Below are 57,671 nucleotides of genomic sequence, written 5' to 3'. Positions count from 1 at the left end.
CTCGAGGAAGACCGGCGGATGCTCACCCGCGTCGGCGAGGACGCGCGCGATCGCCTGCGCAAAGCGCACGGGCTCGCGGAGCTGCCGCGCCCAGTACGCCCCGTCGAGATCCTCGCCGCGCGCGGGCTCGCCGGTCATCGCCGAAACCAGGGGAACCGAGGCCGCGCGCGGGCGAAGATCGCCCAGCAGGGCCGGCAGTAGCCTCGCGATCTCGTCCATCGGCGGCGCGTGCACAGCGACGCTTGCGCCCACGGGACGGCAAAAGATACCTGCATCCGCCAGCTTCGCGAGGGTCTCCGCCATCGCCTCGGGCTCGCCGGACAGCACGGTCGCGGTGGGGCTCGCGGCGATGGCGCATGCCAGGCGGCCCTCGTAAGGCGCCACGAGCGCCTCGGCGTCTTGCCACCCGACGGCGACGAAGGCCATCGTGCCCTTCCCCGAGGCGCGCTGGACGAGCCGCGCCTGCTGGCAGAGGACACGCGCCGCGTCCTCGAGGGTCAGCGCGCCCGCCACATGCGCGGCGGCAACCTCGCCGATGCTATGGCCGACGACGACGGAGGGCTCGAGCCCGAGCGATCGCCAGAGAGCGGCCAGCGAGACCTGAAATGCAAAGAGCACCGGCCAGAGGACGTCGACGCGCTCGGGCAGCGCGCGGGGCGCTCCCGCGAGGATCTCATCGAGCAGCGAGAAATCGAGGTAGGGCCGCATGCTGCGATCGCAGCGCGCGAGGCTGGCCCGGAAGACAGGCTCGCCGAGCACCAGATCCCGACCCATGCCGGGCCACTGCGACCCCTGCCCGGAGAACACCCAGGCGACCCGCCGCGCGGAGTCGCCCTTCGCGACGTAGGAGGCCGCATCGAGCGCCAGAGGTCGCGGGAGCCCCTCCAGCACGACGTGCGCGCCCGTCCCGCCGTACCCGAAGGAGCTGACCCCTGCCCTCCGGGGTTCCTCCTCGGGCGCCGGCCACGGCGAAAGCTCCGTCACCACGCGCAGGCGGAGCGCGTCGAAGGCGATGTGGGGGTTCGGCCGCTGAAAGTGCAGGCTCGGTGGGATCACGCCGCGCTCGATCGCGAGCGCCGCCTTGATCAGACCCGCCATGCCGGCAGCCGCCTCCAGGTGACCGATGTTGGTCTTGACGGAGCCGATATGCAGCGGCCGCTCGGGCGGGCGCCCTGCTCCGTACACGGCACCGAGCGCGGAAGCCTCGATGGGGTCGCCGAGCGCCGTCCCCGTGCCGTGCGCCTCCACGTAGTGCACGCTCGCCGGCTCGATCCGCGCGCTCCGGTAGACGTCGGCGAGCAACGCGCGCTGCGCCGCCGGATTGGGAGCCGTGAGACCGTGGCTCGGGCCGTCGTTGTTGACGGCGCTGGCGCGGATCACGCAATAAACTCGATCTCCGTCCCGCAGCGCGTCCGAGAGTCGCTTCAGGGCCACGACGCCGGCCCCCTCGGAGCGCACGTAGCCGTCCGCAGACGCGTCGAACGCCTTGCAACGGCCGTCCGGCGAAAGCACCCCGAGCTTGCCGAGCCCCGCCGTCCTCTCGGCGAGGAGGAGGAGGTTGACCCCGCCAGCCAGCGCGATGTCGCTCTCGCCGCGCCGCAGGCTGTGGCAGGCCAGATCTACGGCGACGAGCGACGAGGAACAGGCCGTCTCGACCGTCATGCTCGGCCCCATGAGGCCGAGCGAATACGAGATCCGGTTCGAGATAATGCAGCTCGCACCTCCCGTGTTCGTGTGGGCCGTGATGGCGGCGAGCCCGGCGCGGTCCTGCAGCACCGCGTAGTCATCGAAGATGGCGCCGATGAAGACGCCGGTCCGGCTCCCCTTCAAGGAGAACGGCGGCACGCCCGCGTCCTCGAGGGCCTCCCACGATAGATCCAGGACGATCCGCTGCTGCGGATCCATCTGCGCAGCTTCACGGGGGGAGATGCCAAAGAACGGCGCGTCGAACGCGTCGACGCGCTCGAGGAAGCCGCCCCTGCGCGCCGTCAACCCGCCCGGCGCGCTTGGGTCCGCCTCGCCCAGCGTGTCTGCGCCCCACCTGTCCTCGGGCACCTCGCGGATCGCGTCCGCGCCGCCCGAGAGCAGCCTCCAGAACGCCTCGACGTTCGGCGATCCCGGGAACCGACACGCCATGCCGATGATGGCGATCGGCTCGTCTGCCGTGCGCTCCGAGCGGTCGGGCGCTGCCTCGGAGCCCTCGCGCGTCCCCTCTACGACGTGGCGCGCGAGCGCGCAGATCGTCGAATGCTCCCAGACCAGCGTGGGCGAGAGCGGTCGCCCCAGCACCTGCGAGAGCTCGGCCAGGAGCCTCGTCGCTCCCAGCGACCCCAGGCCATAACGGCTGAACCGCTCGCGAACATCGATGGATTGCGGAGCGACGTCGAGCCGCGCTGCCAGGTGCGCGACGAGCCAGTCCTGGATATGCTCGATGGTCGGCTCGCTCGCCGGCCCGTCTGCACGGTGCGTCATACTATGCTCCTCAATGAACAGGAGGGTGGTTCAGTCGAAAGCCAGTCTTAGTATTCCCGTTCCAACAACGAATCTCCCGGCGATGCATCTGCAGACCGCCGGAACGCGCAGCGACGCAGCCTCAGCCGGCGCTCGCTGGTGGCGGCGCGGCGGGCACCGCGACGCCGCTCTCGCGCAGGGCCGCGATGACCTCGCCGGCAACCCGCTCCCCGGAGCGCACGGCCCCTTCCATGAAACCGCTCCATACCGGCGAGGTGTCGGTGCCGGCCCAGTGGATCCGACCCACGGGCGCGCGCAACGCTCGACCGTAGGCGCTCAAGACCCCTGGCTTAAGCGGGGACGCGCAGCCGCTGGACCAGGCCTCGCTCATCCAGTCCATCTCGACGAAGCCTGTCGGCTCGAGCGCCTCTCTCCCGAAGAACTTCGCCAGCGCCGCGGTGACGGCGTCCTTGCGAGCGTTCGTGTCGCTCGGGACCTGCTCGCCCGCGCCGAACGCGAGCAGGACCCCCGGAGATCCGCCGGGGGGCGAGCTGTCGAAGACGAAGTCGATCACGGCGTCGTCTGCGATCACCGTCCCGCTGAGCTGGAGTCCACGCCAGAAGGCCGTCTTGTAGACGACATGAGCCTTGTAGTCCGGCATGCCTGTCCAGTTCTTCACCAGGCCGCTGCGGAGCTCCGGAAGCTCCGGCTCGAACTCGATCCGCCGCGTGTCCGCCGGCATCATGGCCACCACGACGCGCCTCGCCAGGATCACCAGGCGATCCGTCTCGACGCGCGCGGGCTCGCCTGGAGGATCGACGATCCGCCGCACGGGCGCGCCGAGGATCACGCGGTCGCCGAGCTCCCTGGCCATCGTCAGCGACAGGCTCTGGGACCCGCCGGCGAAGGACTTGTCCTGGGCGTCGGAGGTGGCCAGCAGGCTCTCGAGCCCGCCGCAGGCGCGGATGGCCACGAGGAAGCACAGGAGGGAGATGTCCTCCGGCTTGGCGCCGAACGTGAAATTGACGGCATAGCCGACGGTCCGGTGCACGCTCTCGTGCCTGGTGTTCTCCCGCAGCCAGTTGAACATCGAGAGCTGGTCGAACTCGGCGGCGCGCGGGGCGTCCCACGGGGCGTCGGGCGACAGCGCCGCGGCCATCTCCGTGAGCTTCTGGCGGACCTCCGCGAGCTCGATCCGCTCGTCATGGGTGAAGACCTGCCCGGTCCCGGGCATGCGCACGCCGTCGAACACCTGCCCGGTCCCGGCCATGCGCGCGCCGTTGAAGTAGAACACCGGCACCCCATCGCCGTATGTCTCCGTCGTCGGGACGCCGAGCTCCTCTGCGAGCGCGAGGATCCGGGTATGGCCTTCGCCGACCCACTGCCCCCCTCCGTCGACCACGATGCCCTCGCCGATGGATTGGCTGACCGTGAGCCCTCCGACCCGCTCGCGCGCCTCGAGGACCAGGACGTCGTCCACGCCAGCCTTGACGAGCTCGCGCGCGGCCATCAACCCGGAGAGGCCCGCGCCCACGACGACGACGTCGGCCTGCTTCACCTCCTGGACGGGCCGTGAAGAGGTGCAGCCACGTTCGCCGCACCCCAGAACGAGCGTCCCCGCCGTCGCGACGGAGGCCTCCATGAGGGCTCTTCGTGTGATGGTACGGTGAGGTGTGATCCCTTGCGTCATCGCTTCGTCTCTGCTCGCGTGCGCCCTCGTGCGGCGTGCCCTGTCCGTCCCGCTCATGCGCCTCATCGCGTCAGGCCCAGGGGTTCGACCTGATCTCCTTGAGCCCGAGCACCCTCACGAGCCTCTTCAGGTTCCAGAGCAGGTACACGGAGAGCACGATGACGACGAGCCACAACCCAGGAGAGAGCTGCGGCATTTCCGTGAAGACGTCCCTCACCGGCAGCGTCGAGATGACGTGGTTGCCGACGTGGTGCTGCTTGTTCAGGTAGCGCGCGACAACGAAGACGGTGCCGATCAGCCCGACGTTGAACAGGGTCGCGAACAGCGCCTTGCCCACCTCCGCGGCCTTGGAGAGGTTCGCCTGGAATGTCATCGCGCGCTTCTTGATGAGCTCGCCCTGGAAGAGGAGGTTCTCGCCCACGGTCGCGGGCAGTCGCATCAAGTCGTTCAGGGCCGAGACCAGATCCTGCCGGCTCCGCTTCGAGGCCATGTGCTTGAGCATCCTGTCGCGGCGCTGCTCGTAATGGCGGCCCGTCAGCTTGAAGAAGTTGACCTCCGGTATCAGGAACTTCAACGAAGCGTCGAGCGCCATGGAGCTCCGCATCACCCGCAGCATGTTCCAGAGCGGCGGGAACTTGTACTTCCCCATGACCGCGGAGAGCCTCACGTTCGCCCCGGTCAGCGCCCGCTGCTCATACGGGATCCCCTTGGCGTCCGTCAGGCTCTCCCACGCCTGGAGCTCACGGGTCACCTCCGTGCGCAGACCTTCGACATCGAGGTCGTTCGGGAGGCCCGGGACCATGGTCAGGAACACGTCCACGTACTTGGAGAAGTCGCGCCTCACCAGCACCTTGATGGCCAGGCTGTACTTCTCGATGAACCCTTTATCGAGCGAGTCGATCGAGCCGAAGTCGATCAGTGAATACCGGCTGTTCTTGAGCAACATGATGTTGCCCGGGTGGAGATCGCCGTGCATCAGGTTGTCTTCCAGGAACTGCTGAAGGAAACCGAGATAGAGGCGCCTGCCGACCTTCTTCGGGTCGACGTCGTTCTCCTTGCACCACTCCAGCGCCTTCTCGGGATCGGCATAGAGCGCTTTGAGGTAGTCGGACATGAGCACCCCGTCGACGAACTCCATCGTCAAGACGCGGGGGCTGCACCAGCGCACGAACGCCTTCGGCACGTAGACCTTCTGCCGGCGCAGGGACTTCCTCATGCGGCGCATCGACGCCACTTCCAGTCGATAATCGAGCTCGTCGGCGAGCGTCTGGCGGAGCTTCCAGAACATCTCGTCCCATTTGCCCCACGGCATCACCCGGAGGAGCTTGAGCACCGCCACGTAAACGCCGATGATCTTCAGGTCGCGTGCGAAGGACTCAGCGATGCTGGGCCGCTGCACCTTCACGGCCACCCTCACGCCGTTCGCCCGCAGACGGCCCACGTGGACCTGGCCGATCGACGCCGCCGAGAGGGGGATGAGGTCGAACTCCGAGAACATCTCGTGGATGGAGCGGCCGAGCTCCTTTTCGATGATCTGGCAGGCGATCTCGCCTGGAAAGCCCACCGCGCTGTCGTGGAGCTTGGACATCTCGTCGCAGAGCTGCTTGGAGAAGATGTCCCGGCGCATGGCGATGATCTGACCGGTCTTGATCCACATCCCACCGAGCCGCTCCATGGTCTCCCGCGCGTGCTCGGCGAGTCGCTCGGCGGTGTACTTACCTCCCGGACCCGCCGGCGGCCGCACGCGCATGAGCAAGAGGTGCCAGAGGATCTGGAGAAAGAAGCTGAATACGAACAGGACGCGCCGCCGGGGGGGTGGCTTTAACGGCGCCCCGCTGGTCGCCTTCGGCGGCCTCTGGTACACCAAGGGTGTCGGGATCAGTCTCTTCTTCAGCATCTGACAAGCAGGTGGGGCGTACGCCGGCCGTGCAACGTGAGGTGGGCCCCGAGGGTTGTCCGGGTGAATGGAGCTTCGCTGCTCGGGCGCGCACGTCGCCGTCCGCGCTCCGATCCACGAACCATGTTGATGGTGGGAGAGCCCCGGAGGGCTTGGTCAGCCGAACCCCCACATCTTGGTGGCCCTGCCCCGCCGGCTGCGCTCGCGCACGATCACGACGACCGTATGCGCTGCCGCGGGAACCGAGCCCGCTTGCCTGAGCTGCTCGATCACCTCCTGCACTTTGCTCATGAGGCCGCCGGGCCTGCCCTTGCGCAGCTTCTTGACCCGCTTGCGGCTCTTCTTGCCCAGATCGATGATCGTCGGTCGCTGCAGGGCTTCAGCCGCGCCCGCGTCGTTGGTAACACCCTGAATATTCATCGTCGGAATCCTCCGTCACTCGTGAAAACGTCCCGGGGCCTCAGAACAGCTTGCTGATCTTGAAGCGCTTTCTCCCCTTCTGGGTGGCTCGGGAGAGGTTGTTCGACAGATCGCGCATCCACCCATCCCGTTTCTTGCGGTTGGAGCGGTTGTGGCGATCGATGTATGTGTCGATGGTCTTCTTGTTGGCGCGGGCGCCGTACCGCATCAATTTTTCCCAGAATCGGCCGCCCTTGGATATCTTCTTCCGCTTGCGCTTGCGCTTCAGCTCGTACACGCCAGCCGCCGGCCCCTCCAGGGTCGCCGGCTGCGAGATGATGATCCTCTTGACCGCTTTGGGTAGCTTGAACTCCAGCATTGTATTCCCGTCCGGGTAGGGCTTACTGCTACATGAACAAGATGGTCATTGCACGTTTCCGTGAATCAAACGCAGTACCAGATTATCACGTAAACGACAGGTAAGTGTCAACACAAATTTAGGACAGACACAGGGAGCGATCGTAGGGCACAAAAGGGCCTATCGAGCGCGCGTACGTGCCAGCATCATAGAGCCCGTGTCGGTTTTGCTGGACAGTCGGCGAGAGCTTGGCCGATGCTTCCCAGACTCGATCTATGAAACCTCACAATCCATCATCGAGTCCTATCAAGGGTCGCCGCGCCGTCGTGCTCGGCGGCGGCATCGCCGGCCTCGCCGCGGCCGGCGTGCTTGCCCGTCATTTCGAGCAGGTCACCGTGATCGAACGCGACCGCTACGACGAGCACTCCATGGCGCGACCCCACGCGCCGCAGGGCGCGCACATCCATGCTCTCCTGGCGCGGGGCCTGCACACGCTGTCGAGGCTCATACCCGAGCTGCCCGGGTGGTTCGACGAGATCGGGCTGCGCGAAGGCGACGTGACGTACCACATTCGCGGCGCCGCCGGGGGGCGGTGGCTGCCCCAGGTCCGGTCGGGCATCCTGTTCCGCCCCTGCACCCGCGCGGCGCTCGAGCAGCTGCTCGTGCGCGATGTCTCCCGGCGCGACAACATCACCGTGATCGAGGAGTGCAAGGTGGCAGGCTTGCTCGGCAGCGAGCGGCTGCGCGGGGTGCGCGTCTCCCGCGGCGGACTGACGGACGAGCTCTCCGCCGACCTCGTAATCGATGCGATGGGCCGCGCGTCGCCCGCGGGCCGCTGGCTCAAGGACGCGGGCTTCCCGCCGGTCGAGGAGCAGGTGGTGGACGCGGGGGTGGTGTACAGCACTTGCATCTTTGAGCCCCCGAGCGGCATCGGCGAGGACTGGATCGTCATGGGAACACTGACCGTGCTCCCTCACGAGCCGTGCGGGGTGGGCTTGGTGCGGCTCGCCCCCGACCGCATCCTCTGCTCGATGGCCTGCTACGGCAAGCCGAGCCCGCCGCGAAGCGCCGACGAGTTCATCGCCCACACGTCGAGACTCTGCGTGCCCGAGGTCCACCGGCTGCTCCGTGCGTCGAAGCCCGTGTCGGAGGTCAAGGCGTTCCAGGCCACGGCGAACCGCTGGCGGCGCTACGGGTGGCTGCCGAGGTTTCCGGAGGGATTCCTCATCATCGGCGACGCCGTATGCAACCTGAACCCACGGTATGGCCAGGGGATGACGGTGGCGACGCTCGGGGCCGAGCGCCTCGACAGCGATCTGTCGTCGTACTTCGGGCAGCGCGGGAATCTGGACGGCTTCGGCCGTCACTTCCAGAAGAGCCTGGAAGGGGTGCTGAAGGTGCCGTGGCAGATGGCGGTGATGGAAGATCGGCTGTGGATGTCGGTGTTCTCGGGCACCGAGCACACGCTGGCGGAGCGGTTGATGATCAAGAGCTCGGCGCGGGTGTTGAACGCGGTGTTCTCCGACGTCGAGACGAACCAGCGGTTCACGCGGGTGGCCCACATGCTCGACACGCCGATGTCGCTGCTGTCGCTGAAGACGCTGGCGGTGATCGCTCGGGGCGGGGGGCGAGACATGCCATCGGCACGACCACCCGACATCGGGGCATCGTGATGAACGGCGCGCGGAGCAGGCGTCAACGGCGGGCGGGCCTGCGCGCCCCGTGACGCGTTGCTGGCCGGAGGTCGCGTGACGAGCCCCTGGCCAGAGGTGCCCCACACGTCGCGTCCGCCCCGGAGCGGCACCGAGGTCGAGCGGCACCTCGTGGCGATCAATCCGGTCAAGCGCCACCTTACCCACACGCGCGCTCGCAGCCGCCGCCCCCATCGTCCACGGTTGCGTTAGCCGTTCACGATGCAACGCGCAATACACAACGCTCACTGCCTCGCAATTCCAGCATGGACAAAGCTGCTCCGTCGCCTGCATACGCCTGCGCACGGCGGTAGGCCTTCGGCTCGGCGCCGTCCATGAGACCTTGGTCCTATTGACCGCCCTGCCGTCTGAGGGGCCGGCCTACTGGCGACCGGGATCGCGAAGCGGATCAGCCTGCAGCCGGCCGACTGGATAGGTTTGTCAAGCGAATCGCTCGCTCGACCTTGCCCTTTTGCTGCGGTTTGCGCACGGCGCAGAGCCGCGGCGCGACGCGGAGCTGACCGGCGAGCGCGAGCAGGTCCGGGTGGAAGCGCACCGCGTCGCCGTGGCGCTCGAGGACGACGGTCTTGGGGTTGTCGAAGAGCCACTGTCTCGTCGCGCCGCCAAAGTAGCAGCACGCGCGCACGAGCGAGCGGCGGAGCGACCTCACGGAAAGGTCGAGCACGAGCTCGCCCCAGATCGCGCGCGAGTACGACAAGACCATGACGAAGGCCCAGAGCAGGCGCGTGCCGCCCGCGACGCACAGCTTGCCGAGGTAGGCCCAGTCGATCTGGGCCTGCTCGGCGATGAGCGGCTCGACGCGGAGAAAGGCCTCGCTCTTCGGCGCCGGGCGCACGAGCCGGACATGCCGTCGCACCGTGCGAATACTGCCCTCGTAGCCGCGCTCCACCAGCATGTCGTACAGGCGCGTGGCGCGGAGACGGGGATACTGTGTCAGCGTCTCGATGACGAAGGCCTCGTAGCCGCCCAGCGGCAAAGGCACCTCGCTCACGGCGGCGTCCGCGTCGCGAATGACGGGCCGCGAGCGCGCCCCCTTGCCGAGGCCGAGCACGCGCTCGACGGTGTCGTGGTGCAGGCCGAGCTGCGTCGCGATGGTGCCGACCTTCCAGTGCTCGGCGAAGTGCAGGCGGCGGATCTCCGCCTCCTTGGCCTGGTCGATCGTCATCGACCGAGGCTCCTGCGAAGGCGATGCTCGCCGCGGAAGTTACCGAGTCCCGGCAGCCGTTGCCCGCGGCTGGGCGGGGCGTCCATGAAGAGAGGCTCGACGACATAGTGCAGCGTCGCGCGCGCGACGCCGAGGCCGTCGCACAAACCCAGCGCGAACAAGATCTCCTCGGACTCCGCAGAAACGACAGCGCGGACCCTCTGGTCGTCCCAGAGCGCCATCGACTCGCACAGCATCGGCCCGGCGAACCGATGCGCCGGCGTGGCCACCGATCGCAGCCGGGCCTTCATCACCTCGTTGGGTCCCTGCGTCAGCAGCACCCGCGCCTCCCGCGGCGTCGCGGAGATCGTCATCACCAGCTCGTCCATCCATCGACTCCTGCGGGCCGGCGACGGCCACGTCGTCCCTAGACGTCGGCGCGCCGGCCCGCGGGCACACGCTGGCGGACGCGGGCAAGTTATCGGACCCCGTATCCATCACGCGCCGGCCCCGTCGAGCGCGGTAGGCACGCTGGTGATCGCGGTGATCGAGGCGTCCCTCGGGGAAGCGCTGGTGCCGCAGCTGGACGCCGCGGCAAGGAGGGCCCTGGGAAGCCCGCAGAACGCCCGCGCGTCTCGCCTCCTCTTCCTCGCGAGCGACGGCAGTACCCGCTTCTATCGCGACTGCGACGCGCTCCTCTCCCGCTACCCCCGGCGCCTCCTGGCCTGCCGGCTCGAGATCCCGGGCGAGGCGCTGGGCGAGAAGCTCACGGGGAGCGCAAGGATGATCCGGAACGTGCTTGTCCTCGACAAGAGGGTTGCTACCAGAGCGCTGCTCGCCGTGCTCCCGCCCGGCTGACGCCCGGCGACGGCGGGAAGGGGTCAGGTCGCTCCGTCATCAGTCAGCATGGATGCGGTTCTGGGTGAGCTTCTCCATCACGCGGTTGAGGTTGAACGCCGCCGGCTTCTGGCGGGGAGGAAACCGCTCGAACGAGTCGAGGAGCTTCGCGACATACGCCTGGCAGGGCACGACGAGGAACACATGGTCGAGGACCCAGTCCCAGTACGTGTTCGAGCCCTCGTCAGCCCGCTCGAACGGGTCGCGACGGAGGTTGAAGATCTTCGGAGTCCGCAGCTGGACGAACGGCTCGAACCAGATCTGCAAGCGCGTGGCGCGCTGCTCCATGAAGACGAGCTTCCAGTCGTCATAACGGATCGCCAAGAGATCGCCGTCGTCGCCGACGTAGAAGAACTCCTTTCGCGGGCTCTCCGCCACCTTCCCGGTGAAGTAAGGGAGCATGTCGTAGCCGTCGATGTGCACCTGGAACTTCTTGTCCCCGGCCTGGTGGCCGTGGAGGAGCTTCTCCTTGATATCGGGGACGCCCGCGGCGGCGAGCAGCGTCGGCAGCCAGTCCTGGTGGGAGACGATCCCGTTGAGCACCTTCCCGGCCGGGATCTTCCCGGGCCACCTCACGAACGCCGGCACACGGAACGCGCCCTCCCAGTTCGTGTTCTTCTCGCTGCGGAAGCAGGTGATGCTGGCGTCCGGCCAGGTGTTGAAGTGGGGCCCATTGTCGGTCGAGTACAGGACGATGGTGTCTTCGGCGATCCCGAGCTCGTCGAGCTTGGAGAGGATCTTGCCGATGTACTCGTCATGCTCGACCATCACGTCGTTGTAGAAACCCTGGCCGCTCTTCCCACGGACTCTCTGCTTCGGGTGCGTGCGGAAGTGCATGTGGGTCGTGTTGTACCAGACGAAGAACGGCTTTCCGTCGCGGTGGGCGCGCTCGAGGAACTCGAGGCACCGGTCCGTGATCTCGTCGTCGATGGTCTCCATCCGCTCGCGCGTCAGCGGGCCGGTATCCTCGATGCGGCCGTCGGCGAAGCAGTGGAGCACCCCTCGCGGCCCGAACCGCTTGCGGAACGCTGGATCCTTGGGGTAGTCGGGGAGCTCCGGCTCCTCTTCGGCGTTCAGGTGGTAGAGGTTGCCGTAGAACTCGTCGAAGCCGTGATTCGTGGGCAGGTGCTCGTCCCGGTCGCCGAGGTGGTTCTTGCCGAACTGCCCGGTCACGTAGCCGAGCGGCTTCAAGAGCTCGGCGATCGTGGGGTCCTCGGGCCGGAGGCCGATCTCGGCGCCGGGCATCCCCACCTTGGTCAGCCCGGTGCGGATCGGGTTCTGGCCGGTGATGAACGCGGCTCGGCCAGCGGTGCAGCTCTGCTGACCGTAGTAATCGGTGAAGGCGAGCCCCTCCTCAGCGATCCGATCGATGTTCGGGGTGCGATACCCCATCATCCCGCGGCTATGGAAGCTGACGTTCCAGACGCCGATGTCGTCTCCGCAGAGGATGAGGACGTTGGGCTTGCCGTTGCGCTTCTTTGTCGTCTTCGGAGTCGCCATACCAGGTGTCGACATGGCGATGGCATGGCACACGAACGGTGTCCGACAAGTCGGGAGAACCCGCATCGGGCGCACCGAACATGGGCTCCGCTCTCGGCAGTTCGTTGATCCCGTGGTGGACGGTGGCCTTCGCGCCGTCCTCACTGCAGCCGAGAGCGCGATGATCTCCTGGAAGGACAGCTCGTAGAAAACCTGATCTCCACGTCGCGCTGCCGCTGCCGTCGAAAGCCATCGTGACGATTACGTCCGACCGGCCGTCGATGGGCTCGAAGAGCGCATGGCGACTCGCTCGGACTCTTCGAATCGTTTCGTCTTACCTTCCCCTCGGCGGCCGCATCGCTCAATCGGTGCAGCACGGCGCCCCGCCGGGGACGTCGCAGATCGCCGGATCGTCGCTGCATGGCAGCCCTCACGCCACGGTGGCGCCGAGGACGACCTCCACCGGCGCTGCATGCTTCGTCGAGCCGTCGTCGTTGCGCGCCTCCGCCGCGAGGATCACGTGGGTCCCCTCCTTGAGCACGGCGGCCGGCTCCCACTGCCTTCCGGGGAGGAACGCAATGAGCCCGAACGCGTGCGGGAACTCCCCGGGGAGGAGCTCGATCATCCCCTCCTGCGGCACGCCCGGCGGAAACAGGTCCCCGGTCGCAGGGTCCTTGAGGCTGTACCGCACGCGGACCCTCGCCCCGCAATCGCTGCAGCCGACGGCGAACCAGAGGTGATATCCCCCCTGGGGCCCGGCCATCACCGGGAGCGTGGCGCCATCGTCGATGCTCTCGAAGCAGGTCTCGCCGGTGCCGATCTCGAACACCGCGGGGTCGTCCGGAGGTGGCACCCGCCGCCACCGCCTTCCCCTGCGGAGCTGCCGCCGCCTTCCCCTGTGGAACCGCCAGCGCCCGATCCTCCCGTGGAGACGGGCGGCGGGAGACATCACCCCGTTTCCCCTTCCCCTCGGGCGCGGCTGTGAGGCGCGTCCGACGGGGCCTGTCGGCTCGTCCGCGCGTTCGGGCTCGGCCGGCTGCCGTCCCGCGTGGGCTCGCGCGGCAACTCCACGATGAACGTGGCGCCCGTGCCGGGCTCGCTCTCGATCCGGATGCCCCCGCCCAGCGCGTCGACGAAGCGCCGCGCGAGCCACAGCCCGAGGCCTAGGCCTCCGAAATGGCGCTCTGACACGCCGCGCTCGAACCGCCTGAAGAGCCGCGCCTGCACCGCGCGGGGGATGCCGGCGCCGCGGTCGCGCACGACGAGCCGCGCCCGGTCGCCGTCGCCCTCGACCCGGACATCGATGGGCTTTCCCTCCCCGAACTTGACGGCGTTCGACAGCAGCTTGTCCACCGCCTGCCGGAGGCACGCGCGGTCCCAGACGCCCACGACCCCCGGCTTCGCGTCGAGGGACAGCGTCGAGCCCGCGTGCTCGAGCGCCACCGCGTGGCTCGCGGCAGCGTCGCGGACCACCTCCGCCAGATCCACCGGCTCCATCTGCATCTCCGGCTGGCCCGCGGAGAGGCGCGCGACGTCGAGGAGATCGTTCGCAAGCCGCTCGAGACGCCCGATCTGGTCCACCGCGCGCTCCAGCTTCCTGACCGCGCGCTCCGGCCCCCCGTCCCGCATCCCGCCGGCGCGCGCGTCTCGGAGCAGGACTTGGACTTCCATCAGGAGCGGCGTGAGCGGCGTCCTCAGCTCGTGCGCGGCGAGCGTGAGGAACGTGTCGCGCGCCCGCACCCCCTCCTCGGCTTGCGCGAGCAGGCGCGTCCGCTCCTCCAGCAGGCGCGCGAGGTCGTCGTAGAGGAACGCGTTCTCCAGCGCGACGGCGGCCTGGGCCGACAGGATCCCGACCACCTCCACGCGCTCGGCCGTGAACGCGCCCGTCGCGAGGTCGTTCTCGAGATACAGCACGCCGCGCAGCGCGCCCCCCGAGAGGACCGGCGCGCACAGCATGGAGCGGGTCTGTCGCGACTCCACGTAGGGATCGTCGCGCGTCGCCGGAGACGTGCGCGCGTCCTCGAGGACCATCGGCGCCTGGGTCCGCGCCACCGTGCGCACGGCGGATAGGCACGCGCGATCGCCGGCGCGCTCGACGGGTATGCCTCCCGTGCGGACGGCGCCGCGGGACGGGTCGCCGGCCGCCTCGAGGACGAGCGCGCCCTCCCGCACGACGAAGAGCGCCCCCCGCTGCGCGCCGGCGTTCTCCATGACGGTGGAGAGGAGGCGCGTCGGGAGCTCGTGGAGCGTCAGGCTGCTCGTGATGACGTGCAACGCCTTGAACAGCGACGCCGCGTCGAGCAGGACGGCCGGCGCCTGCGAGGTCGTGATCAGCGCGCCCATGGGGGCGTGCATCGGCAGGAGGCTCGCGTACCGCTGCTCGAGCTGCGCGACCTTGGCCACGGCGCCCCACCGGGCGTAGAGCCGCCGCGCTCGCTCCAGGTAGGCGCGCGCCAGGAAGGCCTTGCCGGCCGCCAGCCAGAAGCGGCCGGCGAGCTCGCACGCGAACGCGGCGTCGTGCACGTAGCCCTTCGCCTCCGCCCCGGTGACCGCCTCGTCGTAGCGCCTGGCCGTGACCCAGGGATCGTCGCCCAGGAGCCCGGACCGGGCGGCCTCGAGCAACGCGACGTGGTGCCCGACGTTCGCCGCGCCGGATCGCGTCGCCGCACGCACCTCGTCAAGGATGGCCTCCGCGCGCGGGATCAGCGCAGCGCGACCGTCCCCGACCTCGTCTGCGGCCAGCATGAGGCACGAGAGCGCCACCGCGATCTGCATCCGCATATAGTGGATAGGCATCGCGCGCCCGGCCAGAAGCCACGGCTCGGCTCTCTCGAGCTCCTCGAGCACGCCCCGGAAGTCGCCGAAGAGACAGAGTTGCAGGATCCGCACCCAGGCGACCATGAACAAGCCCAGGAACTGGCGGTCCGCCTCCATGACGGGGCGCATCGTCCGCTCGTCAAAGGCCTCGCCCTGGAGCACCGTCGGCTGTCCGTCCTTCCCGAGCAGGTTCCTCGTGGCCTGCTCGAGGGCCGCAGCTTGGCGCGCGGTCGGCTCCTGGTGGAGCGTGTAGCAGGCGCGGACCATCCCTCTAAGCTCGTGCGAGAGCTCGCGGAGCGGCGCGCCGGCCAGGTAGGCGTACACGCAATACCCAAAGCCGCAGTACGCCGCCCACTCGAAATCTCCGTGCGCGATGCCCTCCTGGTACCCCAGGCGCAGCGGCTCGAGCGTGTCGCGGTAGTGCGCCGTGCGCGGGTGGACCAGGCCCTCCACGAGGCTCGTGATCCTGGCCAGGAGCTCGCGGGACCCGAGCCGCGTCACCAGTTGCATGACGAGCCGGCCAAAGCGCGCCGCGCCCTCGATGTCGCCGTGAAGGCCGAGGAGCGCGGCGAAATACGCATACCACAGCGGGGTGGATGGAGCGGTGCCGCGATCGATGGAGAGCCGCACGAGCTGCGTGGCGAGGAACGGGTGGCGCTCCGGCGCGTACTGGAACACCAGGGCCGCGATCTGGCAGGCGATCTCCATGGCGAGCAGGATCCTGGGATCGCGCGTCGGGGGGAGCGCCGCGAGCTCCTCCACCTCCCTGCCCGCAAGCCGCTCGCGGATGGCCGTGATGGCGCGTTGCACGTCCTCGGCCGTGGGCTTCTCGGGGAACGCGAGCCCGAGCCGCCCGAGCGCGCGGAAGCCCAGGCGCAGGGCCTCCGCGCTCCGGTCCTGGGCTTGCGCGCTCCGGATGCGGAGCCTGTCGGCATGGACCTCGTCGAGGACCGACGCCGCGTGGGCGGAGAGCGCGGAGGCGAGCCGCTCGACGCCGTCGAAATCGCCGACAAGGCAGGCCGCGAGCCCCGCTGCCCGGTACAGCGGGACGGCGAGCTCGCGCGCCCGCGCGAAGCCCTGCTCGCCCAGCACCCGGGCGCCGGCGCCGAGCAGGCTCGCGGCCGCCTCGAACGACGCCGCGCCGAGCGCCCGCTGGCCGCCGCGCAGGAACAGCCGGGCCACCTCGATCCGCTCCGCCTCCTCCGCGAGCAGCGCCTGCCCGGCCTTGAGCTGGTCCAGGATCACGAACAGGCGCTCGTCCAGGCGCTCGGCCGGCGTCATCGCGAGGAGCCGCCGTCCGAGATCGAGGTGCACAGCGGGCCGATCCCGCTCCTCGATGAGCGCATAGGCCGCCTCCCGGATCCGATCGTGCGCGAACGCGAACGTCGCGGCCGAGGGGTGGCCGGCGGGCGCCCGGAGGCGGAGCGGGATCAGCATCCCGGCCTCCACCGGCTCCCGCAAATCCGAGAGCGTCTCCTCCGCGGCGGCGCGGCGGAGGGCCGCGAGCGTGTGGACGTCGAACGTATCGCCGAGGCACGCGCCCACACGCAGCGCCTCCCTCGCGGCCGGCGAGAGCTCGCCGAGCCGCGCGCGGAGCAGAGCGGCAGCGTTCTCCGCCATCGGCGCGGCCTCGGCGCGGGCTTCGTCCCACGTGAAGGAGCCGGAGGCCGGGTCGAACGTGATGACGCCGTCGAGGTGCAGCCGCTGCAAGAGCTGGCCGATGACGAACGGGTTGCCCCCCGTCTTCCGCTCCACGATCCGCGCGAGGCTCGCCGCGCGCGGGGCCGGGACCCGCAGCGCGTCGGCGATGAGCTCCACGACGGCGCGCTCGGGGAGCGGCGAGAGCGCGAGCGAGGTGCCCCGCGCGGCACCGTTGTGCATGCGCTCCATCGCTGCGCGCAGGGGGTGCCCCTCGGAGAGGTCGTTGTCGCGGTATGCGAGGATCATGCAACAGAAGCGCAGGTCCGGATCGGCGGCGAGCTCGCAGAGCAGGTCGAGCGTCGCGGCGTCCGCCCACTGGAGGTCGTCGAGGAACAGGACCAGCGGCTGGCTGTCCCGGCACAGCGCGCGCACGAACCCGCGGAGCACCAGCGTCGAGCGGTTGCGCGCCGCCACGGGATCGAGCTCCCGCACAGGCGGTTGCGGCCCGATCAGCAGCGAGAGCTCCGGCACGAGCGCGGCGACCAGGGCGCCGTTCTCGCCCAGCGCGGAGAGGAGCGCCTGCCGCCATGACGCGACGGCGTCGGGCTCGGCACCAAGAAGGTGCCGCACGACGTCCTGCAGGGCCCTGGCGAGGACGTCGTACGGCGTCGCGCGCTGGAGCCTGTCGCATTTGCCCGTGGCGAACATCCCGTGCTTGCCCGTCAGGGAGCGCAGCAGCTCATGGGCCAGCGCCGATTTGCCGATCCCTGGCGGTCCGCCGACGAGCACGAGCTCCGCGCACCCCTCGGCGGAGCGCTCCAGGGCGAGCGTGACGGCCTCGATCTCCTCGTCGCGACCGTACAGCCGGCGGGGGATCGCCAGCCGATCGGGGACGTCGCGCCGGCCGAGCGGGAAGGGCTCGATCCGGCGCGCACGGCGCCATGATTCGACGCACCAGCAGAGGTCCGCCTCGACGCCCCAGGCCGTCTGGTAGCGATCCTGCGGCTCCTTGGCCATCAGGCGGAGCACGATGTCGGACACGACCTCGGGAATACGGGGGTCGACCTCGCGCGGCGGGGCGGCCGCGCGCGCGAGGTGGCAATACACCAGATCAAGCGGGTCGCTCGTCTCAAAAGGCCGGCGGCCCGTGAGCATCTCGTACAGCGTCACGCCCAGCGCATAGAGGTCGGCGCGGGCGTCGAGCGGCCTGTTCATGCGGCCCGTCTGCTCGGGCGCCATGTATGCGAGCGTCCCCTCGATCTGGGACGGCGGCGCGAGCTCGGCTTGCTCCAGCGCCAGCTCGCTCGCGACACCGAAATCGATCAGCTGAACAGCGCCCGTGCGCTCGTTCCACACGACGTTCGAAGGATTGACATCCTTGTGGATGACGTGGGAGCGGTGCACCTTGGACAGCTCGCCCGCGACCCTGGCGCCGATCGCGAGCGCCTCGTCGATCGCGAGTCGCCGCCGGGCGCAGACACTGGCGACGGAGACGCCGCCGATGTCCGGCGTCTCCAGGCACCGTGTGCCGCCGAGGGTGAGGAGCTGAAAGGTGCGCCTCAGGCGGCGGAGCACCGCGGCCTCTCGGTCGGGACCCTCGCTCTCGTCGGTGTGGATCTTGAGAATCACGGAGCGCCCGTCCGGCGGCGCGACGGCCCGGAACACCGCACCCGACCTCGTGAGGGCGATCGCCTCGATCTGCCCATAGCCGGCGGACTTCAAGGCTTTGACGATCTGAGCCGCGACGTCCATGGGCCTCGTGTTGGCCGCCCGCTTCGCGCGCGAGCGGCGGGATGCGCGGTTTGCGCTCGGTGCGAGGGGGATAGCATAGCGACATCTCGGCGCCGGGGCACCGGCCGCGCGCGAGGAGATGCGCGAGCGCGCCGTGCGCCACCGCCTCGCGAGGAGCTGCGCGAGCGGGCCCGTGCGCAACCTTCCGCCCGAGCGTGGCCCGTCGCGGCGCCGCGGGGCAGGTCGCCGATGACGGCGCGCCGACGGCCACGCGCGAGGAACTGCGCGAGCGGGCCCGTGCGCCACTGTCGCGCCCGAGCGCGGCCCGTCGCCTCGCCGTGAGGCAGGCCGCCGCCGAAGACGGTGCGTTGTCGGCCGCGCTGGAGGAGCTGCGCGAGCGGGCCCGTGCGCTACCGTCGCGCCCGAGCGCGGCCCGTCGCGGCGCCGTGAGGCAGGCTGCCGCCGATGATGGCGCGCTGACGGTCGCATGCCAGGAGACGCACGACCGCGGCCTTGCTCCAGCGCACCCAGAGAGGTGTGCATGGGTCTACGGCGAGCCTGACGCGACCGCGCCAAGGGGGCGACGGCGGCTTTGGCGGCCCCGGGCGTGGCGGTGACTCGATCGGAATCGCGTACCTCGACGAGGATCAGCTCACGCAGGAAGGCATGTACGAGCTGGGACCGCCGGGCAAGGGCGGCACTCGCTGGGATTGGTCGGGCGAGATGGTAACGGGGCAGGACGGGATCCAGGTCGAGACGCTCCGTTTCTCTGAATAGGATCGGCGAGCGGGCGCGATAGGCACGCACGGGAGAGGTACGCGGCGAAAGTCCAACGCGACGCCGCTTCATGTGCTCGACCGGCGCGCTTCCCGCCGGGCAGCGCTTCGCCGCAGACGAGCATGCCGATCGCCCGGACGTGGGCTTGGCACCGCGCGCGTCCCGCGCTCCGCCGCCTCCCACGCGGCTCGCATGCTGCTTTCAAGTTTTCCTCCCCCCTCCATCGGCGGTCCCATTCGCTTCAGCGCCTCCAGGCGTGCAGCCTCCAGCCTCGACCGGCGCGGCGCTGTCGCCCGGCGCTTCTCCACGAGCTCACCGAGCACCTGCTCCGCGCGCTCCCACTGCGCCGCCGCCCCCGGCGCGTGCGCGATCCTTCGCACGGCGTTCCAGGGCGCTTCAAGCTGATCACACAGGTTGCCGATCTCGGGGTGCAGCCGTGCGATCGCGCGCAGGTGGCACCGGGTCTGCTTGTTCATCTGGAAACACTCTTCCAGGACGTGGCTCGGCGCGCGGACAACTCCGCACGCGAGCTCGTACCAGCGCCGCGAGCTCATGCGTCTACAAAAGCACCGAACCACAAACGTGCCAGAGCGAAGCCTTCATTTTCCGTTCAACTTTAAAGAGCGTTAAAGCACAGTACCAGAGTCGGCGCCAGGCGAGGGCGACGGCATTGAAGTCTGATGTAGCGTGCGACCAAGAGGACGCCGGTTCTCACGTGGCACCGTGACCTGACTGGCATTCGCTGGGGCCCGATCACGTGACCTCGGTGTGCGGGGTGACCCCCCCGGCGATCCCACGGCCCGGCCGTCGAGCGGGGCCAGCTCGCCTGGCGCCGCGGCCGCGAGCCGCGCTGGCGTCCACCTGGGCGAGCTCCGCCTTGCGCCTGCGCCAGCCTCCCGCCTGGACGAGCTCCGCGGTCCCCTGCGCCGAGTTCGCGCCCCGCGTCAGGCCGCCCCGCGGTCGTGCCGGTCGCGCGCCGCCCTGTGGCACACGTACGCAACAAAACGGAGGTGGGCGGCTCGCCGGAGCCCCTCAGCCGACCGCGCGCAAAATTACCAAATCGACCCCTTCGCGACCCCCCCAAATTGGCCCCTCGGGCGCTCCCTCGAAGCGGTCTAACTGCGCGTCACCAGAGCGGTTTCCACATCTGACGAGATCCCGGTAACTCGCGACGAGATACCGGATCGTCAGAATTACCATTTCGGGCCTCCTCACGGGCCCTCGTTCAGGCTCCGTTCCGAACCCGAAACACACAACAACCGAGGTTTGTATATGGCAGGAGCAGCTACCCTCGCGCTCTGGCGGCCCCCGACGCGCGGTCGTCGGGCCGCGCTGGCGGACGACGCTGCTGCACGGGCGGCATCCTGCGCAGCCCCAGGCGTTCGGCCGTCAGCGTGCGGTGACCGCGACCTGCCCCACGGCGCGCTCCGACGAGCCGCCCGCGCGCGGCACGGCCACGCATGGGCGACGTCGCGTAGCTCCAGCCGCGTGGTCGCCAACACTCCGCCAACGCCGTCGAGCGCCGTCCTGCCCACGGCGCCACGCCGGGCCGGGAGGCGGACAACGCCGGCGCACGGACGGCGTCATCGCCACGCCAGCGGGCCGGCGTCGCGGCGGTCGGCGCGCGCCTCCGTGACGCCGCCCACGCTCCCCGAGCCCGTGACAGGCGCGAGGCCAAGCGCCAGCGGCGGTCCTTCACGTCAGACCGGGCAGACAGGACGATGCCGCGCGCGATCGGCCAGCTTGGCGCCTCCGACTGTCTCCCGAGAAAATGTCTCCCAGGGCGGCTCGCGCGCGGACGTCCACGCGCGCCGATCCGGGCCGCGCATGGCGACGCTGAACGCGGGCGCCACGTTGGGGCCCTGCACCCCGTCGATCGCGTACGAGACCGTGGGGCTGCCGGCCGACGTCGCCGGCTCGCCGAGCTCCCTCGCGTCCGCTCGGCTTCAACTGCGCACGGTAAACACCATCTCTTGTGGGAATGGAATCCAGCGCGACCCCTGGCATGTGCGCGTAGAACCCACACGATGCCGATTCGCCGCGCTCGGCTCGCGCATCGTGATCAGAGGCGCACGCCTGGAGCGGCACGACGTCGGCCGGGCGCCAGCGTCGCCTGCGAGCGCGGCCCGATGGCGGCACCGCGGGCCTTTTGCGTCGACGCCACGATGACGCGGGTTCGTCGGCAGCTAGATCGGGACCTCGTCATCTCTCAGAAGCCCATCAATCTTGCTTAGCAGTTCTCGCTTGACCCGCTGCCGGTTCAGTTCGTCTTCGTAACCGGCCTTGACAGATGATACCTTGGCGACGCCCTTCAGCATCATCAGAGCGTCGATCATTCGCTCCGCCTCGTCGTCATCCAGGTCGCGCCGGAAGTGAACAACCAGGCCCTTGACGCTCATTGCAGTCCCACTCCCCGCGAAGAGATCTCGCCGGCTTCCCGAAGCATAAGGATATTACGCAACTCACCGATGGCCCGTGCGCGTCGCCTGTAAAGCGTCGAGAGGGGCAGCCCTGCATCTTGGGCGATCTGGGCCATCGAAACTCCGCCCAAATCGTGTGCCACGAGAACGAGTCGCAGCACCGGATCGAGCTCATTCACTGCATCCATGGTGCTGGCCCTGACGTTGTCGGACTCCATCACAGCAGCAGCATCTGGCGCTGGATCAAGCACCTCGATCGAACTGACCAATTCCTCCCTGCGCTTTCGCGCACGCTCGTGGTAGTGGGAGGCAACGTGTACGGTGATCGCGTTCAACCAGCGCTCCGGCCTGCCGCGTTTCGGATCGAACCTGGGCCAGCTCTCGCAGACGTTGAGCCAGACCTGGCCCGCGACGTCGCCACGCTGGCACTGAGGGACCCCCATCCTCTCCAACCAGAGCAACACCGCACGAACCAGCATCGGGCAAAACAAGCGCGCGTACGCCGCAGCGCGCTTTCCTTCATCCGGACAATCCATGACTTTACCCCCCCTTGCGAAATCGCACCCTATGATGAATGCGAGGCACGGCTGCGCTCACCCATGGCTCCCTACTCCCGGAAGTGTCGTGTTCAGCGGAGAGCGCTCTACGTCCTCCCAATCGGCGATGTTCGCGGAACCCGGCCCGCCTTCGTCACGCTGAAGCGGGAAGCTCGTCAGCGTGGCAGCGCGCCGGGCAGGCTCAGTCCCCGTGGCGGCGCGGACAGGGAGCGGCGACCTAAGGCGCGGCGGCGGCGGCGGCGGGAGCTTCGCGCGCGGGCTCATGGCCGCTAGCTCGGGCGACGGCACCACAGGCGGAGGAACGTCGAGCGCGCGGGGAGGTATCGGCGGCGCCGGCGACGACGCGGGACGCGCCGAGCTCTCGCGCTTGGTGACGGGCTCGCCGACCTGGATCACCACGGTCTCCTCTGCGTCTGTCCGGTGGTCGTCGTGCAGCTGCCACAGGCGCTCCCAGTACCGAGCAGGCGTGCCGGTGAAGGCCTCCAGCTGCCGGGCAAGGCCGGGCGTCATCGGGAAGTCGCTCCTCAGCAACCGCTCCACCTCCCTCGGCTCCAACCCCGTGCTCTCGGCCAGCTTCCTCCTCCACGAAGGCATCGTCGCGCAGAACGACTCGAGGACCCTTCCTGGCCAGGGGACGGGGCGCGCACGGGCGTCTGTCAGCTCCGCGAGCGCCGCGTCGACGTGACAGTCCAGAAGGCGCCGATATCGGTCCCGCTCCCCCACGGCCTGCACCTTCGCATCGGTGAGGGCTGCCTCCTCGTCGTCATGCGCGTGCTCGCGCGCCTCGCGAAGCCCGCGCTCGCGTCCCAGCGCCTCACGCGCGGTGACGGCGAAGCCGATCGCGACACAGGCTATCATCGCGAGCCCGAGCGGCGAGGCGAGCCACATCGCACCCAGCATGTCCTCCATAGCAATTCTCCTCCTGGACGTAAGCATTCCTACGCAAGACAGATCTCGGCCCTGTGCTGTCTGGTCTGAAGACACCATCAGCGTCACCGTCAGCTCGCCGTCGATCGACGGCCGACGATTCAGCGAATGTGCCTGAACAGCGCTTCGCGCTCCGCTGCGAGCCGACCGCGCGGAAACTCCCGCGCATGGGCTTCGAGCAGCAGGCGCGCCTCGTGATCGCCCTCTCCGTCGTTGTCCTCAATGGCCCTTCGGGCCTGGCTGATCAGGCGCATCTCGCGTGCGGTGACCGCTGGCCACACGGGGCTCCCCGGGGACGAGATACGAGGTGCTGTCGTCCCAGAGGGCGCGGGCGTGCTGCTCACCACAGCCTCAGCGCGCGCGCTGCCTGTTGCCGCCGGCGACGAGCTCTCGGGCGCGGCAGCGGAATGCGCGCTGTCACGTGAGCCTTGCGCTGTGACGTCGTCTGCTGCGGGCGCGCGCCCAGGTGCGCGGAATGCCGCCGGGTGCACCCACGAGTCCGCGCTGGGCAGCGGCGGCACCGCCGAGAGGAGCGCGCCGGTCAACACGACGAACGCAGCCTGGACGACGATCCTCACGCCCAGCCGGCGCAGCCAGCCCGTCCACGACGCACGGCGGTCCAGCCCGAGCACCAGCGGGACGCAGGCGCTCTCGTCCCTACCGTGCGCGGGTTGCCGGGCCCTCCACCGCTTTGAAGCCGCATCGAGTCGATCCCAAGCCCGGCGGTGCTGCGCCCTCACCGTATCCAACGGGACGTTCAGCTCGGCGGCGATCGTGGAGAGCGGTGTCCCCTCCAGCTCGTGCTTGACCAAGAGATCCCGGTACTTGGGGCCGACCCGGTCGAGCAAGTCCCGGGCCAGCTCTTCCCGCTCCCGCAAGCGCAGCAGTTCCTCCGGCGTGGGGCATTCGTCTCGGGGATCGCGCTCCTCGAACGACGTCAGCACCTCTCCGCGGCGGCGCTCGTTCCGCCTGTGCTTCCGTGCCTCGTTGAGGGCGATCGTGACGAAGTACCGCGCCGGATCGCCGCTCAGCTCGACCCGCCTCGCCACTTCCAATCCCCGCAGCAGCGCGTTCTGCGCGACGTCCTCGGCGTCGCGCGCCGGCACGCCGTGAAGCCTGGCCAGGCGCCGGAAGCGGTTGAAGCTGAGGAGATGGGTCGCTGGCTTGCCCACGGTAGGTAGCATCCCTGAGCCGCTCGAAACGGTGCAGGAAAGTGCAAGGAGCGGCCACTTTGGTAGCACCAGGTGGCACCGATACATGCGTTCAGGCGATCGAGCCCTCGCTGCCGCGAGGAGGCGATCGCATTGCCGCACCCGAACGCAATTTGCCACTGCCAGGGCCACTTTGCATCGATTCGCTCCCGTTGACGCCGCGCGGCTGGGGCGAGTACCGTCCAACCATGCGATTTTCCGCATGCGCTCTGCTCTTCTCTGCGCTCCTCGCCGCAACCGGCGCTACGAGCTCGGCCAGCGCGGACGACGCCTATCCGGAGCCAGGACCACGTGACGGCGCAACGGTGAAGGACCATGTTCGCCGCGGTCGCAGGGCACGCAACGCCGGGCAGTGGACCGAGGCCTACGCCGCCTTCAAGGCCGCCTTGGAGGCAGCAGACCCAGCGTCCAGCACGGAGCGAGAGCGCGCGGAGCTCGCCGGCGAGCTTGGTCTCTGCGAGCTCGCGCTGCGCAAGTACCGCGATGCCGCCGAGCACCTGGCCTTTAGCCTCGAGCAGCGCACGGCGCTGCCGCTCGCGCTTCAGCTACGATTCGAGAAAGGAGAACGCGAGGCAACATCGCACGTCGCGACACTCGTGCTCTCGGTCGATCCGCCGGATGCCGAGGTGCTCGTCGACGGCAAGTGGGTAGGCCGGGTCGCGCGGACGTACAAGCTGTTCTTGGAGCCCGGCCAACGCATGGTGCGGGCCCGCGCACCGGGCCGCCAGGATGCCTTCCATGAGTTCGGGGCTGTGGCCGCAACGGCGTACAACGTCAGAATGCCGTTGGCGCGTTTGGCGGTGAGCCAAGCTCCGGAGAGCGCGCCGGGTTCACCGAAGGAAACGCCGAAGACCAGGAGCTCGTCGCCTGCAGCGCGGGGCCGGCCGCCCAGCCCTTGGACATCCTGGCCAGGCGCCCTGCGCATCACCGGTATCGGGTTGACCTTGGCGACAGGCTCGCTCGGTGCGGTCTTCATGGTTCGTGCGAGGGCCGCCGACGGAGACCTGGACGAGCGGAACGCGAAGCTCGACGCCGTGGGCGTCTCTCAAGGGGTATGTCGGGGAACGCCGAAACCCGCCGCGTGCGGCGAGCTGACGAGTCTCCAACGAGAGCGGGATCTCTTCGCCGGGCTCGGCACGGCGATGGTGGTGACGAGCGGTGTGGTGGGCGCTGCGACTCTGGCTTCGTTCTTCACGGACTTCTCTTCACTGCAGGCTGAACCGACCAAAGCTCGGGTCGCGCTGGTGCCGACGGTCGCGCCGACACAGGCCGGCCTCGTGGCGTACGGCGCGTGGTGATCAGGGGGCCAAGGCCATGCTTCTTCTCGAACCGCGACGAATGCGGCTGCTGTTGGCTGTAGCCACCGTCTCCACGGTCGGCGCGGGCGGCCTCTCCGGGTGCGCTTACGACGATAGCTGCTACGACCGACGCCTCTGCCTCACACCGCCGACGTCTCTCTGTGACGGCGACCCCACCACGGCGCCGGCGCTCGACGAATGCGGGGTGTTCGTCAGCGCGTCGTCGGGTGACGACAGCAACCCCGGCACGAAGGGCGCGCCGGTGAAGACTCTGCAACACGCGATCGGGCTCGCCGCGAGCGGACGAGGCCACGGCGAGGCGCCGACCCGGCGCGTGGTTGCGTGCGGCGGCTTGTTCGAGGAGGAGATCTCGCTGCCTTCTGGGGTCGACCTCTGGGGCAGCCGCCTCTGTAATGACGGCGGCGATTGGTCGTATGAATGGTCGGGCATCGGGCCGAATGCGTCGACCGTCATCGCGCCGCCTGCGCGGATCCCGGTGCGGGTCCTCGGGGGCGACGATACGGGCATCGCGGGGGACGACGCGACGTCGGTGATCTTCGGCGTGCGCGCCGTGGCGGCCGACGCCTCCGCGAGTGATGGAAAGTCGTCGATCGCGATGATCTTGAGCTCGGGGGCCCGGGCGATCCTGCGGGACAGCCAGATCATCGCGGGCAACGGCAAGGATGGGGAGCCGGGAAAGGACGCGCCGAGCTTCCGCGCGAATGTCGGCATGCTGGGGAACGACGGCGTGGACGCCTGCACCGCGAACTCCCCGACGGGCGCGCTGGCAGTCGTGACCGTGTGCGACGATGGCATCGAGTCCACGGGAGGCTACGGGGGCGATGGCGGGCTCGAGTCGGGGGGCGATGGCGCCTCGGGGCAGCCGGTGCCCGCGGCGAATCCAGCAGGCAAGGGCCTTGGAGGCACTGGCGCGGCGAGCGTGGGTTGCCGCGATGGCGAAAACGGGATGGACGGCCTTGACGGCGGTCGCGCGGCCGGCGCGGTGGGCATAGGCCAGCTCAGCATCGATGGCTGGATCGGCGTCCGGGGTGAGGACGGGAAGAAGGGCGGCGTCGGCCAGGGGGGCGGCGGCGGCGGCGGCAGCAAATCGCGAGGCGAGATGACGGCGTGCCAGGCGGGCCGACCTCAGGCCGGGGCGGCCGGCGGCTCGGGAGGAAGCGGGGGCTGCGGCGGCCAGGGAGGCAAGGGCGGCAGCTATGGCGGGGCGACCATCGGCATCATTGCGCTGCAGGGGAGCGCGCTGACGCTAGAGCGGACGGAGGTGTTTGCGGGCAACGGCGGCGGCGGTGGGGTTGGCGGGACGGGCCAACCGGGCGGCGGGGGTTCACCAGGCGGCTACGGTGGACTGGGCGCTCCCGGCAGTCAGATGTGGCCCGCGTGCTCCGGCGGCTTTGGTGGCCACGGCGGTCGCGGGGGCGATGCCGGAGGTGGCCTCGGAGGTCCCTCCTATGGCGTCGCGTCCGTCGGCGCCTACGTGACCTTCGGTCCGGACGCGCCCGCAAATCCCGGGAAAGGGGGGGATGGTGGTCTCGCCGGCAATGCAGCGCCTGATGACCACGTCGGTAAGGGCCTGCAAGGCGAATCCATGCCTTACCGTCAATTCGACGTCCCCGATCCCCCACCGCCCCAGTGAATGCCCCTCTTCACGACACGACATCGAGGGAGAACGATGCGAACCGCAAGAGCAATCTATCTGTCCCCCGCGCTGCTCCTGGTCGCGGCCGGCTGCGGCACCGCACCGGGTCCCAACGAGCCGGGCGGAACGGGGTGCGACGGCACCTCGTCGTGTCAGGGTGACGCGCCGACAGAGTCGTTCTGTCTCGAGCGCCTCGCCGCGGACGTGTGGGAGGATGGCTGCGGGGTGTTCGTGGCCGGCGTCTGGGGCGACGGCGACGACGCGAACCCGGGTACGAAGGAGCGGCCCGTGCGCACGTTGCAGCGTGCCGTCGAGCTCGCGCGTGCCGCACGAGGGCGCGTGTTCGCGTGCGCCGACGGCTTCTTCGGGCCCCTCGCGCTGCCTTCCGGCGTGGATCTCATCGGCGGCTTCAGCTGCATCGACTGGAAGCGGATGCCCCGCTTCGCGCCCTCGATCCTTCAGATTACAGCTACCGACGGCATCGCTCTGACCGTCGTACCGGCGAGCGCCGGAGACACGGGAACCGCGGACGGGGTATCGACGATCGTCGACATGCGGTTTCAGTCGGGCGGCCCGATCGGAATGCTCGTGCAATCCGGCACGGCCGTGGAGCTCATCCGGAGCAAGGTTCGCACGTCGTACGGATGGGCAGGTCACGAGGGGGAGGAATGGGGCGGGCTCAATCGCGCAGCGGACGGACCGGATGGCCTGTACGGCGGCGATGCGTGCTCGGCAGACACCGTCCCCGGCGGCTCGGCGATGGTGAATCCGTGCGACGGTGGAATCCCAAGCGTTGGTGGCAAGGGAGGCGACGGGCTTCCCGACGGCGCGGAGGACGGGGATGACGGGGAGCCGACGCCAACTCCAGACGCCGCGCACGCTGGCCGGGGAGGAGGCGGGGACGTGCCAGGCATCCATTGCAACGGTGGAAACAACGGGATCTCCGGCATGTACGGCGCCGTCGGCGCCGCGGGTCAGGGCATCGGGCGTATCACCGAGACAGGCTGGGAGGCCGACTGGGCAGGCGACGGCGGCAGGGGGATGCCAGGGCAAGGCGGCGGAGGCGGCGGCGGCCGGCGAGGCGAACTTGCGGTGTGTGGCGTGGCGACCAAGGGAGGCGCCGGCGGCGGCTCGGGAGGCGCCGGCGGCTGCGGCGGCAGGGGCGGCCGAGCGGGCGAAAACGGGCACCCGACCATCGGCATCGTCGCGCTCCATGCCAAGCTGACGCTGCGCGATAGCGTCGTCACGACCATCGACGCAGGCCCAGGCGGCGACGGCGGGGAGCCCGAAGACGGCGGCAAAGGGGGGCGAGGCGCGTTAGGCGGCGCGGTGGGGGACGGCACGTGGTCCTGTGAGGGTGGCAACGGCGGCCGAGGGGGCGACGGCGGCTACGGCGGCCCCGGGCGCGGCGGCGACTCGATCGGCATCGCCTACCTCGACGAGGACCAGCTCACGCTCGACGGCGTCATCTACGAGCTGGGACCACCTGGCAAGGGGGGCACGAGTTGGGATTGGTCGGGCGACGTGATCACGGGGGAGGACGGCATCCAGGCCGAGACGCAGCGCTTCCCTGAATAGGATCACGACGACACATCAAGCGAGCCCTGGTTCTAACCTGGACCCGATGATCCCTTCCGAGGTGCGAGCCGCCTGAGCTATCCCCGGCGAGTATCGCCGCAGACGCGCCGTCGTCGAGGGGGCGCCGCCGAGCTTGCCTCGAGCGCCTCGACGGCGAAGCGCCCGAGTTCGGCCACGCGGGCGGCATCCACCCAGGGGAACAGCTACGGATCCACCCAAGTCCACACGACCGAGAAGAGGCACACGTAGATTGTCGCCTGGCCCATCGACACCCCGTCCATGTCCACATCCGGCACCACCTCGTTCCCGAGCTCCGGCGGGATCGGCTGGTAGCCGGGGTACGTGGCCTCGATCTCCCCAGCGATCTCGCGCGCCACCGGCTCCTCCTCGGGGATGCCGGGGAGGTGGATCCCGTAGTATGGCCCGAGCAGGGACACGTGGAAGCTGAGCGCCGCATCATCGGTGAGCCAGATGCGGGCCGAGTACGCCGGTTCGACCCACCCCGCCAACAGGCTGAGCGACTCGTTCTGAAGGCTGCATCGCTCCCCCAGCCTGTCGATCATGACCTTCCACCTTGGGTACTCCGCTTGCCCTCGGTTTGCGGCTTCCACCAGGCGGCAGCGCTCCTCCGTGTCCTCGTAGACGAGCTCGTCGGGGGGCACATGGATGCGCGTGATTTTATGCACACCGCGCGGGTAGAAGCGGTAAACAACGTCGAGGAGCTCGGAGCGAGTTATCATCATGGACTGGTCACCTTGGCGCCGAGTCGCTTGTACTTGGACTTGAACGCAGCGTCCGCCTTGTCAGCAAAACTTTTGCAGAAGATACCTTGCGGCAGGTGGTAGTCCATGCCGTTTGCGACCTCCTCCATGATCTCCTCGCTGAGGCTGGATGCACGATCTGGATCGATTAGTCCATAAATCTCAGTCCGGATCGGCATGCCGATGGTAAGAGGGCAGGACCACTGCTTGATCTCATGCGGGATAGTGAGTCTCCGAAAAGTCAGGTTAATCCTGGATTCTTGCCACCCTCCGCCTTTACCCGTGCCATCGTCCATGACGATGGTAACAAACGGGAAGTCCGATGGATCGAAATCTACGTATACCCATGGGGCCATTCCAGGCGGCGGACACTTCGAACTGCACGCATCGCTACAGCTCAAGAAGGTCGCTCCGTCTCCGGCTATGTCGCCGAATCCGGGGCACGGGTCTGGCGGGCTCGTCGGGCCAGCTGTCGGGCTCTCCGCGCTGTCGCTGTCGCTCGTCCTCTCCTCTTCGTCTTCAAGGTCCGACTCGTTGCACGCGATCTTGCGCTCGCCGCCCCCCTGCGGGTCGGCCCCGAAGTCACCGGATGCGGCGGAGGTGAAGACTGGGCGGGGCTCCGAGCCTGGACCGGCACCTGCACCCGAAGTTCTTTCCCCCACAGGATAGCAGTCGCCGAACGTCCAGTTGCACGCCGTCAGCGCCCAAACCGCGATGGCCAAGATCAATAAGAGAACTTTTCTCACGTTCATTTCTCACTCCATCGAAGCACAGGACCAGCAACAATGACGACGGACACATAGCCCGGGAGCACCAGGCTGCCCCGACCGACCCAATCCACATTGACGCTCGCCGACACCCCCAGCGGTCCAGCGACGTACGCGTTGGTCTGCGCGTGGCCGCCTACGGCCAAGCCACCGACGCGGCCGCACAAGGTGACACCGCACGCCGGCATGAGGTAGAATGCGACAGACGGCCCCGCGCTGACGTTGCCGTCCTTCCACGCGTACCCGATGTCCACCGAGGTCTGGTTGTAGATCCCGAGCCCGTCCTCCTGGATCGGGGGTAGGATCGTGCACAGGTCGTGCACCGTGAACAGGATGTCTCGCTGGATGGGCCAAGATATGCCCGCGTGCGGCCCCACCGCGAGGCGCGGAACGGTACCGGCCTGGAGCCACCCGAGGCTCACACCAGCGCTCAGCTCGGAGGCCTCTCCTTGCGTCGGTACGACGACGAGCAGCGGGATGACCAGGATCGCCCATGGGATCCGCCGCCTTCTTGTGCCCATCGTCCCCTTCCCGTCTTCCGCAACTCGTGAGCAACGTGCCGACGCGGGGCATTCTTCTGATCAGAGGATCGGCGTCAAACGGAATCTAGGCGAGCACACTACACTGGCCAGGGGTCGTACCCTCCAGAGCGTGCGCCATCGAGCAGCTACCCGTGCGGCGCCAGCGCGTGTCGACGTGCTGGCGCCAGCTGCCTGGCCGCGCCGCCGCGGGTGCGCGCGACCGGCCACGCGCCCCGCGCTGCACGATGTCGGCTGCAAGCCCGACCCAGCGCGGCACCGTGCCCAGGCAGCGGTGACCGCGCGCCGTGACGGCCACACGCGTGGCACCACGCGACGTCGCTCGCGCGGCCACGCTGCCCGCGAGCGCGGCGCCAGGCGATGGCCTGCGCGGTCAGGTACGCGTTCTGCGGACCACATCCTGTCTTCGAGCCTCTGCGCCGCTTAGAAACCCGCGCCGGAGGTACCGATGGACGAGAGCACACGCACCTGGCGCGACCGCGTGGCGCGCTGGCACAAGAGCGGGCACTCCGCCCGCGTGTTCGCGGAGCAGGAGGGGGTCAACGCCGGCACACTGTACTCCTGGAGCCGCCGACTGGGCATGAAGCGGAGCGAGTACCGGCAGCGCTCGGAGAAGGCGACGCTTCCGACGCTGCTGCCCGTGGTGGTCGCCCCGCCAGCATCCACGACGCCCTCGCCGGGCGCGGCGCTGGAGATCGTCTTGCCGGACGGGGCGGTCGTCCGCGTCCCGCCGTCGTTCGACGAGGTTACGCTGGCGCGCGTTGTTCGTGCGCTCGGGGGGGCGCGATGATCCCTGGCCGCGTCTCGATCTACGTTGCCACCGAGCCGCTCGATCTACGGCGCTCGTTCGATGGTCTCGCTGCCGTCGTGCGCGAGGTGCTGCGACAAGACCCGCTCTCCGGAGCGCTGTTTCTCTTTTTCAACCGGGCAGCCGATCGCTGCAAGGCCCTTTGGTGGGACCGCAGCGGGTACTGTCTACTTTACAAAAGGCTCGAGCGTGGGGCGTTTCGAGCCCCGCGTGCCGTCACTCCGGGAGCCACGAGCGTCCTCATTGACGCCGCCGAGCTCGCGAAGATCCTGGAAGGCATCGCCCTGTCGCCTTCGAAGTTGCGGCGAGCGGTCCCGTTCGCCGAGACCGCACCGCCTCCGGTCCCCTGATCTCGCCTGACAGCCTCGCACGCTCCTGGGTAGCCCCACGGTTGCATTGCCTCGAGCGACATAAATTTTCCTCCACAAGCCCCTTCAAAAAGCAAGAGCTCACGAGTACTTACCGCGCCGTGAGCAAGCCGGTCGAAGAGCAGATTCGCGAGCTCAAGGACAAGCTCGCGCGCGCTGCCCACGAGCGGGACGAGTACCGCAAGCTCTACGAGCTCGCCAGCATCGAGCTGGAGCGGCTTCGCCGGCACATCTTCGGCCAGAAGGCCGAGCACGTCGACCCCGGGCAGATGCAGCTCGCCTTCGATGCGATCGTGCAGATGCTCGCGGGCACCGGGGCGCAGCCGGATGCGGGCGCGACCGGCTCACCCGACGGTCGCGATGGCGCGGCGCCGAACGGCTCCTCCGGAGGCGGGGACAAGGGGCGCCAAGCTCGCCCGCACGGGCGGCAACGGCTGCCCGAGCATCTGCCGGTCGAGCGGATCGAGCTGTTGCCGCCGGAGGCGCAGGACGAGCGCGCGACCGCGCTTGTCCGCATCGGCGAGGAGGTGTCGGAGACGCTGGAGTGGCGGCCCGCGAGCTTCGTGCGACTGCAGATCGTGAGGCCGAAGTTCGCGGTCAAAGGTGAGCCCGAGCAAGGCATCACGATCGCCGACGTCCCCGACAGCCCTGTCCCGCGCAGCCTCGCCGGTCCGGGGTTGCTCGCGCACGTGCTGGTGAGCAAGTACGCCGACCACTTGCCGCTTCACCGGCAGGAGAAGATGTTCGAGCGCTGGGGCCTTCACCTCTCGCGCTCGACGCTGTGCGGCTGGGTCGAATCGTGCGCCGGCAAGCTCGCGATCGTCGTCGAGGCGATGGCCAAGGACGCCCTGAACGCGCACTGCATAGCCATCGACGCCACCGGCGTGCTCGTGCAAGCAAAGGAGAAGTGTCGGCGGGGCCACTTCTGGGTCCTGGTGGCGGACCGAGATCACGTCCTGTTCCGTTTCACGCCGCATCACAACCAGGATGGTCCGAAGGAGTTCCTTCGCGGCTACAAGGGCTATGTCCAGGCCGACGCCTCGAACGTCTACGAGCAGCTCTTCCGCACCGAGGGGGTGACCGAGGTCGGTTGCTGGGCCCATTGCCGGCGAAAGTTCTTCGAGGCGATGACCTCCGACCGGGACCGCGCGACGGTAGCCATCGGCTTCATTCGCAAGCTCTACGCGATCGACAAGGCGACCAAGGAGCTGGCTCCGAACCGTCGAACCGAGCAGCGCCGGACGGATGCCGAGCCCGTGCTCGTGGCCTTCCGCGCGTGGCTTGAGACAGAGGACCTGCTCGTCCTCCCGAGGAGCCCCATCGCAGGCGCCATCGGCTACGCGCTCAACCAATGGACCGCGCTCACTCGCTTCCTCGAGGATGGTCGGCTCCGCCTGGACAACAACCGGAGCGAGCTTGAGCTCCGCCGTGAAGCCGTGGGCCGTAAGAACTGGCTCTTCGTGGGCAGCAAGGACGGTGCCGAGTGGAACGCCACCATCGTGTCGCTCATCGCCTCCTGCGCGCTGCACGGCATCGAGCCCTGGGCCTACTTGCGCGACGTGCTGATCCTGCTGCCCACCTGGCCTCCCGAGCGGGTCATCGAGCTCGCTCCCAAGTCCTGGAAGCAGACCCTCGAGAACGCCGACGCTCGGCAACGGCTCGCGGCCAGTCCGTGGCCCCGGGCGCCGGACGCGACGCCCAGCTGATCGCTCCTCAGCGTCGCCGTCCGCTGCCGTGGGCAACGTCGCCGCCTTGCCGCCCGCCGGGCGCACCGGTCGCCGGCTTTGGCGCGCTGGTGCCGGCTCTTCGGCGCTTGCGCGGTCGACGCGTGGCTTCCGGCGCCTTGTCAACGATTCGGGCCCGGCAGAGGCATCGGCGGCGCGCGGCTTCGCCGCCGCACGCCTGCGGGCGACTTGCACGCGGGCGGCGACGTCGGCGTCGACTGCCGGTTCCCCGACTCGCTGGGCCAAGCCCCCCTTCGTCGCAGGCCGCTCTTGCTCTCGCATCGCGTCGCGAATCTACGGTGACGGCGCGCACCTCGCGACGATGTGGTCTACAGAACGGATACCGCGGTCAGCGAGGGCGACGCGCTAGCGCTCACGCGCCTGGAGCCGCACGACGTTGCTCGCGCGTCTGCGCCGCCCGCGAGCGCCACGCATCGCGGCGGCATTGGCGGGGAGCCACGAGACCGGCTACGGATGGCCCGATGGGGCTCCGCAGGCACCGCAGCCCGGATGGTCCCGCAGCCCTCGCCACTGCTCGAGGGCGTCGCCGCTGTTGCCCCGGCCGGCGGGTCTCTCGGCGTCGTCGAGTTGCCGAGCCGCGACTACGCCGATCACCTCGCGCAGGCAATGCAGATCGCCCAGGAGCGCCATCACCTCCATCACACCGCACGCGGTACACCGGCGAGCGGGGCCGGAGAACGGACGGATCAAGAGCTCGACCATACCGCTGCGCAGCCGCGGTCTTCGGTCGACGGCGCCCGCGCGACAAGGGCGGGCCGCGCCGCGCCTCACGATTCTGCAGTGCCGCGACCACGCGCTGCTTGGACGCCCGCGTTCAACGAGCGACGGCCCGGCCCGAAGCGCTTGACCACGCGGACATCGATGGCCCCGAACTCGCCGGCGTCCACCTCGATTCCCGCGCGCGGAGCGGTCGCGGACCTCGACCCTGCGGCCTGTCTGCTCGAGCGCCATGTAGCGCGCCGTCGGCGGCCCCGCGCACCTGCGGCCGCTCCGGAGCGAGAAACGCAGCCTTCCTGTCTGCTCCGGCGCCACATACGACGCCAGCGCGATCGCGCGCGCTCGCCGGCGTCCTCCTCGACGCCCGCGGCCGCTCCGCGGTCAACCAGGGGCCGCAGCGCCGAGCACGCACTCGAGGAGCTCGCCGGCGACGGCCACGAGCTCACGCGGCGCTTCTATCTGGAGAACAAGCGAGGGCGCTCAACAAGTCGCGAGAAGGGGAAAACCCGGGCGTTTCGCGCGGTGGTCGCGACCGCTCGCGACCACTACCACCGTTTCGGGGGCCCCTGCCGCCGTTTCGGTGACAAGAGAATCGCTGCGATGGAACCGGGATGGAAGGCGGTCGACCCATCCCTGGCGACGCAGGTGCGCAGGCGGTTACGCGGCGGGAGTGTTCGTCAACCAACTGGCCGAAGAACGGCCAGTCACCAGCGCCCGACGTGGCCCTCGCGACCTTCGCGGGCCGCTCTGCGTCGGCCAGGGGGGACCGACGGCCCCGAGCTCGCCGGCGTCCTCCTCGACGCCGCGGCCGCTCCGCGCTCGACCAGGCTGCGGCCACCGACCCGCGCTCGAGGACTCGCCGGCGAGGTGACCGAGCCCGACCAGTGGACGGTGACGACGGCGCCACGCTCGCCGGCACTGAGCGCCGGTGTCCAGTCACCAGCGCCCAGCGTGCGGGAGGGATCCGGACGAGCTACGCGTGAGCGTCAGCCAGCGTCAGCGGGAACCTCCTGCGCGCGCTCGCGTTGCTGGTGAAGCAGCCTGTGCTCGACGAAGCTCCGGAGCCGTACGCCTTCCATGTCCTGCAACTCGCGGCACGAGTAGACGCAGTGCGGCCTCGCGGCGAGCAACAGAATGTTGTGGTGCACAGCGAGGGTCTTCAGCAGGTCGTCGATCTCCGCCTCATCTTCAGACGGCCAGGGTGGCGCCATGGTGAACAGATGGCTCGGCGATAGTGCGATCGTCGCAACCTCCAGCGGCTGACGCGACGTGCCCACGTTCACGAGCAACGGTCGATCCGAAGTGATCAGCTCGAACCCTACCTGGAGAACGTTCCAGCGCATCCCGAGCATGTAGTCCACAACCTTGTCATTCCGGATCGACTTCACCATCTCCGTCCGGACGACCCCGCGCGCCATCTCATCACTGTCGATGTGGACCAGCGCGGACTCCAGACGTTGCCGATCCTCCTCGGTCTTGCGGAACTGCACTCGCATCTCACGGAGTACGTCCTCAGCCAGTCGGCTCGCAACCTGATCGTTTTCGGCGAGTTGATAAGGATCACGCTCGAGTATTCCGTTCAGGAACCGCGCCCACGCTCGCCGCTGCGCATCGGAGAGACCGCGAGGATCCTTGATGATCTGTTGGAGCGCCGCGGCGCCATCGCTGTCGACGTCCTGCATGACATGCTTCTCGATCAGATCGGGCGGTGTCTCGTCCCAGGAGGCTCCACTGGTCGCGCGGTAGAGGTCGTTCTCGTACGCCGTGGACCTCGGGTGCACGCGGCTGTGCACAACTCCTCGCGGCCCAACGCGACACGACCACAGCTTCCCGTCGGTGCCCGTGACCCAGTTACGGAGATAGAACTGGGGCACGTAGTGCTGGCCTCTAGTCGGGTTCGGGGGCGTGGCGGTCATGCGCTGCGTTCTGACCGAGACGCGGGCGTTGCGCAACGACCCGCGCTGCTCAAGCCACAAGCCGCAGCTTCGGCTTGGTCTCGAAGACTTCGAGGGCGGACGTCGCCCTGTTGGTCGACGAACGGCCAGTCACCAGCGCCCGACGTGGCCCTCGACCTTCGCGGGCCGCTCCGCGCCCGGCCAGGGGACCGACGGCCCCGAGCTCGCCGGCGCCCGCGGCCGCTCCGCGGTCGACCAGGGCATCGACGGCCCCGAGCTCGCCGGCGTCCTCCTCGACGCCACGGCCGCGCTGTCTGCTCCGGCGCCCTGTAGCGCGACGCCGGAGCGATCCCGAGCTCGCGGGCGTCCACCTCGACGCCACGGCCGCGCCGCAGCGTATTACGGCCGTTGACCGCTACAGCGATCTCTCCAGTCGGCAAATCCGTGTGGGTTGAATGCCCAGCCTCTGGAATGGCAAGCTGCTACAATGAATTCCCGACAGTTTTCTCTAACGTACGGACTGCCGAACATGTGCCCGTTACTGCATGCGCCAACACAGCATTGACCATGCCTATTATACTCTTGTGCAGTTTCGGCGACATCCTCCTCGTCAACCTGCTCTGCATTAACAATCGCATCCTCCAGCTCATCTTCGCCGCCTGCCGCTGCGCAGGCACCAGCTCCAAGAAGCATCGACAACGCAAGAAACATGGCACAAAAGATATAATTACGCTTCATCACACACCTCGCCCGAGTTTATGCGATGACTGCGTTTTGGCTTCAATCGAAAATTTTGGAAACGGTAGGCAACGATCGCTGGTGTGCTGCTGAGTTCGCAGACGACACACTGGCCCATCTGCTTCTCGTTGTTCAGTGCGACGCAGCGACCGGACGTCCGCTGTTCAGTGGTGCGTGGTGTTCGTCAACCAAATGGTTGGCGAACGGCCCTCGCCCGGCAATCCGCAGCGCCGCGACTATTCCGCTTGACTGTGGCAGCTGCACCGTGCTTCCAGGCATGCGCTTCGACCTCTACGACCGCAGCGGCGGAGAGGGCCGCGCCGAGCTCGCGCCCGCGCTCATCATCGCCGGCGCCGCTCCTGTGCTCGGCCAGATGGGCGACGGCACCACGCTCGCCCTCGAGCTGCTCGTAGCCAGCGTCGCCCCTGCGCTCGGCCGAGTGGAGAGCCGCTGCGCCGAGCTGGCCGACTCTCGCCTCGACATCTGCGACGGCCCCGAGCGTGCGCAGGTGGACGACTGCTGCCCCGAGTTCGTGCCCCGGGACCTCGACGCCGGCTAGGCGTGGAGCGGCACCCCGACCGACGCCCGCGACACGGCGAGGAACCGCGCCCGCCATGTGCTCGATAGCGGCCGCGCCGAGTTCCTCCTCATCGATGTGCTGGAGGGTGAACGACCACAGCCCGGAGCGAGTGCCCCAGGCGCAGCGATCCAAAGCCGCGCCCTTGATGATCCGCGACCGCCACCACCGGCACGGGTGCGCGCCCCTGGCCCCGCACAGCTCCCCGGCCTCCTTGCGCTTGCCGCGGCAGCTGCCAGGCACAGCATCCAACATATCGAAACCATTCATGATTGTTTTTGCGTGTGGAAATTGTTTCCCCCTTGCAGAATACGTCGCCGAACACGCTCGCCGCGCTCAGCACCTCGCGCGCCTCGCCGTCCAACCGTGGCAGACGACATGCACGTTCGAGACGTGCTCAGCGCCACACGAGACCAGCGCGGGCGGCGCGCAGCGGGTGGGGGGTCCACAGCGCTGCGCGCGCTCAGCGCGACGCGCGGAGCGTCACTCCGATCCTCCGCGACGCCTCATATCCGAGATCGCGTTGCGCGACGACCGCAGCGGCGCTTCCGCCGCGTCATTCCGTCTCGTGCGGAGCGAGGGGACCTCGGTCGATACGAGGTCCTCGAGCGCCGACGCCAGCGACTGGTGGCTGGACAGATCGCCCAGCTGGATATCGAGGGCGACGAGGCGCATCGCGAGCTCGGGGCGCACGCCGACGAGGCGGACGCGGGCGCCGAGCAGGGAGGCCGCGCGCTGCGTCTGCCCGAGCGCGTGGGCCACCTGGGCGTCGATGCTCGGGACGCCCGTGATATCGAGCAGCACGCAGCGCGCCCCGTGTCGGCTCACCCCCTCGACCACCCGCTCGAGCATCTGCCGGGCGCGATCTCCATCGAGCTCGCCGACGAGCGGGACGAGCAGCACACCAGGCATGAGCGGGAGGAGCGGGCAGCCGAGCTCGCGCACCGCGGCCGAGAGGGTGCGCTCGCGCTGATAGGCCTCCTGGAGGCTCGCGTGCTGCTCGGAGAGCGACTGCACGAGCGCGTCCCGCTCGAGGGCGGCGCCGAGGAGCGCCCCCCAGATGGAGATGGTGCCCTCGTCGCCAGCGACCTCGATCGAGCTCGGGCCGACGATCGCGAGGACCCCCCAGTCGTGGCGGAGCGTGCGGATCGGCAGGAGCGTCACCATGAACGGGCCGCCGGCGGTCGACGCTGGCAAGCGCTCGGCGGGCGGGAAGTCCTCCCGCGCGCAGACGGCGCCGAGCGAGGGAGTCGGGCTGCCATCGCGGCTGTAGGCGCCGGCGATGACGAGGCGCGCGCGGGTCGCCGGGTCTTCCCAGAGCGCGAGGCAGCCCCAGACGGCGGCGGTCGAGTCGAGCCAGGAGAGCGAGCGCGAGTCTTCCTGGGTGCCGCCGAGCAGCGCGAGGCTCACCTCGTGATCGGACCGCGTGAGCGCCCCGAGCTCGTCGACGAACTGCCGCTCGGTCTCGACGCGAGCCAGCATGAGCGAGAGGCGCAGCCGCTCCTGGAACTCCTCGGCTCGCTCCTCCGCGGACTCCGCTGCTTCCCTGTCCAGGCGCGCGCGGCGTCGCTTTCCGGACCGGCCGAGGAGGCGGGCGATCCCCATGAGGCTCTCCACGTCAGGCGTGAGGCGGACGGCCTGCTGACAGGCCTCGTCGATCTCGGCCGCGGGCGGGGGCGCGGCGCCCTCGAGCGCCGCGGTATATCCAGCGATCACGGCGGCGACGCCGGGCCACACGGCCGTCGGGGGCGTCTCGGGCGGGAGCGGCAGGCGGAGGAGCAGCTCGACCATCTGCCGTTCGATGGCGCCGAGGTCGTCGTCGGGCGCCGCGCCCTTCCGGTGGAGCAAGCCACGGAGCGGGTCGCAGCCGCACGTCCGCCGCCTGACGAACGTGGTCGGCGCGAGCACGGGCCCGGACGGCACGACCTGGCCTGCGAGCCGCGCCAGCACGAGCTCGTACGCGAGCGCCCCGATGGCGTCGAAGCGCTGGCGAACGGTCGTCAGCGGAGGGGTCGACCACTGCGCATCGGTGATGTCGTCGAAGCCGATGATCGCCAGATCGTCGGGGATGCGGTATCCGGCGGCCTGGAGGGCCGACATCATCCCGAGCGCGTTCTTGTCCGTGGCGACGACCGCGGCCGTGAGCTCTCCCCTGCGCGCGATGAGCGCCTCTGCGGCGCGCTGGCCGCCGGAGTGCCAGTTGTTGTCGGCGTCGAAGACGAGGCCCGGATCGAAAGGGATCCCGCTCTCGATGAGCGTCTCCATGTAACCGTCGAAGCGCGCGCGGATGTCGTCCTGATCCATGCAACCGACGAACGCGATGCGCTTGTGTCCATGCTCGATCAGGTGGCGCACCGCGCTCCGGACGCCCTCGCGGTTGTCCGGCATGACGGTCGGACAGCCCGCCTCGGGGGCGCAGGAGCTGACCGTGACGAGCGGGACACCCGCCTGCGCGAGGAGCTCGATGCCATCCGTGGCGAGCACGACGATCCACCCGTCCACCTGATCCCGGGCGAGCGAGGGCGCCTGGACGTACGCTGGCGTGCCGCGTACCACCAAGACACGATGGCCTCGCTCCTGCGCCGCCTGATGGATCCCCCTGAGGACCGAGGTGAAATAGAAACCGTCGAGGAAGGGCGTGAGGACGCCGATGGTGGTCGGGCGGGAGTGCATGGGCTGCGGGCTCGCGAATGGATGAATACCGGATCTCCGTCTCGCTCACCGACGGCGTTCACCGCCACCCGCCAGAAATTCCTGTGACTCGCGAATCGTCCGGGTGTACAGCATCGCCGATCCGTTTGGCCATCGATCGAACCCTTCTCGCCGTCATGGCGCGCCCGCCGTACGAGCCGGCCTCTTTCCCCGCAGAGGGATCGATCGGGCGAGAGGAAGGGAGCGGACGGTGAGCGCGCCGGCCTCACGTGCGCTCGTCTCGGCGCTGGGCGCCTGCGCGGCGCTCACGCTCATCGGCGTGCCGCGCGCGCGGGCGGAGTGCGATCGCGCGGCCGCGGACGTGTCGTGGGTGCGCCTCGCGGGCGCGGAGGGGCGGTGCCCGTCGGCGTCCCGGTTCCGCGCCGAGATCTCGCGGCGGCTCGGGCGGGAGCTCGTCACGACGGGCAAGGCCGCCTCGATCGAGGCCGTGGTGCAGGGGCAGCCCGGGGCCTGGTCGGCCACGATCCGGACGGAGCTGTGCGACGGCGCCCCGCCGACGGTCCGCGAGCTCTCCGACGACCGGCAGAGCTGCGACGGGATCGTGGCCGCTGCGGCGGTGCACATCCTGCTCGCGACCGATCCCGAGGCCGGCCTCGCCCCCCCGACCGCCGAGGCGCCGCGTCCCCCGCAGGCCCCCGAGGCGCCGCGTCCCCCGCCGCTGCCTGCGCGCCCTCCGGCAGCGGAGCGGGCGCCGGAGCCGCCGTTCCCCTGGCCGGCGCAGGCCAAGACCACGCCGCCCCCGGCCGAGGGCCCGCCGCCGCCCCGGCTCTCGATCTCCTGGCGCGGGTTCGCTTCCACGGGCATCGTCCCCTCGCCCGGGTTCGGCGTCGCCTTGTCGGGCGAGTGGTCGATCCTGCCGCGGTGGACGCTCGAGACGGGCGCGCTGTGGCTCCCGGAGCAGCACGCGACCCGGCGGACGTTCGCCTTCGGGCTCACGGCGGGCTGGCTCGGCGCGTGCTTCGAAATGGTCCGGAGCCGCTCGGTCGCCTTCGGGCTCTGCGGCCGGGCGGTGGCGGGCGCCATCTACGCCGTCATCCACGGGGACGACGACGTCCCCCCGACGATCCTGCCGACCGACGTCGGCTCCCGCGCGTGGCTCAGCCTCGGGGCCGGCACGCGGCTCGGCGTCCGTGTCATCGGGCCGCTGCGGCTCGAGACAGGCATCGATCTCTTCGTTCCAGTGACACGGTACGATTTCCAGCTCGAGGGCGGGCTGCCGACGGGTCTGGAGCAGGCCGCGCTCGCCGCCGCGGTGTTCGGGGGGGTCGGCCTCACATTTTGATGAAGGATCCCCGGGCTGCCGGCATTCAGTTTTCCGTGGAGCAGTGCTTACGAGCCGACGTCCTGCGCGACGCCAAGCAGCCGCCGCGGAGCCTCGTCGCCCTGCACGCCGAGCACGGCAACTTCGTCTGGGCGACCCTCCAGCGGTTCGGCATCCAGCACCCTGACCTGGAGGATGCCTTCCAGGACGTCTTCGTCGTCGTCCAGCAGCGGCTCCCGTCCTTCGACTGGGCTTGCCCGATCACGACCTGGCTCTTCGCCATCTGCCGCCGCGTCGCCTCGTCTCACCGCCGCCGCGCCCACACGCGCCGCGAGCGGCTCGGCGAGGTGATGGACGACGTGCCGGACTCCGCGCGCGGCCCGGAAGAGATCACCTCCAGCCGCGAGGCGCGGCTGCAGCTCGAGGGCATCCTCGAGGCCATGGATCTCGATCGCCGGGCCGTGTTCGTCATGTTCGAGATCGAAGAGATGCCGTGCGACGAGATCGCGCGCCTCGTCGGCGTCCCCGTGGGGACCGTCTACTCGCGGCTCCACGCGGCGCGGAAGGAGTTCGCGACGCTCCTGAAGAAGTCCGAGGCCGAGCGCGCGCGCAGGGGGGCCAGATGAGCGATCCGAAGCGATGGAACCAGGAAGGAGGAGGCGCCCCGCCCGGCGCACGCGAGCTGCTCCGCGCCGCCGCGCCGATCCGGCAGATGACCTCCGCCGAGCTCGCGCGCACCGCGGCCCGGGTGGCGCCGCTCGAGACGGCCGCGGGCGCGGCCGCCGGCGCGACGATGCCGGCGTGGATCAAGGGGATCTTCCTCGCGGCGGGCATCGGGGCCGGCGGGGCAGGGCTCCACGCCGTCCTGGGCGAGGCCCCGAGCGCCGCCGCGCCGATCGCGCCGCCTCCGGTGCTCACCGATCTGCCGCTGGAGCGGCTGCTCTCCCGCGCGGAAGGCCGCGTGGCGGCCGGGTCGCCGGCGGCCGAAGCGCCGTCGGCCGAGGCGCCGCGCCCGACCCCCTCCGCCCTCCGCCGCGAGGCGCCGCGGAGCCCCCGACCGGCCGCGCCAGCGCCGGAGGCGAGCGCCGCGGCGGACGGCGACGACCTGGTCCGGGAGTCCAACCTCGTCGACGCGTCCAGAGCGGCGCTCGCGCAGGATCCGGAGGCCGCCCTCGCCGCGCTGGAGAGGCACCAGGCCGAGTTCCCGAAGGGGCGGCTCGCGGAAGAGCGGGAGTTCATCGCGATCCGCGCGCTGGTGCGCCTGGGGCGCGCCGACGAGGCGCGGGCGCGCGCGGCGGCGTTCTTGGCGCGGTATCCATCGAGCTCCTTCGCCGAGCCGCTGCGCCGGATCGTCGGCGCGGCTCGGTGATTGCCTCCACGACCGCGGCTCCGCCAGCAAACAGCAAACTCCACACCACGTTCGAGCACACGAGCGGGATCTCCTCGCTTGCGCCAGCGGCGACGACATCGACGCTCGCCCGGACGACATGAAATGGACATGAAAACGACGCTCGCACGGACCGCGAAAAATTAACGCGACAACAAACACAAGCGCTCATATCGCTTGCCCGGTACCTAAACAGCATTAACATACGTCCCGCGTTCACGGGCGGCCGCGCCGAGAGGCGGCGGCGCCCTGACGTTTCATCGCAGAACGGTGGATTCAGCGGCTCGATGAGGCCAGGCTGCCGTGGCAGCGCTGGCCTCGGCGAGGCACGTCGCCCATGCGGCGCGCGCCGAGCGTCGTCTCTTTGCGGACCGACGCGCGCGCTCGCCGGCGGTCGTCCTCCTCGGGCCGCTCCTTCCCTCCGCGAGCGCACACTCGTGCGCTCGCGCGGCTCCGCCGTTCTTCGTGGTCATTTCAGGAGGTTTCATGTCGTCGAAGCTGTCGAGTTCGAGCAGTCCGGTGCGCTCTCGTTCTGATTCTTCCGCCCCCGGCGTGTGGCAGGGGGCGCGGCGCGCCGCGCTGGCCGCGCTCGCGATACTGCCGGTTTCTTGCGCGGATCTCGGGCCCACGGACGGCGCTCCGGCCGATCTCGCCGAGGGGGAGATCGCGGAGGCCGGCCAGGCGCTCTCGCTTCCTTTCCCCATCAACGAGCGGAGGTCGCTCGTCGTCACGAACACCGACATCCTCGGCGCCTTCAAGCTGAAGGACGTGTTCCAGCAGCTCATCGATCAGGCGGGCGTCAGCCTGACGCCCCTCCAGCTGTTCCGGCAGTTCATGGACACGAACCGGAAGGCCGCGGACGGGATCGGCCTCGGCCCGCACTGCGATGACGTGGTGATCCCCGGCTCGGCCGGGTCCATCAACGGGTGGCCGATCGACTGCCCCCGCGTCGTGGGCGAGGAGGCCGACAGGGATCCTTTCGCCGACGAGGAAGCCCCGAACGCCTACGTCGCCACGACCCTGTCGAACCGCTTCGACCTCGCCCCGCCGGACGGCGCCAACTGCGGTGAGTACCGCGTCGTCTTCGCCAGGCGCTCGGGCATCCCGGAGAGCGCGTTCCAGATGCGCAACTTCATCATCTTCGAGGGCCGGCTGCCCAACCCGACCCCGAGCCTTGGCCGGGAAGGGTGCCGCCCGGTCGTCGACTTCTGGTACCACCTGTCGGATCCGGCGAAGAGCCTGGAGACCCGAAGGGACGAGCTGCTCGCCTTCTATTTCGACGGCCTGCCCGGGGGGTTCGAGCCCGCGATCCACATCGATCACTACGGCCAGAACGCGGGGCCGTACGGCGGCCAGATCCGGACCAACGAGTTCCTCTTCGCCCCCGAGGTCGACGGCGATCCGCCCGAGCCCTTCACCACGTGGAACCTCCGGGAGTTCAGGCTCCTTCACAGCGGCTCGGGGAGCAGCGCCACGCTGGTCGTGACCCCGTCGTTCGTGAAGGACAACCCGGCCGCGCCGCTCTTCGATCCTGCCTCGACCGACGCACGCGCCGTCGCCTTCAGGAGCACGTCGTTCCCGGGCCTCGTGGAGCGGCTCGCCGCGGCCGACGACATCAACCGCTTCGCCCTGGAGCCGAGCTATCCGACGACGATGAACGCCGGAGAGAGCCAGATGATCGGCCTCCAGAACAACTACTTCGCGACGTTCGGCGCCGGGCCCTCGGCCCTCAGGACCAGCATCCAGAGCAAGCTCACCGCGATGGGCAGCGCGCTCACCCCGGATCAGGTCGTGGGGCGCGCGTTCTCCCTGTCGTGCAGCGGGTGCCATGAGCCGATCGGCGACGCCACGGGCTCCCCGACCGTCGAGCTCGATCTCGGCACGACCGCGACGCTGGCGAAGCTGAGGCCGTTCACGCAGACCTCGGAGCAGCTGGAGGCCGATCCGGACGAGCCGGGCGGGCAGCGCTTCAAGATCTCGGAGGCCCTCACGGGCGTGTTCATCCCGTTCCGGAAGAACGTGATGGCGGAGTTCCTCCTCAACAACCCGATCCTCGGGTTCGAGAAGCCGGGCGCCTGGACGTCGGCGCAGGCCCAGCTGTCGGTTCACACGGGCCGGGTGGTGGAGGGCATCTCGTCGCTCCAGGTGAAGACGCCCTCCTCGTTCAACGAGATCGTCAGCCCGACCTTCAGCTCGGCGAACCTCGCGCCGGTGGGCGACAAGATCACGCTCGATCTCTTCGTGTCTCCCGTCCAGCCGAACCCGAGCTGGGTCGGGAACATCGAAGTGCTGATCTCGATCCCTTCGGCCGGCATCCACAACCAGTGGGCCGGCAACGTCCCGCTCACCCCGCTCACCCGGGGCCAGTTCGTGAGGATCCAGTTCGCCCAGCTGCCGGCGGCCACCAAGAACGCGCTGAACGCAGGGGCCAGCGACGTGAAGCTGCAGTTCAACCTCAACGTGACCAGCAACGCCGGTCCGTACTACCTCGACAACGTGCGGTTCGAGAACTGACCGCGAGCGAGCGCTCGTGATCGCGAGAGCGAGCGCTCGTGATCGCGAGAGCGAGAGCGAGCGTTCGCTCATGAAGAGGGCGCCGGCCCCCCACCGGCGCCCTCTTCTTCTCTTGTTCTCTTGCGCTCGGATACCGATCCTCCCACGCGCGCCCACACGACCCCTCCCCCGGGCCGACCACCGGCAGCACGATCCGCTCAGATCATCGCGCGGGCCCACGCCGTGCGTGCTCACGTCGTCCGCGGTGGACCGCCTGCTCGCGCACACGTGGCCGGGCAACATCCGCGAGCTCGAGAACGTCATTCCCCAGGCGCTCCTCGTCTGCCGCGCAGGCCGCGTAACGGGGAAGGATCTGCGGTTCACGAGCCTCCGCCCGAAGGCGGCCGCGCTCGAGCCGCCGAGCCGCGTCGACGGGCTGATGGCCACGCTCGAGAACACCATCGCCAAGAAAGCCCGCGCCTCGCGCCAGACCCACGAAGGTGCGATATAGAGCGACAAGCCCCCCTACGCCCCCGGTGCGAGCGAGCCTCGAGCGGCACGGGCCGATTGCGTGTCCTGCACAACAGATGCACCGATTGCGTGTCCTGCACAACAGATGCGCACGCGATGCGGGCTCCAGACTCGCCGAGCACGTCAGGTCGCTCTTTTCACGTTGGCGCGCGACGTGCGAGCCTGGGGATCATGCAGGGCCGGACGGCAAGGCGAGGAGGGTGTTTGTATGAGCTCAATCCATCCCGGTGCGGCAACGAAGGCAGTCGCAGCGACCCTGGCGCGCCCCGCGGCGAGCGCCGGCGCGACCGTTAATCCCGGCGCAGGGGCGCCGGAGCTCTCAGGAGGGGAGCTCGAGCCGCCACCCAGCGTGACGCGCGCGCTGGCCGCCACGGCGGAGTCGGAGGGCACCGAGCGCGCCGCGTCCTGGGAGCTCTGTACCGCGATGCTCGCGATCGCCACCGGCTGGCTCGCGTGGACGCTGCCGGAGCCGAGCGCCCGCGACGTGCTGCTCGTCGCGCTCTGCCTGGCGCTCGTCGCGATCGAGCGCCGCAGGGCCGGCGCGCACTTCAGAAAGGCGATCGCCGCGGCCGCGGGCGCGCGCGGCGCGACGGCGGGCGAGGCGTCGCGCGCGGCGTTGCGGCTGGACGCGGCCTTCTGCGCGGCCCGCGCCACGGGGCGCGGCGCGATGGGCGAAAGGCGCCGCTGAGCGAGCTCGCCCGCCGGAGAAGGCCTCGCGCGGCCGGGATCACCGGCACATCACGAGCACGTCTCCCCTGGCGCTGACCCGCGCGCTCCTCCGGGCTCGGCGTCGAACGGCGAGCCGGCCTGTCCGCACCGCGGGCGCCATCCTCCGCCCACGTCGCGCTCGCGGAATTCGGCGCGCAGCTCGCTGCGCGCGTCGGACGCGAGCAGCTCGCACGGATCGAAGTAGTGCGACGTCCGCGCCTGCGCGGCGATGGGCGGCAGCTCGCCAGAGAACTCCGGCACCCCGGGGCAGCGATGGTGCCAGAGGGCATAACGCTCCGGGACGTCGCCGAAGCAGAGCACCTCCTTTACGCCGCCGTTGCAGTTCGTGCTCACGACGAGCACCGGCGCCGGCATCGGCGCGAAGCGGTGCACCCGGAGGACCACGTCGTGGTGGAACTCGCCCTGCTTCCAGTGGGCGAGGAGATCGAACTCGCCATGTCGATCCCGGATTTCCTGCAGCAACGATCCGAGATCCATCGCATCGGCGAGGGTTTGAACAGACGCATCGGTCATGGCGGGCGCTCCTTCGTCGGTGAGCTTCGCCGATGGTGTAGCACGGCGCCCGCGCGGCGCCGTGACGCGGGGCTCTCCGTCGGCGGCGGAGCACTCGTGTCCTTGCACCGTACCAGCGAGCACGCCCAATGCGTCGCTCTCTGGGAGATCTTCACAGCGACATGGTCGCGTGAGGAGACTCGACACGAGGGGTCGTCACCGCCGACTCCCGCGCTTGCGCCGGAGCGACGCGCCGCGTATCGTCCATTGCCTGAGAGCCCTCCGCGGCGGTGAAGGCGCGCGGGCCAGTCGAGCTCACGCCCGTGCAATCGTCCTGGCCTGTCTCCGTCGTCGCCCTGACTCCGGCCTCCTGCGGGGCCGTCCTGTGGCGCGCGCAGGGCGCGGAGCGGCTCACGGTCGTGGTGAAGGCCACGTTTGCCCTCGTCCACGACACGAGCGCCGAGCTCGCCGCCCCGTCGGGCCTGATCCGCACGGATCGGCTCCGAGACGGCTGGGGCAGCCTGGAGGAGGCGTGCGAGACAGCCCCTTACCTGCCGTGCGCGGGGGTCCTCGTGCGCGGGCACGCGGCCGCGCCGGCGGGGACGACCGCCACGGCGCTCTCGGTGCGGGTCGCGCTCTTCCGCGAGGATCGCTGGGTCCTCGACAAGGTGCTCCACGTCTACGGCGACCGCACGCGAGAGGCCCCGGATCCGCGTCCGTTCGGCCTCATGCCGCTCGCGTACGAGCGCGCTTACGGCGGCCCCCACATCGACGCGAACCCGGTGGGCGTCGGCGCCGGGACGGCGCTCCCGAACATCGTCGATCCGGCCGATCCCACGAGGCCCGCGGGCGTCGGGCCGGTCGCGGGGCACTGGGCCCCGAGGAGAGCCTTCCTCGCGCGGGATCAGGCGCCCGATCTCCCGGCTCCGGAGCTCGGGGGCAGCTTCGACTTCCGCTATTTCGTCGCCGCCCCCGCGGACCAGCAGCTCGAGTTCCTCCGCGGCGACGAGTGGATCCTCCTGGAGGGGCTGCACCCGCACTGCCCGCGGATCCAGTCCTGCCTGCCTTCGGCCCGCGGGCTCGCGCGGCTCCACCGGCTCGGGCCTGGAGGCGACGACCACGGGCAGCCGATCGAGCTCGTCGCCGACACGCTGACCATCGATGTGGACCGCCTGCTCTGCTGGCTTATCTTTCGCGGGAACGTCGCGCTGCTGCCGGGCGACGAGCCGGCGCGGATGCGGGTGGTCGCCGGCGTCGAGATGGCAGGGCGCCCCGTCCTGTGGCCCCCGGCGGCGGAGGGCTCTCTCGCGGTCGCGGCGCCGGAAGGCGCGCCCGCCGCCGGGGGGACGGCGCTCCCGGCGGGGCACTGGAGCGCCGTCACGCAGCGGGTCACGCCGCTGCTTTCGCCGCCTCCCCTGCCCTCCTCGCGGCCCCAGGAGGCGCACTGGAGCGTCGTCACGCAGCAGGTCGCACCGCTGCTCGCGCCGCCTCCCCTGCCCTTCTCGCGGCCCCAGGAGGCGCACTGGAGCGCCGTCACACAGCAGGTCGCGCCGCTGCTCGCGCCGCCTCCCCTGCCCTTCCTGCCGGCGCCGGAGCCGCCGCCGCGCCCGGCGCCTCTCCCGGGGTCGGTGCCGTTTGCGATGCCCTTCGCCCATGCCGGGCCCGAGGCCCCTCCGCCCGAGCCGCCGGCGCGCGTGCAGCCCCCGCTCGGCATCCTCGACGAGGCGACCCTCGTGGTCGACCCGCCCCCCGTGGTCGACCTGCCCCCCGTGGTCGACCTGCCCCCCGTGGTCGACCCGCCCCCCGTGGCCGATCTGCCCCCCGTGATCGACCTGCCCCCTCCGCGCACGCAGCCGCCGCCAGCCACCCCCGAAGAGGCCGCCGCCGTCGCGGAGCTGCCGCCTCCTCCGGAGCTGGCGCCTCCTCCGGCCGCCGCGTCGCCCGAGCCGGAGCCGGAGGCTCGCGGCCTGCGCGCGGCGGTGCTCGCCCGCCTGAGGAGCGGCCAGCCGCTCTACGACCTCGATCTCGCGGGCGCCGATCTCGAGGGGATCGACTGGAGCGGCGCCTCGCTCGAGCGCGTCAACCTCGCCGGCGCGGGGCTCGCCCGGTGCAACTTCGCGTCCGCGCGCCTCGCCCGGGCGAACCTGAGCGGCGCGGATCTCACCGACGCGAGCTTCCAGGCGGCCGACCTGACGCGCGCCGATCTCTCCCGCGCCACGCTCGACCGCGCGGCGCTCTCGTCGGCGATCCTCACGAGCGCGGACCTCACCTCGGCCAGAGGCTCGCACGCGCGCTTCGACGGCGCGGCGCTCGACGGCGCCGACCTGCGGCAGGCGCGCCTGCTCGAGGCGGTCTTCGACCGGGCGAGCCTCACCGACGTCAACGGGAGCAAGGCGGACATCTCGCGATCGAGCTTCGCGAACGCCAACCTCGCCGGCGCCATCCTCCGCGCGGCGAAGCTCAAGGAAGCGAGGCTCCCCTGCGCCAACGTCGATGGCGCCGATCTGCGCGAAGCGGATCTCGCGGGCGCCAACCTCTACGGCGTCAGGCTCGCAAACGCGAAGTCGAGCGGCGCGATCTTGCGCGACATCGTCGAGACCCCACCGCCGGAGCCCGAAGAGGACATCAACGTTTCTTCACAGGGTTGACGCCCAGGCTCTCTTTTGTCTAACTCCACAGGACGGGCCGCCTCGGGATGGTCAAGGCGGATTGATTCACCTCCTCGCGCCAGGAAGAGACACCACCATGAGCGACCTCATCACCTTCTCTTCGAGCATCCTGGAGGGCCCGGCGCGCGTCGTCGGATTTCGCGGCGTGGAGGCGATCTCGCGCCCGTACAGGTTCGAGATCTTCCTGTCCATCCCGAGCGAAGGCGACGATGACACGGACTTTGCGGAGATGGTCGGGGCCAAGGCGCGGCTCTCGATCGATCGCCAGTCCGACACGACCCCGCCCTACGTGTTCGCCGGCGTGCTCGCCGGCGTCGATCTCCTGCACGAGTTCGGCGGGCGCGCGCTGCTGCGCGCGGTGCTGGTGCCGCGGCTCTGGGGGCTCACCCTGTCGAAGCACAGCCGCATCTTCACGAAGAAGAGCGTGCCCGACGTGATCAGGCTCGTTCTCGAGGAGAACGGCATCGCGGGCGGCGATGTCGAGCTCAACCTCGGCAGCTACGAGGCCGAGGAGCACATCTGCCAGTACCGCGAGAGCGACTTCGATTTCATCTCGCGCTGGATGGAGCGGGAGGGGATCTTTTATTACTTCGAACACACCGAGGACGGAGAGAAGCTCGTCCTCTGCGACGACAAGAGCTACCCGGCCGAGGTGCTCGGCGCGCCGGTCCGCTACCACCCGCAGACCGGCGAGGACCGCAGCGCCTCCGCCTCGTTCCGCACCTTCTCCTGCCAGCACGGGGCGCTGCCGTCGCGGGTGAAGCTCAAGGACTACGACTATGTCCGGCCGCAGTTCCCCCTCGCCAGCGCGGCCCCGGTGTCCCAGTACGGCACCGGGGAGATCAGCCTCCACGGCGAGCGCTTCTTCAGCGCCGACGCCGGCAAGCGGCTGGCCCAGCTGCGCGCCGAGGAGTACCTCGCCCGGGAGGCGGTCTACCAGGCCGCCGGCGCGCGGCTCCACCTGCGCTCGGGGTACACGTTCGAGCTCGAGGACCACCCGCGCGCGCGGTTCAACGCGAAGTACCTCGCTGTCGAGCTGCGCCACCACGGCAACCAGTCCGCCGGGCACAGCGACTTCGCGGAGCTCGCCGGGCTCGCGCACGAGGAGGTCTATTTCGTCGAGGTCTCGGCCATCCCGGCGGCGACGCAGTTCCGCGCGGAGTCGCGGACGGCGTGGCCGCGCATCTACGGTTACGAGAACGGCTCGGTCGACGGCTCCGCGTCGAGCGAGTACGCGCAGATCGACGAGCACGGGCGCTACCTGGTGAAGCTCAAGTTCGACGAGGCGAGCCCGCGCGACGGCAGCGGGTCCACGTACGTGCGCATGATGCAGCCGCACGGCGGCGGCGTCGAAGGGTTCCATTTCCCGCTGCGGCGGGGGACCGAGGTCGTGCTGAGCTTCCTCGGCGGCGACCCGGATCGGCCCGTGATCTCCGGCGTCGTGCCCAACGTGCTCACGCCGAGCCCGGTGACGAGCGGCAACCACACGAAGAACGTCATCCAGACCGGCGGCAGGAACCGCCTCGAGCTCGAGGACCAGGCCGGAGCGCAGCGCATCACGCTCTCGACGCCGCACTCGAACACGTACCTGCGCATGGGGTCGCCCAACAAGGGGCACGAGTTCATCGGCAAGACCGATGGCAGGATCCTGCTCGACGCCGGGCAGAACATGGATTTCGAGGTGGGCGCGAGCTGGACGAGCCACGTGAAGGACGACATCACGACGACGGCCGACTCGGGCCACATCACGACGACCGCGACAGCGGGCAACATCATGACGACGGCCGTCGCAGGCACCCTCACCGAGACGGCCAAGGGGGATGTGTCGATCACCTCGACCACGGGCAAGGTCGTCGTCAAGGCCCTCGGGAACGACGTCGAGATCTCGGCGAAGGGCAAGCTGTGGCTCGAGGCCGAGGGCGACAAGAAGGAGATCCTCAAGGCCAATCACCACGTCGAGAGGACCGGCGACTACAGCGTCACCACGTTGGGGAGCGCGCGAGCCCACGTGTTCGGGGCCAGCTCGTCGACCGTGGTGGGCGGCTCGCTCGACGCCAAGCTGGGCGCGTTCCGCTCGATCGTGGTCGGCGCCACGAGCGATTTCAAGCTCACGAACGCCACGTCGGTGACCGCCGGCAAATCGCTCGACGTGAAGGTCGGCAACTTCACGTCGATCAACGTCTCCCGCTCGCTCGACATCAAGCTGGCGAACACGACGGAGCTCAAGGTGACGAACGCGCAGGAGCTCACGGTGGGGAGCAAGCAGTCGCTCTCGTGCAGCAGGACCCAGGAGCTCGTGATGGGCCAGAAGCTCTCGTTCAACCTCAGCAGCGCCGTGGAGTTCAAGCTCGGCGCGACGGTGTCCGTGAAGAACGGCCCGGAGCTGACCATCCAGGGACCGAAGTTCACGACGAAGACCGTCGAGCTCAAGAACGGGAGCTTCACCCTGGAGAGCGTCGCGGCCGAGATCAGGAAACACGGCATCTTCGTGGTCAGCTAGCGGCGAGGCGCGCCGCGCGCTCGCGGTCGCCGCTCCGGAGAGACATCGGCCTCGGCCACACCAGGGCGCGCGCGAGGCGCCCCCCCCGCCACAACCGGTCATTCGAACTCCATGCGTGTCATCAAGCCTCTCCGCCTCTCCGTCCTCCAGCGCGTGCTCACGGTCCGGCGCAATCATCACCTGAGCATCGGGCTCCTCGTGTTCTTCCCGCTCGACGCCCCCGAGATTCCGCTGCCCGAGGTCTCGATGTGGCAGCGGGTGATGCCCGCGCTCGGCAAGGACGGCCTCCTCGACGAGGGCATGCCCAAGCCGCGCGGCGAGGTCCTCGTCTTCGGCAAGGCGTTCTCGCCGGGAGGCGAGCCCCGGCCGGCGTTCGCGGCGGGCCTGCAGGTCGGCCCGGTCGACAAGCCCCTCGTCGACAAGTCCGTCGCCGTCGTCGGCAAGCGGCGATGGCACCTCGGCGCGCCGACGGAGCCAGAGCCGATCACCGAGATGCCGCTCACCTGGGAAAACGCCTTCGGAGGACCGGATTACGCGCTGAACCCGAAGGGGATGGGGCTCGGGCCCATCGAGGAAGAAGGGGTCAAGGCGCATTACCTGCCCCACCTCGAAGACCCGCGACAGCTCCTCATGTCGCCGGGCGACAGGCCGCCGCCCGCGGGCTTCGGGGCCCTCGACCCCACGCTCGCGTCGCGGGTGGCCAAGCTCGGCACGTACGGCGACGAGTGGCTCCAGAACGACTTTCCCGGCTTCGCCCGGGATCTCGACCCCGAGTACTTCCAGGTCGCCCCGGAGGATCAGCGGCTGCCCGAGGTTCTCGAGGGCGGCGAGGCCATCCGCCTGAAGAACCTGCACCCGGCGCGGCCGCTCATCGAGACCCACGCCCCGAGGCTCCGCGCCCGGTGCTTCGTGCGGCAGCGGGGCGAGGCGGGCGAGACGGTGACCGACGGCGACGAGCCCCTCCGGGAGGTCGCGACGCGCCTGGAGACGGTGCTCCTGTTTCCCAACATCGAGCGCGGCGTCGCCATCTTCCGCGGCGTCGTCCCCGTCGCCGAGGACGACGCCGCGGACGTGCGCCTGCTGCTCGCCGGCCTCGAGCGGGCCGACGCGCCGAGGCCGATCGAGCACTACCGCGGCGCGCTGGAGCGGCGGCTCGACAAGGAGAAGGGGCACCTCCACGCGCTGCGCGAGCAGGAGCTCCTCCCGGAGCCCGACCCCGACGCCCCGTCGTTCCCGGACGAGGCGATCAGCGACATGGACGAGCTCATCCGGCGCGAGCGGGCGATGGAGCGGCGGTCGATCTCGCGAGCGCAGCGCGAGCTCGACCAGGCGCGGCTCACCTTGCTCGTGCTCGGGATGAACCCGGACGAGAAGCTCCCGCGGGAGATCAAGCTCCCGGAGGAGCCGAGGCCGGACGAGCTCGCGGACTACGCCGAGCGGATGGAGCTCGAGGGCGCGGCGCTCCAGAAGGACGCCGAGGAGCAGCGCAAGGCCGCCGAGGAGGAGGCGCGCGAGCTCTGCGCCGAGCAGGGGCTCGACTTCGACGAGGCGGTCGCGAAGGGCAAGCGCGAGGGCGGCGGCCCGCCGAAATTCAGCGCCGACGAGGAGCTGGCCCGCCTGCGCGAGCTCGCGGAGGTGGGGCGCACGGCGGGCGCGCCGATGGAGGACCTCGAGGCGAAGCTCGCGGACCCGGCGTTCGCCGCGGGCCTCCGCAAGGCCGAGGAGAACGTCCTCTTCGCGTACCGCGCCTTCGCTCACTTCCACCCGCCGGCGGATCCGGCGCCCGAGGGGAAGCGGTCCGAGCTGCGCGCCGAGGTCGAGCGGGCGCTCGCCGCCGGCGAGTCGCTCGCGCGGCGCGATCTGACGGGCGCCGATCTGCGCGAGCTCCGCCTCGCGGGCGCCGATCTCCGCGAGGCGCTCCTCGAGGGCGCGGATCTCTCGGCGTGTGATCTGAGCGGGGCCGATCTGACCGGCGCGGTGCTCGCGCGCGCGAAGCTCGAGGGCGCGCGGCTCGGGAAGGCCACGCTGCGCGGGGCGAACCTCGGCGAGGCGCGCGCCTCGCGCGCGAGCTTCGACGGGGTCGACCTCCGCGAGGCGGTGCTCCACAAGGCGTGGCTCGAGGAGGCGCGGCTCTCGGGCGCCGACCTCGCCGGGGCCGACTTCCTGGAGGCCAGGGTCGCGGGCGCGGACTTCAGCGGCGCCGCGGCGGACGACGTCCTCTTCTTCCAGCTCGACCTGACGGGCGCGCGCTTCACCGGCGCGAGCCTGCGCAAGGCGACGTTCTTCCAGTGCACGGGGGCGGGCGCGGACTTCGGCGAGGCCGAGCTCGAGGACGCGGCCCTCGTCGACTTCAAGGGCGAGAAGGCCTCGTTCCGGAAGGCGAGGGCCGCGGCCCTGCGCGTCGTCTCCGCCTCCGCGCTGCCGGGCGCGGACTTCTCCGGCGCCGAGCTCGCGCGGGCGAACCTCCGCGGGGTCGATCTGGAGGGCGCGATCTTCGAGGGCGCCTCGGCGGACGGCGCGGACTTCAGCGAGGCGAACCTCCGGAGGGCGCGCCTCGCGCAGCTCTCGGGCAAGGGCGCGCGCTTCATGCGTTCGGACCTGGCCGAGGCGGATCTGACCGGAGCGAACCTCATGGACGCCATGCTCCAGAAGGCGAAGGTGCCGGGCGCCCGCCTCGACAACACGAACCTCTTCCGCGCCAACCTGCTCGACGCCAAGGGTGATGAGCGGACCACCTTCTCCGACGCGCACATCAAGAACGTCGTGTTCACGGGGCAGAGCAAGTGACGCGCGAAGAGCTGCTCGCGAAGGTCGACGAGGGCGAGGTCATCGCCGGGGAGGACCTGTCGGGGCTCGATCTATCGGGGCTCGACCTGTCGGGCGTCGTGTTCGAGAAGACGAGCTTCCGCGGCGCCAGGCTGAAGGACGCGAAGCTCAGCGAGTCCATGTTCAACGGGTGCGACCTCTCCAGCGCGGACCTGTCCGGGGCGCGGGCCCGCCACGCCGTGTGGAGCCGGTGCGCGCTCCTCCACGCGCGCCTCGACGGCGGCGATCTCGTGGCCGCGAGCTTCGCCGAGTGCGACGCCTCGCGGGCCAGCTTCGACCGCGTGAACCTCACGATCGGGAGCATGGTCAAGGGGCGCGCCGACGAGGCGAGCTTCCGCGAGGCCAACCTGGACCGGTTCTCGCTCGTGGAGACCGAGGCCGCGCGCCTCGCGCTCGACGGGGCGCAGCTCAAGCAGGCCTGCCTCATCAAGGCGGATCTGTCGACCGCGAGCCTGCGCGGCGCGACGCTCCACCTCGCGGTGCTGGTCGGCGCCCGCCTCCGCGGGCAGGACCTGTCGGGCATGGACCTGACCCTCTCGCAGCTCACCGACGCCGATCTCGCGGGGTGCGACCTGCGCGGGGCCCGGCTCGTCCAGGCGAATTTCAAGGGCGCGGACCTCACCGCGGCGAAGCTCGACGGCGCGGACGCCGAGCGCGGCCTGTTCCTCGGCGCGCGGCTCGCGGGCGTGTCGGCCGCGGGCCTCAAGGCGCGGCAGGCGATCTTCTCCGAGGCCGACCTCGAGGCCGCGGACCTCGCCGGCGCCGACCTCTACCAGGCCATCTTCCAGCGGGCGGCGTGCCCGACGGCGAGCTTCCGCGACGCGGACCTCACGTACGCCGATTTCTCGCACGCGAGCGTCGAGAAGGCGGATCTTTCCGGCGCGAAGCTCTTCCGCGCCCGCTTCCACCAGACGCGCGACGCGGGCGCGACCTTCACGAGCCGGTCCGCCGCGCTCGGCGACGACCCGGAGCTGCTCGAAGCCGAGCGCTGGACGCCCTGAGGGGATGCCCCTCCCGACAGCAGGAGAGACACGATGCGAGACAATCTGGCCAGACAGCGGGTGGAGACCTTCGCGATCCAGGAGGTCGGCGCGGTGATCGGAGCGACGGACGGGTCGTTCCAGGTGCGCGTCGGGTCGGGCGAGTACGCGGCGAAGCGCGCGGTGAGCTGCCTTGTCGAGCCGGCGCTCGGCGACCGGGTGCTCGTCGCGCTGCACGACGCGGGGTGCCACGTGCTCGCGGTGCTCGACCGCGAGGGCGGCGCGCCGACGCGCCTCGTGGCCGAGGGGGACCTCGAGGTGAGCGCCCCGCGCGGCCGCGTCACGGTGGCCGCGGCCGAGGGCGTGCGCCTCGTGACGCCGGCCGAGGCCGCGGTGGCCGCGGGCAAGGTGCGCGTCGCGGCGAGCGAGGGGTCGCTCGCGGTCGGGGCGATGACGTACGTGGGCGAGCGGCTCGTCGCGCAGGTGGACCGCGTGAAGACGGTCGCGCGGTCGGTCGAGTCGATCGCGGAGCGCTGGGTGCAGCGGCTCGACCGGGCGTACCGGTTCATCGCCGAGTCGGAGCAGGTGCGGGCGCAGTACTACGAGGTCACCGCGAAGGCCGCGGTGAACATCAAGGCGCAGGCGACGCTCGTCTCGAGCGGCGAGCTGACCAAGATCGACGGCGGGCAGATCCACCTCGGCTGACAGGAGGCACAGATGTTCGCGAACACGCAGATGGGAGGCATGGCCCTGGGCGGACCCGACGTGTGCCTCACGCCGCCGGCGCACCTGCCGGTGCCCTACCCCAACCTGGCGGCGCAGCCCATGGGGGTGCCGGCGGTCTACAACGTCCTGTTCATGTGCACGCCGGCGCACAACATGACGACCCAGGTGCCGCTGACGAACGGCGACAACGCCGGCCTGGAGACGGGCGTCGTCTCGCACACGGTGATGGGCCCCTCGCGGCACGTCACGGCGGCCTTCACCGTGCTCGTCGGCGGCGCGCCGGCCACGCGGATGACGAGCGTCACGATGCAGAACTCCGTCAACGCGCCCGGGGTCAGCATCGTCCCGAGCCAGCTCAAGGTGCTCCTTCTCGCGCCGTAGGCGACCCTTGAAAGAGCACAACCGGCTCCGCATCGAGCGCCTCGCGGCCCGCTATGCGCGGCGCCTCGAGGAGGCGCGCGCCCCCGCGGAGGCGGATTTCCTCCGCGAGTTCGACGACCTGCGCGAGCGCCTGCTCCGCCCTCAGATGGAGGAGTTCGCCGCCGAGCTCCGCAAGGCGGGGCACGCGCCGCGCATCGTGCTCGACGAGGGGCACGACACGCCGAGCGTCGAGCTCGCCCTCGGCCTGCGCGAGGCCAGGGCCAGCCGCAACGTGGTCGGCTTCTGCGTCATCCGCTGGGCCGGCCACCCGCTCCAGATCCTCGCTTACCTCGAGGTCAACCCCACGCCGTTCGATCTGGAGCGGTTCGCCCGCGCCGCCGACGTCGGGCCCGAGCGCGTCGAGCAGCTCCTCGTCGAGGCGATCGAGC

At 70.1% G+C, this 57,671-nt stretch carries 43 protein-coding genes and 1 pseudogene (2 of these 44 only partly in view); 23 read left to right on the top strand and 21 right to left on the bottom strand.

Going from position 1 to position 57,671, the window contains the following annotated elements; all coding sequences use genetic code 11:
• The 5 genes from WMF39_RS13010 to WMF39_RS12990 form a co-directional block, all read right to left on the bottom strand.
• Positions 1–2,472, bottom strand: partial view of an amino acid adenylation domain-containing protein gene (locus WMF39_RS13010; protein WP_437745841.1) — the start only. The gene continues 13,047 nt to the left of window position 1, outside the view; the window shows 2,472 of its 15,519 coding nt (coding positions 1–2,472); it begins with the start codon at positions 2,470–2,472; its stop codon lies beyond the left edge, outside the window.
• Between the two features lie 121 nt (positions 2,473–2,593).
• The gene (locus WMF39_RS13005) at positions 2,594–4,093 is read right to left on the bottom strand and encodes a flavin monoamine oxidase family protein (RefSeq protein ID WP_437745840.1); all 1,500 of its coding nucleotides are present in this window, start codon (positions 4,091–4,093) and stop codon (positions 2,594–2,596) included.
• 118 nt (positions 4,094–4,211) lie between these two features.
• Complete coding sequence (locus WMF39_RS13000; protein ID WP_437745839.1) at positions 4,212–6,038, bottom strand: ABC1 kinase family protein; 1,827 nt, start codon at positions 6,036–6,038, stop codon at positions 4,212–4,214.
• A gap of 156 nt (positions 6,039–6,194) precedes the next feature.
• Positions 6,195–6,458: a hypothetical protein gene (locus WMF39_RS12995; protein ID WP_437745838.1), complete on the bottom strand. Its 264-nt coding sequence runs from the start codon at positions 6,456–6,458 to the stop codon at positions 6,195–6,197.
• Between the two features lie 40 nt (positions 6,459–6,498).
• The gene (locus WMF39_RS12990; RefSeq protein WP_437745837.1) at positions 6,499–6,816 is read right to left on the bottom strand and encodes a hypothetical protein; all 318 of its coding nucleotides are present in this window, start codon (positions 6,814–6,816) and stop codon (positions 6,499–6,501) included.
• 254 nt (positions 6,817–7,070) lie between these two features.
• On the opposite strand from WMF39_RS12990, the gene WMF39_RS12985 reads away from it, so the two are divergent.
• The gene (locus tag WMF39_RS12985) at positions 7,071–8,468 is read left to right on the top strand and encodes an NAD(P)/FAD-dependent oxidoreductase (protein ID WP_437745836.1); all 1,398 of its coding nucleotides are present in this window, start codon (positions 7,071–7,073) and stop codon (positions 8,466–8,468) included.
• Positions 8,469–8,895: 427 nt separating this feature from the next.
• On the opposite strand, the gene istA is transcribed toward WMF39_RS12985, so the two are convergent.
• Both istA and WMF39_RS12975 read right to left on the bottom strand, forming a co-directional pair.
• Complete coding sequence (istA, locus tag WMF39_RS12980) at positions 8,896–9,672, bottom strand: IS21 family transposase (protein WP_437745835.1); 777 nt, start codon at positions 9,670–9,672, stop codon at positions 8,896–8,898.
• Positions 9,669–10,040 carry a hypothetical protein gene (locus WMF39_RS12975; protein ID WP_437745834.1) on the bottom strand — a complete coding sequence of 124 codons (372 nt, stop codon included), beginning with the start codon at positions 10,038–10,040 and terminating at the stop codon, positions 9,669–9,671. Before WMF39_RS12975 ends, istA begins: the two co-directional genes overlap by 4 nt.
• Positions 10,041–10,185: 145 nt before the next feature.
• Here WMF39_RS12975 and WMF39_RS12970 point away from each other — a divergent pair, with 145 nt between their 5' ends.
• Complete coding sequence (locus WMF39_RS12970; protein ID WP_437745833.1) at positions 10,186–10,509, top strand: hypothetical protein; 324 nt, start codon at positions 10,186–10,188, stop codon at positions 10,507–10,509.
• 39 nt (positions 10,510–10,548) lie between these two features.
• Here WMF39_RS12970 and WMF39_RS12965 read toward each other — a convergent pair whose 3' ends face one another.
• The 3 genes from WMF39_RS12965 to WMF39_RS12955 all read right to left on the bottom strand — a co-directional run bounded on the left by WMF39_RS12965 (position 10,549) and on the right by WMF39_RS12955 (position 18,237).
• Positions 10,549–12,048, bottom strand: coding sequence for an arylsulfatase (locus tag WMF39_RS12965; RefSeq protein ID WP_437745832.1), 1,500 nt, complete (start codon positions 12,046–12,048; stop codon positions 10,549–10,551).
• A gap of 409 nt (positions 12,049–12,457) precedes the next feature.
• The gene (locus WMF39_RS12960) at positions 12,458–12,880 is read right to left on the bottom strand and encodes a hypothetical protein (RefSeq protein WP_437745831.1); all 423 of its coding nucleotides are present in this window, start codon (positions 12,878–12,880) and stop codon (positions 12,458–12,460) included.
• A gap of 95 nt (positions 12,881–12,975) precedes the next feature.
• Positions 12,976–18,237: an AAA family ATPase gene (locus WMF39_RS12955; protein WP_437745830.1), complete on the bottom strand. Its 5,262-nt coding sequence runs from the start codon at positions 18,235–18,237 to the stop codon at positions 12,976–12,978.
• Positions 18,238–18,789: 552 nt separating this feature from the next.
• On the opposite strand from WMF39_RS12955, the pseudogene WMF39_RS12950 reads away from it, so the two are divergent.
• Positions 18,790–18,993 (top strand): annotated as a pseudogene (locus WMF39_RS12950) (hypothetical protein); the annotation flags it as partial.
• A gap of 2,186 nt (positions 18,994–21,179) precedes the next feature.
• On the opposite strand, the gene WMF39_RS12945 reads toward WMF39_RS12950, so the two are convergent.
• The 4 genes from WMF39_RS12945 to WMF39_RS12930 form a co-directional block, all read right to left on the bottom strand.
• Positions 21,180–21,392: a hypothetical protein gene (locus tag WMF39_RS12945; protein ID WP_437299416.1), complete on the bottom strand. Its 213-nt coding sequence runs from the start codon at positions 21,390–21,392 to the stop codon at positions 21,180–21,182.
• A complete protein-coding gene (locus WMF39_RS12940; RefSeq protein ID WP_437745829.1) occupies positions 21,389–21,949 on the bottom strand; it encodes a sigma-70 family RNA polymerase sigma factor in 561 nt (186 codons plus the stop codon). The genes WMF39_RS12945 and WMF39_RS12940 overlap by 4 nt, the downstream gene beginning before the upstream one ends.
• A 57-nt stretch (positions 21,950–22,006) precedes the next feature.
• Positions 22,007–22,879 carry a helix-turn-helix transcriptional regulator gene (locus WMF39_RS12935; protein ID WP_437745828.1) on the bottom strand — a complete coding sequence of 291 codons (873 nt, stop codon included), beginning with the start codon at positions 22,877–22,879 and terminating at the stop codon, positions 22,007–22,009.
• A gap of 119 nt (positions 22,880–22,998) precedes the next feature.
• Entirely contained in the window at positions 22,999–24,069 is a 1,071-nt protein-coding gene (locus WMF39_RS12930; RefSeq protein WP_437747972.1) for a sigma-70 family RNA polymerase sigma factor, read from the bottom strand.
• A gap of 227 nt (positions 24,070–24,296) precedes the next feature.
• On the opposite strand from WMF39_RS12930, the gene WMF39_RS12925 reads away from it, so the two are divergent.
• The 3 genes from WMF39_RS12925 to WMF39_RS12915 are packed head-to-tail and all read left to right on the top strand — an operon-like array spanning position 24,297 to position 28,641.
• Positions 24,297–25,406: a hypothetical protein gene (locus WMF39_RS12925; protein WP_437745827.1), complete on the top strand. Its 1,110-nt coding sequence runs from the start codon at positions 24,297–24,299 to the stop codon at positions 25,404–25,406.
• Between the two features lie 52 nt (positions 25,407–25,458).
• Positions 25,459–27,060 (top strand): hypothetical protein, encoded by a 1,602-nt coding sequence (locus tag WMF39_RS12920; RefSeq protein ID WP_437745826.1) that lies wholly within the window; start codon positions 25,459–25,461, stop codon positions 27,058–27,060.
• A 36-nt stretch (positions 27,061–27,096) separates the two neighbouring features.
• Positions 27,097–28,641: a hypothetical protein gene (locus tag WMF39_RS12915; protein ID WP_437745825.1), complete on the top strand. Its 1,545-nt coding sequence runs from the start codon at positions 27,097–27,099 to the stop codon at positions 28,639–28,641.
• A 203-nt stretch (positions 28,642–28,844) separates the two neighbouring features.
• Here the strand turns inward: WMF39_RS12915 and WMF39_RS12910 are convergent, their stop codons facing one another.
• The 3 genes from WMF39_RS12910 to WMF39_RS12900 are packed head-to-tail and all read right to left on the bottom strand — an operon-like array spanning position 28,845 to position 30,690.
• On the bottom strand, positions 28,845–29,384 hold the full coding sequence (locus tag WMF39_RS12910; RefSeq protein WP_437745824.1) for a hypothetical protein: 540 nt from the start codon (positions 29,382–29,384) through the stop codon (positions 28,845–28,847).
• A complete protein-coding gene (locus WMF39_RS12905; RefSeq protein ID WP_437745823.1) occupies positions 29,381–30,154 on the bottom strand; it encodes a hypothetical protein in 774 nt (257 codons plus the stop codon). Before WMF39_RS12905 ends, WMF39_RS12910 begins: the two co-directional genes overlap by 4 nt.
• Positions 30,151–30,690: a hypothetical protein gene (locus WMF39_RS12900; protein WP_437745822.1), complete on the bottom strand. Its 540-nt coding sequence runs from the start codon at positions 30,688–30,690 to the stop codon at positions 30,151–30,153. The genes WMF39_RS12905 and WMF39_RS12900 overlap by 4 nt, the downstream gene beginning before the upstream one ends.
• Positions 30,691–31,156: 466 nt before the next feature.
• Between WMF39_RS12900 and tnpA the strand changes: the two genes are divergently transcribed.
• Genes tnpA through tnpC form a run of 3 tightly spaced genes read left to right on the top strand, consistent with a single transcriptional unit; the run spans position 31,157 to position 33,590 of the window.
• On the top strand, positions 31,157–31,498 hold the full coding sequence (tnpA, locus tag WMF39_RS12895) for an IS66 family insertion sequence element accessory protein TnpA (RefSeq protein WP_437740545.1): 342 nt from the start codon (positions 31,157–31,159) through the stop codon (positions 31,496–31,498).
• Positions 31,495–31,866, top strand: coding sequence for an IS66 family insertion sequence element accessory protein TnpB (tnpB, locus tag WMF39_RS12890; protein ID WP_437740544.1), 372 nt, complete (start codon positions 31,495–31,497; stop codon positions 31,864–31,866). Before tnpA ends, tnpB begins: the two co-directional genes overlap by 4 nt.
• A 41-nt stretch (positions 31,867–31,907) precedes the next feature.
• On the top strand, positions 31,908–33,590 hold the full coding sequence (gene tnpC, locus WMF39_RS12885; RefSeq protein ID WP_437740543.1) for an IS66 family transposase: 1,683 nt from the start codon (positions 31,908–31,910) through the stop codon (positions 33,588–33,590).
• Positions 33,591–35,332: 1,742 nt separating this feature from the next.
• Here tnpC and WMF39_RS12880 read toward each other — a convergent pair.
• A complete protein-coding gene (locus WMF39_RS12880; protein ID WP_437745821.1) occupies positions 35,333–36,262 on the bottom strand; it encodes a DUF4238 domain-containing protein in 930 nt (309 codons plus the stop codon).
• A gap of 129 nt (positions 36,263–36,391) precedes the next feature.
• Positions 36,392–36,544, bottom strand: coding sequence for a hypothetical protein (locus tag WMF39_RS12875; RefSeq protein WP_437745820.1), 153 nt, complete (start codon positions 36,542–36,544; stop codon positions 36,392–36,394).
• 712 nt (positions 36,545–37,256) lie between these two features.
• On the opposite strand from WMF39_RS12875, the gene WMF39_RS12870 reads away from it, so the two are divergent.
• Positions 37,257–37,538 carry a hypothetical protein gene (locus WMF39_RS12870; protein ID WP_437745819.1) on the top strand — a complete coding sequence of 94 codons (282 nt, stop codon included), beginning with the start codon at positions 37,257–37,259 and terminating at the stop codon, positions 37,536–37,538.
• Between the two features lie 501 nt (positions 37,539–38,039).
• Here WMF39_RS12870 and WMF39_RS12865 read toward each other — a convergent pair.
• Complete coding sequence (locus tag WMF39_RS12865) at positions 38,040–40,229, bottom strand: substrate-binding domain-containing protein (RefSeq protein WP_437745818.1); 2,190 nt, start codon at positions 40,227–40,229, stop codon at positions 38,040–38,042.
• 229 nt (positions 40,230–40,458) lie between these two features.
• Here WMF39_RS12865 and WMF39_RS12860 point away from each other — a divergent pair, with 229 nt between their 5' ends.
• The 6 genes from WMF39_RS12860 to WMF39_RS12835 all read left to right on the top strand — a co-directional run bounded on the left by WMF39_RS12860 (position 40,459) and on the right by WMF39_RS12835 (position 46,628).
• Positions 40,459–41,550, top strand: coding sequence for a hypothetical protein (locus WMF39_RS12860; RefSeq protein WP_437745817.1), 1,092 nt, complete (start codon positions 40,459–40,461; stop codon positions 41,548–41,550).
• On the top strand, positions 41,550–42,155 hold the full coding sequence (locus WMF39_RS12855) for an RNA polymerase sigma factor (protein WP_437745816.1): 606 nt from the start codon (positions 41,550–41,552) through the stop codon (positions 42,153–42,155). The genes WMF39_RS12860 and WMF39_RS12855 overlap by 1 nt, the downstream gene beginning before the upstream one ends.
• Positions 42,152–42,898, top strand: coding sequence for a hypothetical protein (locus tag WMF39_RS12850; RefSeq protein WP_437745815.1), 747 nt, complete (start codon positions 42,152–42,154; stop codon positions 42,896–42,898). Before WMF39_RS12855 ends, WMF39_RS12850 begins: the two co-directional genes overlap by 4 nt.
• Before the next feature lie 537 nt (positions 42,899–43,435).
• Positions 43,436–45,430 carry a hypothetical protein gene (locus WMF39_RS12845; protein ID WP_437745814.1) on the top strand — a complete coding sequence of 665 codons (1,995 nt, stop codon included), beginning with the start codon at positions 43,436–43,438 and terminating at the stop codon, positions 45,428–45,430.
• A 226-nt stretch (positions 45,431–45,656) separates the two neighbouring features.
• Complete coding sequence (locus WMF39_RS12840; protein WP_437745813.1) at positions 45,657–45,920, top strand: hypothetical protein; 264 nt, start codon at positions 45,657–45,659, stop codon at positions 45,918–45,920.
• A gap of 228 nt (positions 45,921–46,148) precedes the next feature.
• Positions 46,149–46,628, top strand: coding sequence for a hypothetical protein (locus tag WMF39_RS12835; protein WP_437745812.1), 480 nt, complete (start codon positions 46,149–46,151; stop codon positions 46,626–46,628).
• A 50-nt stretch (positions 46,629–46,678) separates the two neighbouring features.
• On the opposite strand, the gene WMF39_RS12830 is transcribed toward WMF39_RS12835, so the two are convergent.
• Positions 46,679–47,182: a hypothetical protein gene (locus tag WMF39_RS12830; protein ID WP_437745811.1), complete on the bottom strand. Its 504-nt coding sequence runs from the start codon at positions 47,180–47,182 to the stop codon at positions 46,679–46,681.
• Positions 47,183–47,484: 302 nt separating this feature from the next.
• Between WMF39_RS12830 and WMF39_RS12825 the strand changes: the two genes are divergently transcribed.
• The 7 genes from WMF39_RS12825 to WMF39_RS12795 all read left to right on the top strand — a co-directional run.
• Positions 47,485–49,809, top strand: a complete 2,325-nt coding sequence (locus tag WMF39_RS12825) for a DUF2169 family type VI secretion system accessory protein (protein ID WP_437745810.1) — start codon at positions 47,485–47,487, stop codon at positions 49,807–49,809.
• Between the two features lie 97 nt (positions 49,810–49,906).
• Positions 49,907–52,330, top strand: a complete 2,424-nt coding sequence (locus tag WMF39_RS12820; RefSeq protein ID WP_437745809.1) for a type VI secretion system Vgr family protein — start codon at positions 49,907–49,909, stop codon at positions 52,328–52,330.
• A 111-nt stretch (positions 52,331–52,441) separates the two neighbouring features.
• Positions 52,442–55,117 carry a DUF2169 domain-containing protein gene (locus WMF39_RS12815; protein ID WP_437745808.1) on the top strand — a complete coding sequence of 892 codons (2,676 nt, stop codon included), beginning with the start codon at positions 52,442–52,444 and terminating at the stop codon, positions 55,115–55,117.
• Entirely contained in the window at positions 55,114–56,157 is a 1,044-nt protein-coding gene (locus tag WMF39_RS12810) for a pentapeptide repeat-containing protein (RefSeq protein ID WP_437745807.1), read from the top strand. Before WMF39_RS12815 ends, WMF39_RS12810 begins: the two co-directional genes overlap by 4 nt.
• A gap of 33 nt (positions 56,158–56,190) precedes the next feature.
• Entirely contained in the window at positions 56,191–56,841 is a 651-nt protein-coding gene (locus tag WMF39_RS12805) for a DUF3540 domain-containing protein (protein ID WP_437745806.1), read from the top strand.
• Positions 56,842–56,853: 12 nt separating this feature from the next.
• Positions 56,854–57,243: a DUF4150 domain-containing protein gene (locus WMF39_RS12800; RefSeq protein ID WP_437745805.1), complete on the top strand. Its 390-nt coding sequence runs from the start codon at positions 56,854–56,856 to the stop codon at positions 57,241–57,243.
• A 7-nt stretch (positions 57,244–57,250) separates the two neighbouring features.
• Positions 57,251–57,671, top strand: partial view of a hypothetical protein gene (locus WMF39_RS12795; protein ID WP_437745804.1) — the 5' portion only. The gene runs 26 nt beyond the window's last position; only the first 421 of its 447 coding nucleotides appear in the window; its start codon is at positions 57,251–57,253; the stop codon falls past the right edge of the window.

The sequence above is a fragment of the Sorangium sp. So ce1504 genome, from assembly GCF_051521635.1.
Taxonomy (GTDB): Bacteria; Myxococcota_A; Polyangia; order Polyangiales; family Polyangiaceae; genus Sorangium; species Sorangium cellulosum_B.
This window is presented reverse-complemented; position numbering and strand designations above follow the sequence as displayed.

What these genes read in the sequence shown, in the direction of transcription:
- WMF39_RS12865 (WP_437745818.1), bottom strand. Translation starts at nt 40,229, where the DNA reads ATGCACTCCCGCCCGACCACCATCGGCGTCCTCACGCCCTTCCTCGAC.
- WMF39_RS13005 (WP_437745840.1), bottom strand. Translation starts at nt 4,093, where the DNA reads ATGGAGGCCTCCGTCGCGACGGCGGGGACGCTCGTTCTGGGGTGCGGC.
- WMF39_RS12910 (WP_437745824.1), bottom strand. Translation starts at nt 29,384, where the DNA reads ATGATGATAACTCGCTCCGAGCTCCTCGACGTTGTTTACCGCTTCTAC.
- WMF39_RS12940 (WP_437745829.1), bottom strand. Translation starts at nt 21,949, where the DNA reads ATGGATTGTCCGGATGAAGGAAAGCGCGCTGCGGCGTACGCGCGCTTG.
- WMF39_RS12965 (WP_437745832.1), bottom strand. Translation starts at nt 12,048, where the DNA reads ATGGCGACTCCGAAGACGACAAAGAAGCGCAACGGCAAGCCCAACGTC.
- WMF39_RS12945 (WP_437299416.1), bottom strand. Translation starts at nt 21,392, where the DNA reads ATGAGCGTCAAGGGCCTGGTTGTTCACTTCCGGCGCGACCTGGATGAC.
- WMF39_RS12985 (WP_437745836.1), top strand. Translation starts at nt 7,071, where the DNA reads ATGAAACCTCACAATCCATCATCGAGTCCTATCAAGGGTCGCCGCGCC.
- WMF39_RS12820 (WP_437745809.1), top strand. Translation starts at nt 49,907, where the DNA reads ATGAGCGACCTCATCACCTTCTCTTCGAGCATCCTGGAGGGCCCGGCG.
- WMF39_RS12905 (WP_437745823.1), bottom strand. Translation starts at nt 30,154, where the DNA reads ATGAACGTGAGAAAAGTTCTCTTATTGATCTTGGCCATCGCGGTTTGG.
- WMF39_RS12830 (WP_437745811.1), bottom strand. Translation starts at nt 47,182, where the DNA reads ATGACCGATGCGTCTGTTCAAACCCTCGCCGATGCGATGGATCTCGGA.
- WMF39_RS12995 (WP_437745838.1), bottom strand. Translation starts at nt 6,458, where the DNA reads ATGAATATTCAGGGTGTTACCAACGACGCGGGCGCGGCTGAAGCCCTG.
- WMF39_RS12925 (WP_437745827.1), top strand. Translation starts at nt 24,297, where the DNA reads ATGCGATTTTCCGCATGCGCTCTGCTCTTCTCTGCGCTCCTCGCCGCA.
- WMF39_RS12855 (WP_437745816.1), top strand. Translation starts at nt 41,550, where the DNA reads ATGAAGGATCCCCGGGCTGCCGGCATTCAGTTTTCCGTGGAGCAGTGC.
- WMF39_RS12870 (WP_437745819.1), top strand. Translation starts at nt 37,257, where the DNA reads ATGCGCTTCGACCTCTACGACCGCAGCGGCGGAGAGGGCCGCGCCGAG.
- tnpA (WP_437740545.1), top strand. Translation starts at nt 31,157, where the DNA reads ATGGACGAGAGCACACGCACCTGGCGCGACCGCGTGGCGCGCTGGCAC.
- WMF39_RS12900 (WP_437745822.1), bottom strand. Translation starts at nt 30,690, where the DNA reads ATGGGCACAAGAAGGCGGCGGATCCCATGGGCGATCCTGGTCATCCCG.
- istA (WP_437745835.1), bottom strand. Translation starts at nt 9,672, where the DNA reads ATGACGATCGACCAGGCCAAGGAGGCGGAGATCCGCCGCCTGCACTTC.
- WMF39_RS12880 (WP_437745821.1), bottom strand. Translation starts at nt 36,262, where the DNA reads ATGACCGCCACGCCCCCGAACCCGACTAGAGGCCAGCACTACGTGCCC.
- WMF39_RS12935 (WP_437745828.1), bottom strand. Translation starts at nt 22,879, where the DNA reads ATGGAGGACATGCTGGGTGCGATGTGGCTCGCCTCGCCGCTCGGGCTC.
- tnpB (WP_437740544.1), top strand. Translation starts at nt 31,495, where the DNA reads ATGATCCCTGGCCGCGTCTCGATCTACGTTGCCACCGAGCCGCTCGAT.
- WMF39_RS12915 (WP_437745825.1), top strand. Translation starts at nt 27,097, where the DNA reads ATGCGAACCGCAAGAGCAATCTATCTGTCCCCCGCGCTGCTCCTGGTC.
- WMF39_RS13000 (WP_437745839.1), bottom strand. Translation starts at nt 6,038, where the DNA reads ATGCTGAAGAAGAGACTGATCCCGACACCCTTGGTGTACCAGAGGCCG.
- WMF39_RS12975 (WP_437745834.1), bottom strand. Translation starts at nt 10,040, where the DNA reads ATGGACGAGCTGGTGATGACGATCTCCGCGACGCCGCGGGAGGCGCGG.
- WMF39_RS12835 (WP_437745812.1), top strand. Translation starts at nt 46,149, where the DNA reads ATGAGCTCAATCCATCCCGGTGCGGCAACGAAGGCAGTCGCAGCGACC.
- WMF39_RS12850 (WP_437745815.1), top strand. Translation starts at nt 42,152, where the DNA reads ATGAGCGATCCGAAGCGATGGAACCAGGAAGGAGGAGGCGCCCCGCCC.
- WMF39_RS12805 (WP_437745806.1), top strand. Translation starts at nt 56,191, where the DNA reads ATGCGAGACAATCTGGCCAGACAGCGGGTGGAGACCTTCGCGATCCAG.
- WMF39_RS12815 (WP_437745808.1), top strand. Translation starts at nt 52,442, where the DNA reads ATGCGTGTCATCAAGCCTCTCCGCCTCTCCGTCCTCCAGCGCGTGCTC.
- WMF39_RS12990 (WP_437745837.1), bottom strand. Translation starts at nt 6,816, where the DNA reads ATGCTGGAGTTCAAGCTACCCAAAGCGGTCAAGAGGATCATCATCTCG.
- WMF39_RS12800 (WP_437745805.1), top strand. Translation starts at nt 56,854, where the DNA reads ATGTTCGCGAACACGCAGATGGGAGGCATGGCCCTGGGCGGACCCGAC.
- WMF39_RS12955 (WP_437745830.1), bottom strand. Translation starts at nt 18,237, where the DNA reads ATGGACGTCGCGGCTCAGATCGTCAAAGCCTTGAAGTCCGCCGGCTAT.